The sequence below is a fragment of the Pseudomonas sp. A-RE-19 genome, assembly GCF_019956555.1.
In the GTDB taxonomy this organism is placed as follows: Bacteria; Pseudomonadota; Gammaproteobacteria; order Pseudomonadales; family Pseudomonadaceae; genus Aquipseudomonas.
In genome coordinates, this window is record NZ_JAHBDQ010000014.1 from 1 (window position 1) to 57,671 (window position 57,671).

48 protein-coding genes and 2 pseudogenes (1 of these 50 running past the window's edge) are annotated in these 57,671 nt (G+C 59.7%); 23 read left to right on the forward strand and 27 right to left on the reverse strand.

Going from position 1 to position 57,671, the window contains the following annotated elements; genetic code table 11:
- Nucleotides 1-211 precede the first annotated feature (211 nt).
- The gene (tcdA, locus tag KGB14_RS11125; RefSeq protein ID WP_223486493.1) at nt 212-1,036 is read right to left on the reverse strand and encodes a tRNA cyclic N6-threonylcarbamoyladenosine(37) synthase TcdA; all 825 of its coding nucleotides are present in this window, start codon (nt 1,034-1,036) and stop codon (nt 212-214) included.
- Between the two features lie 282 nt (nt 1,037-1,318).
- Here tcdA and KGB14_RS11130 point away from each other — a divergent pair, with 282 nt between their 5' ends.
- The 4 genes from KGB14_RS11130 (at nt 1,319) to KGB14_RS11145 (ending at nt 6,525) form a co-directional block, all read left to right on the forward strand.
- On the forward strand, nt 1,319-3,907 hold the full coding sequence (locus KGB14_RS11130; protein ID WP_223486495.1) for a glycosyltransferase: 2,589 nt from the start codon (nt 1,319-1,321) through the stop codon (nt 3,905-3,907).
- A 195-nt stretch (nt 3,908-4,102) separates the two neighbouring features.
- Entirely contained in the window at nt 4,103-5,254 is a 1,152-nt protein-coding gene (dapE, locus tag KGB14_RS11135; protein ID WP_223486497.1) for a succinyl-diaminopimelate desuccinylase, read from the forward strand.
- Entirely contained in the window at nt 5,254-6,063 is an 810-nt protein-coding gene (locus tag KGB14_RS11140) for a putative RNA methyltransferase (RefSeq protein WP_223486500.1), read from the forward strand. Before dapE ends, KGB14_RS11140 begins: the two co-directional genes overlap by 1 nt.
- Nucleotides 6,064-6,147: 84 nt before the next feature.
- A complete protein-coding gene (locus KGB14_RS11145; RefSeq protein WP_223486502.1) occupies nt 6,148-6,525 on the forward strand; it encodes a hypothetical protein in 378 nt (125 codons plus the stop codon).
- A 121-nt stretch (nt 6,526-6,646) separates the two neighbouring features.
- On the opposite strand, the gene KGB14_RS11150 is transcribed toward KGB14_RS11145, so the two are convergent.
- Entirely contained in the window at nt 6,647-6,856 is a 210-nt protein-coding gene (locus tag KGB14_RS11150; RefSeq protein WP_007964248.1) for a cold-shock protein, read from the reverse strand.
- A 432-nt stretch (nt 6,857-7,288) separates the two neighbouring features.
- Between KGB14_RS11150 and plsB the strand changes: the two genes are divergently transcribed.
- From plsB to KGB14_RS11165, 3 genes are read left to right on the forward strand one after another with little or no spacing between them, the layout of a single operon-like run.
- A complete protein-coding gene (plsB, locus tag KGB14_RS11155) occupies nt 7,289-9,793 on the forward strand; it encodes a glycerol-3-phosphate 1-O-acyltransferase PlsB (protein WP_223486504.1) in 2,505 nt (834 codons plus the stop codon).
- A 51-nt stretch (nt 9,794-9,844) separates the two neighbouring features.
- On the forward strand, nt 9,845-10,243 hold the full coding sequence (locus tag KGB14_RS11160; RefSeq protein ID WP_223486506.1) for a YbaY family lipoprotein: 399 nt from the start codon (nt 9,845-9,847) through the stop codon (nt 10,241-10,243).
- 40 nt (nt 10,244-10,283) lie between these two features.
- Nucleotides 10,284-10,973, forward strand: coding sequence for a DUF4197 domain-containing protein (locus KGB14_RS11165; RefSeq protein ID WP_223486508.1), 690 nt, complete (start codon nt 10,284-10,286; stop codon nt 10,971-10,973).
- Nucleotides 10,974-11,042: 69 nt separating this feature from the next.
- Here KGB14_RS11165 and KGB14_RS11170 read toward each other — a convergent pair whose 3' ends face one another.
- From KGB14_RS11170 to KGB14_RS11180, 3 genes are all read right to left on the reverse strand, one after another.
- The gene (locus KGB14_RS11170) at nt 11,043-11,420 is read right to left on the reverse strand and encodes a DUF6124 family protein (protein WP_223486510.1); all 378 of its coding nucleotides are present in this window, start codon (nt 11,418-11,420) and stop codon (nt 11,043-11,045) included.
- Nucleotides 11,421-12,152: 732 nt separating this feature from the next.
- The gene (locus KGB14_RS11175) at nt 12,153-15,224 is read right to left on the reverse strand and encodes an efflux RND transporter permease subunit (protein ID WP_223486512.1); all 3,072 of its coding nucleotides are present in this window, start codon (nt 15,222-15,224) and stop codon (nt 12,153-12,155) included.
- A 6-nt stretch (nt 15,225-15,230) separates the two neighbouring features.
- Entirely contained in the window at nt 15,231-16,331 is a 1,101-nt protein-coding gene (locus tag KGB14_RS11180) for an efflux RND transporter periplasmic adaptor subunit (RefSeq protein WP_223486515.1), read from the reverse strand.
- 93 nt (nt 16,332-16,424) lie between these two features.
- Between KGB14_RS11180 and KGB14_RS11185 the strand changes: the two genes are divergently transcribed.
- Nucleotides 16,425-17,069 carry a TetR/AcrR family transcriptional regulator gene (locus KGB14_RS11185; protein ID WP_223486518.1) on the forward strand — a complete coding sequence of 215 codons (645 nt, stop codon included), beginning with the start codon at nt 16,425-16,427 and terminating at the stop codon, nt 17,067-17,069.
- 135 nt (nt 17,070-17,204) lie between these two features.
- Here KGB14_RS11185 and KGB14_RS11190 read toward each other — a convergent pair whose 3' ends face one another.
- Nucleotides 17,205-17,987, reverse strand: coding sequence for a class I SAM-dependent methyltransferase (locus KGB14_RS11190; protein WP_007906283.1), 783 nt, complete (start codon nt 17,985-17,987; stop codon nt 17,205-17,207).
- 93 nt (nt 17,988-18,080) lie between these two features.
- Here KGB14_RS11190 and KGB14_RS11195 point away from each other — a divergent pair, with 93 nt between their 5' ends.
- Entirely contained in the window at nt 18,081-18,701 is a 621-nt protein-coding gene (locus KGB14_RS11195; protein WP_223486520.1) for an energy transducer TonB, read from the forward strand.
- 130 nt (nt 18,702-18,831) lie between these two features.
- Here KGB14_RS11195 and KGB14_RS11200 read toward each other — a convergent pair whose 3' ends face one another.
- The 6 genes from KGB14_RS11200 to ppc all read right to left on the reverse strand — a co-directional run bounded on the left by KGB14_RS11200 (nt 18,832) and on the right by ppc (nt 25,565).
- Complete coding sequence (locus tag KGB14_RS11200; RefSeq protein WP_223486522.1) at nt 18,832-19,653, reverse strand: oxaloacetate decarboxylase; 822 nt, start codon at nt 19,651-19,653, stop codon at nt 18,832-18,834.
- A 167-nt stretch (nt 19,654-19,820) separates the two neighbouring features.
- Entirely contained in the window at nt 19,821-20,681 is an 861-nt protein-coding gene (locus tag KGB14_RS11205) for a DUF72 domain-containing protein (RefSeq protein ID WP_223486684.1), read from the reverse strand.
- Nucleotides 20,678-20,983, reverse strand: a complete 306-nt coding sequence (locus tag KGB14_RS11210) for a hypothetical protein (RefSeq protein WP_223486524.1) — start codon at nt 20,981-20,983, stop codon at nt 20,678-20,680. Before KGB14_RS11210 ends, KGB14_RS11205 begins: the two co-directional genes overlap by 4 nt.
- Nucleotides 20,984-21,230: 247 nt before the next feature.
- Nucleotides 21,231-21,905 carry a tRNA (adenosine(37)-N6)-threonylcarbamoyltransferase complex dimerization subunit type 1 TsaB gene (gene tsaB, locus KGB14_RS11215; RefSeq protein ID WP_223486526.1) on the reverse strand — a complete coding sequence of 225 codons (675 nt, stop codon included), beginning with the start codon at nt 21,903-21,905 and terminating at the stop codon, nt 21,231-21,233.
- 93 nt (nt 21,906-21,998) lie between these two features.
- Complete coding sequence (gene adk / locus KGB14_RS11220) at nt 21,999-22,646, reverse strand: adenylate kinase (protein ID WP_223486528.1); 648 nt, start codon at nt 22,644-22,646, stop codon at nt 21,999-22,001.
- A gap of 288 nt (nt 22,647-22,934) precedes the next feature.
- Nucleotides 22,935-25,565, reverse strand: a complete 2,631-nt coding sequence (gene ppc / locus KGB14_RS11225; RefSeq protein ID WP_223486529.1) for a phosphoenolpyruvate carboxylase — start codon at nt 25,563-25,565, stop codon at nt 22,935-22,937.
- 216 nt (nt 25,566-25,781) lie between these two features.
- Here ppc and KGB14_RS11230 point away from each other — a divergent pair, with 216 nt between their 5' ends.
- The 3 genes from KGB14_RS11230 to KGB14_RS11240 all read left to right on the forward strand — a co-directional run bounded on the left by KGB14_RS11230 (nt 25,782) and on the right by KGB14_RS11240 (nt 27,746).
- Complete coding sequence (locus KGB14_RS11230; RefSeq protein WP_223486686.1) at nt 25,782-26,126, forward strand: pilin assembly protein; 345 nt, start codon at nt 25,782-25,784, stop codon at nt 26,124-26,126.
- Between the two features lie 363 nt (nt 26,127-26,489).
- Nucleotides 26,490-26,903 carry a DUF4398 domain-containing protein gene (locus KGB14_RS11235; protein ID WP_223486531.1) on the forward strand — a complete coding sequence of 138 codons (414 nt, stop codon included), beginning with the start codon at nt 26,490-26,492 and terminating at the stop codon, nt 26,901-26,903.
- 54 nt (nt 26,904-26,957) lie between these two features.
- Nucleotides 26,958-27,746, forward strand: a complete 789-nt coding sequence (locus KGB14_RS11240) for an OmpA family protein (protein ID WP_223486533.1) — start codon at nt 26,958-26,960, stop codon at nt 27,744-27,746.
- A gap of 158 nt (nt 27,747-27,904) precedes the next feature.
- On the opposite strand, the gene KGB14_RS11245 is transcribed toward KGB14_RS11240, so the two are convergent.
- The 7 genes from KGB14_RS11245 to prfB form a co-directional block, all read right to left on the reverse strand.
- On the reverse strand, nt 27,905-28,234 hold the full coding sequence (locus KGB14_RS11245) for a hypothetical protein (protein ID WP_223486535.1): 330 nt from the start codon (nt 28,232-28,234) through the stop codon (nt 27,905-27,907).
- Entirely contained in the window at nt 28,231-29,145 is a 915-nt protein-coding gene (locus tag KGB14_RS11250) for an alpha/beta hydrolase (protein ID WP_223486537.1), read from the reverse strand. The genes KGB14_RS11245 and KGB14_RS11250 overlap by 4 nt, the downstream gene beginning before the upstream one ends.
- A 150-nt stretch (nt 29,146-29,295) precedes the next feature.
- Nucleotides 29,296-30,573 carry a flavohemoglobin expression-modulating QEGLA motif protein gene (locus tag KGB14_RS11255; RefSeq protein WP_223486539.1) on the reverse strand — a complete coding sequence of 426 codons (1,278 nt, stop codon included), beginning with the start codon at nt 30,571-30,573 and terminating at the stop codon, nt 29,296-29,298.
- Nucleotides 30,574-30,609: 36 nt separating this feature from the next.
- Nucleotides 30,610-31,164, reverse strand: coding sequence for a hypothetical protein (locus tag KGB14_RS11260; RefSeq protein WP_223486541.1), 555 nt, complete (start codon nt 31,162-31,164; stop codon nt 30,610-30,612).
- Nucleotides 31,165-31,323: 159 nt separating this feature from the next.
- A complete protein-coding gene (locus KGB14_RS11265; RefSeq protein ID WP_223486543.1) occupies nt 31,324-32,040 on the reverse strand; it encodes a TetR/AcrR family transcriptional regulator in 717 nt (238 codons plus the stop codon).
- Between the two features lie 103 nt (nt 32,041-32,143).
- Nucleotides 32,144-33,646, reverse strand: coding sequence for a lysine--tRNA ligase (gene lysS / locus KGB14_RS11270; RefSeq protein ID WP_223486545.1), 1,503 nt, complete (start codon nt 33,644-33,646; stop codon nt 32,144-32,146).
- A 101-nt stretch (nt 33,647-33,747) separates the two neighbouring features.
- Nucleotides 33,748-34,843 (reverse strand): peptide chain release factor 2 gene (prfB, locus tag KGB14_RS11275; RefSeq protein ID WP_095920368.1). Its coding sequence is split into 2 segments (ribosomal slippage): nt 33,748-34,770 and nt 34,772-34,843, totalling 1,095 coding nucleotides; the frame shifts between segments, so codons are not numbered across the junction.
- Nucleotides 34,844-35,074: 231 nt separating this feature from the next.
- Between prfB and KGB14_RS11280 the strand changes: the two genes are divergently transcribed.
- The 7 genes and pseudogenes from KGB14_RS11280 (at nt 35,075) to KGB14_RS11310 (ending at nt 44,453) form a co-directional block, all read left to right on the forward strand.
- Complete coding sequence (locus KGB14_RS11280) at nt 35,075-37,141, forward strand: type VI secretion system tip protein VgrG (RefSeq protein ID WP_223486547.1); 2,067 nt, start codon at nt 35,075-35,077, stop codon at nt 37,139-37,141.
- The gene (locus KGB14_RS11285) at nt 37,138-37,833 is read left to right on the forward strand and encodes a DUF4123 domain-containing protein (RefSeq protein ID WP_223486549.1); all 696 of its coding nucleotides are present in this window, start codon (nt 37,138-37,140) and stop codon (nt 37,831-37,833) included. The genes KGB14_RS11280 and KGB14_RS11285 overlap by 4 nt, the downstream gene beginning before the upstream one ends.
- A pseudogene (locus KGB14_RS28650) lies at nt 37,830-38,480 on the forward strand (hypothetical protein); the annotation flags it as partial. The gene KGB14_RS11285 and the pseudogene KGB14_RS28650, both read left to right, overlap by 4 nt.
- A 36-nt stretch (nt 38,481-38,516) precedes the next feature.
- Nucleotides 38,517-41,564 (forward strand): hypothetical protein, encoded by a 3,048-nt coding sequence (locus KGB14_RS11295; RefSeq protein ID WP_223486553.1) that lies wholly within the window; start codon nt 38,517-38,519, stop codon nt 41,562-41,564.
- Nucleotides 41,564-42,625, forward strand: coding sequence for a hypothetical protein (locus KGB14_RS11300; protein WP_223486555.1), 1,062 nt, complete (start codon nt 41,564-41,566; stop codon nt 42,623-42,625). The genes KGB14_RS11295 and KGB14_RS11300 overlap by 1 nt, the downstream gene beginning before the upstream one ends.
- 210 nt (nt 42,626-42,835) lie before the next feature.
- Nucleotides 42,836-43,900, forward strand: a complete 1,065-nt coding sequence (locus tag KGB14_RS11305) for a hypothetical protein (RefSeq protein ID WP_223486557.1) — start codon at nt 42,836-42,838, stop codon at nt 43,898-43,900.
- Entirely contained in the window at nt 43,890-44,453 is a 564-nt protein-coding gene (locus KGB14_RS11310) for an AP2/ERF family transcription factor (RefSeq protein ID WP_223486559.1), read from the forward strand. The genes KGB14_RS11305 and KGB14_RS11310 overlap by 11 nt, the downstream gene beginning before the upstream one ends.
- 64 nt (nt 44,454-44,517) lie before the next feature.
- On the opposite strand, the gene KGB14_RS11315 is transcribed toward KGB14_RS11310, so the two are convergent.
- From KGB14_RS11315 to KGB14_RS11350, 8 genes and pseudogenes are all read right to left on the reverse strand, one after another.
- Nucleotides 44,518-45,519, reverse strand: a complete 1,002-nt coding sequence (locus KGB14_RS11315) for a PleD family two-component system response regulator (RefSeq protein WP_223486561.1) — start codon at nt 45,517-45,519, stop codon at nt 44,518-44,520.
- A gap of 48 nt (nt 45,520-45,567) precedes the next feature.
- Nucleotides 45,568-46,578 (reverse strand): chemotaxis response regulator protein-glutamate methylesterase, encoded by a 1,011-nt coding sequence (locus KGB14_RS11320; protein ID WP_223486563.1) that lies wholly within the window; start codon nt 46,576-46,578, stop codon nt 45,568-45,570.
- Entirely contained in the window at nt 46,575-48,863 is a 2,289-nt protein-coding gene (locus KGB14_RS11325) for a hybrid sensor histidine kinase/response regulator (RefSeq protein ID WP_223486565.1), read from the reverse strand. Before KGB14_RS11325 ends, KGB14_RS11320 begins: the two co-directional genes overlap by 4 nt.
- On the reverse strand, nt 48,860-49,540 hold the full coding sequence (locus KGB14_RS11330; protein ID WP_223486567.1) for a chemotaxis protein CheW: 681 nt from the start codon (nt 49,538-49,540) through the stop codon (nt 48,860-48,862). Before KGB14_RS11330 ends, KGB14_RS11325 begins: the two co-directional genes overlap by 4 nt.
- Nucleotides 49,537-50,814: a CheR family methyltransferase gene (locus KGB14_RS11335; protein ID WP_223486569.1), complete on the reverse strand. Its 1,278-nt coding sequence runs from the start codon at nt 50,812-50,814 to the stop codon at nt 49,537-49,539. Before KGB14_RS11335 ends, KGB14_RS11330 begins: the two co-directional genes overlap by 4 nt.
- The gene (locus KGB14_RS11340; RefSeq protein ID WP_223486571.1) at nt 50,811-51,347 is read right to left on the reverse strand and encodes a chemotaxis protein CheW; all 537 of its coding nucleotides are present in this window, start codon (nt 51,345-51,347) and stop codon (nt 50,811-50,813) included. The genes KGB14_RS11335 and KGB14_RS11340 overlap by 4 nt, the downstream gene beginning before the upstream one ends.
- Entirely contained in the window at nt 51,347-52,969 is a 1,623-nt protein-coding gene (locus KGB14_RS11345) for a methyl-accepting chemotaxis protein (RefSeq protein ID WP_223486573.1), read from the reverse strand. Before KGB14_RS11345 ends, KGB14_RS11340 begins: the two co-directional genes overlap by 1 nt.
- Nucleotides 52,970-53,235: 266 nt before the next feature.
- Nucleotides 53,236-53,376 (reverse strand): annotated as a pseudogene (locus KGB14_RS11350) (DUF533 domain-containing protein); the annotation flags it as partial.
- Nucleotides 53,377-53,479: 103 nt separating this feature from the next.
- On the opposite strand from KGB14_RS11350, the gene KGB14_RS11355 reads away from it, so the two are divergent.
- From KGB14_RS11355 to KGB14_RS11370, 4 genes are all read left to right on the forward strand, one after another.
- Nucleotides 53,480-54,394 (forward strand): LysR family transcriptional regulator, encoded by a 915-nt coding sequence (locus KGB14_RS11355; protein WP_223486575.1) that lies wholly within the window; start codon nt 53,480-53,482, stop codon nt 54,392-54,394.
- Between the two features lie 99 nt (nt 54,395-54,493).
- On the forward strand, nt 54,494-55,981 hold the full coding sequence (locus KGB14_RS11360; protein ID WP_223486577.1) for a gamma-aminobutyraldehyde dehydrogenase: 1,488 nt from the start codon (nt 54,494-54,496) through the stop codon (nt 55,979-55,981).
- Nucleotides 55,982-56,073: 92 nt separating this feature from the next.
- Nucleotides 56,074-57,225: a putative ABC transporter substrate-binding protein YdcS gene (gene ydcS / locus KGB14_RS11365; RefSeq protein WP_223486579.1), complete on the forward strand. Its 1,152-nt coding sequence runs from the start codon at nt 56,074-56,076 to the stop codon at nt 57,223-57,225.
- Between the two features lie 104 nt (nt 57,226-57,329).
- Nucleotides 57,330-57,671: the 5' end (the start) of an ABC transporter ATP-binding protein gene (locus KGB14_RS11370; RefSeq protein WP_223486581.1), read on the forward strand. It continues 696 nt past the right edge of the window; only the first 342 of its 1,038 coding nucleotides appear in the window; it begins with the start codon at nt 57,330-57,332; the stop codon falls past the right edge of the window.

The window sequence follows — 57,671 nt, forward strand, 5'->3', positions numbered from 1 at the left end:
CGGGAATAGGCTGGTCTGGTTTCGTGGTTCACCTTGGATATACGCCACAGCAAAAATGCCCCGTATCTTTCAATACGGGGCATTTTCTTGAATCGTTGCGCAAATGGCTAGGTTTTCACACAGTCTGGAAGGCTGCGATCTTTTGATCTTTAGCGTGACCACTGACGCCGAAGATCAAAAGATCGCAGCCTTCGGCAGCTCCTACGCGAGTTTACGTTTCGGCTTGAGATTTGACCCGATCCGCCGGGCGCCGAACTCCGGCCACAATCTTATCCACAGCCTTGGTCGCCGCGACCATGCCGAACGTCGCCGTCACCATCATCACCGCGCCAAAGCCCCCGGCGCAGTCGAGCTTCACGCCATCCCCGACAAAACTCTTCTGCAAGCAGATGCTGCCATCCGGTTTCGGGTAGCGCAGCTGTTCGGTGGAAAACACGCAAGGCACGCTGTAGTGGCGGGTCACGGTGCGGGAGAAGCCGTAGTCGCGGCGCAGCGTGGAACGCACTTTCGACGCCAGCGGGTCGTTGAACGTGCGGTTCAGGTCGCAGACCTGGATCAATGTCGGGTCGATCTGCCCGCCCGCGCCGCCGGTGGTGATGATCTGAATCTTGCGACGTTTGCACCAGGCGATCAGCGCGGCTTTGGCGTTGACGCTGTCGATGCAGTCGATCACGCAGTCGATATTCGGCGTGATGTACTCGGCCATGGTTTCGCGGGTGACGAAGTCCGCCACTGCATGCACCGTGCAGTCCGGGTTGATCCCGCGCAGGCGCTCAGCCATCACCTCGACCTTGGGCTTGCCGACGGTGCTGTCCAGCGCATGCAGCTGACGGTTGACGTTGCTGACACAGACGTCGTCCAGGTCGAACAGCGAAATCTCGCCCACGCCACACCGGGCAACGGCTTCCGCCGCCCAGGAACCGACGCCGCCGATGCCGACGATCGCGATATGGGCCGCACGCAGGCGCTCAAGGCCGTCGATGCCATACAAACGGGCGATGCCAGCAAACCGTGGATCTTCTGTACTCATGACCATTACCCCAAAAACCGGCGCGCATTATAGGGCCGTCGGCGGTCAAGAGCACCTTTGGTGCTATGGACGGCAGTCTTGACTGCTTCAATTGACTACAAATTTATTGGAATTGGGCTACATCGTCCCGGTCGAAGAACTTAAGTCGACTTGGATTGCCTAATGTCGGGCGTTTCCCTGTTCGCTGTACGGTCAGAGAACCTCCAGTGTAGGATGCGCGCCCCTGCCACCTGGCAGCCAGCCGCCAACCGTTCCTTCGTTCCACAGCCTTTGGAACCCGAAAAAGCTATGTCATCGCGTAAATTTGGACTCAACCTGGTCGTGGTGCTCGCCATCGCAGCCTTGTTTACCGGCTTCTGGGCGCTGGTCAATCGCCCGGTCACCGCCCCCAACTGGCCTGAACAGATCTCCGGCTTCTCGTACTCGCCGTTTCAACAAGGCCAGTATCCGCAGAAAGACCAGTATCCGACCGACGATGAAATGCGTCGCGACCTGGAGATCATGAGCAAGCTGACGGACAACATCCGTACCTACTCAGTCGACGGCACGTTGCAAGACATCCCGAAACTGGCCGAAGAATTCGGCCTGCGGGTCACCCTGGGGATCTGGATCAGCCCGGACCAGGAACGCAATGAGCGCGAGATTCTGCGCGCCATCGAACTGGCCAATACGTCCCGCAGCGTGGTTCGCGTGGTTGTCGGTAACGAGGCGATCTTCCGTAAGGAAATCACCGCCAAGGACCTGAGCGTGATCCTCGATCGTGTCCGTGCCGCCGTAAAAGTGCCGGTGACCACGTCCGAGCAGTGGCACGTCTGGGAAGAAAACCCTAGCCTGGCCAAGCACGTCGACCTGATCGCTGCTCACGTTCTGCCCTACTGGGAGTTCATTCCGGTGGACAAGGCCGGTCAGTTCGTTCTCGACCGCGCCCGTGACCTGAAAAAAATGTTCCCGAAAAAACCGCTGCTGCTCTCCGAGGTCGGCTGGCCGAGCAACGGTCGCATGCGCGGTGGCGCCGATGCGTCGCCGGCGGATCAGGCGATCTACCTGCGCACATTGGTCAACAAGCTCAACCGCCAAGGCTTCAACTACTTCGTGATCGAAGCGTTTGATCAGCCGTGGAAGGCCACTGACGAAGGTTCGGTGGGTGCGTACTGGGGCGTGTTCAACGCCGCGCGCCAGCAGAAATTCAATTTCGAAGGCCCGGTGGTCGCGATCCCGCAATGGCGTGTGCTGGCGATCGGCTCGGCCGTGTTGGCCTTGCTGTCCCTGACCTTGCTGATGATCGACGGCTCGGCCCTGCGCCAACGTGGCCGTACCTTCCTGACCTTTATCGCATTCCTGTGCGGTTCGGTGCTGGTGTGGATCGGTTATGACTACAGCCAGCAATACAGCACCTGGTTCAGCCTGACGGTGGGCTTCTTGCTCGCCCTCGGTGCACTCGGGGTGTTTATCGTTCTGCTGACGGAAGCCCATGAACTGGCCGAAGCGGTCTGGACCCACAAGCGCCGGCGTGAATTCCTGCCGGTCGTGGGCGAATCGGACTACCGACCGAAGGTGTCAATTCACGTACCTTGCTACAACGAGCCACCGGAGATGGTCAAACAGACCCTCAACGCCCTGGCCAACCTCGACTATCCGGACTTCGAAGTCCTGATCATCGACAACAACACCAAAGACCCGGCGGTCTGGGAGCCGGTGCGTGATTATTGCGAAACCCTCGGCCCGCGCTTCAAGTTCTTCCACGTTGCGCCGCTGGCCGGTTTCAAGGGTGGCGCGCTGAACTATCTGATTCCGCACACCGCCAAAGATGCCGAAGTGATTGCAGTGATCGACTCGGACTACTGTGTCGATCCGAACTGGCTCAAGCACATGGTGCCGCACTTCGCCGATCCGAAAATCGCCGTGGTGCAGTCGCCACAGGATTATCGCGACCAGAACGAAAGCACCTTCAAGAAGCTCTGCTACGCGGAATACAAAGGCTTCTTCCACATCGGCATGGTCACCCGCAACGACCGCGACGCGATCATCCAGCACGGCACCATGACCATGACCCGACGCTCGGTGCTCGAGGAACTGGGCTGGGCCGACTGGTGCATCTGTGAAGACGCCGAGTTGGGTCTGCGTGTGTTCGAAAAAGGTCTGTCGGCGGCGTATTACCACACCAGCTACGGCAAAGGCCTGATGCCCGATACCTTTATCGACTTCAAGAAACAGCGTTTCCGCTGGGCCTATGGCGCGATTCAGATCATCAAGCGTCACACCGCCAGCCTGCTGCGCGGCAAGGACACCGAACTGACCCGTGGCCAGCGTTACCACTTCCTCGCGGGCTGGTTGCCGTGGGTGGCGGACGGCATGAACATCTTCTTTACCGTCGGCGCGTTGTTGTGGTCGGCGGCGATGATCATCGTGCCGCAACGGGTCGATCCACCGTTGCTGATTTTCGCGATCCCGCCGTTGGCGCTGTTCGTGTTCAAGGTGGGCAAGATCATCTTCCTGTACCGCCGTGCAGTCGGGGTCAACCTGAAGGATGCGTTTTGCGCGGCATTGGCAGGGCTGGCGTTGTCGCACACCATCGCCAAAGCGGTGCTGTACGGTTTCTTCACCAGCAGCATTCCGTTCTTCCGCACGCCGAAGAATGCCGATAACCACGGCTTCTGGGTGGCCATTTCGGAAGCACGCGAAGAGGTGTTCATCATGCTGCTGTTGTGGGGCGCGGCACTGGGGATCTTCCTGGTGCAGGGCCTGCCGAGCAACGACATGCGCTTCTGGGTGACCATGTTGCTGGTGCAGTCGCTGCCGTATCTGGCGGCGCTGATCATGGCGTTCCTGTCGTCGCTGCCAAAACCGGTGGCTGAGTCAGAGCCTGCAACGGCGTAATCCGTTATTAGATAACGTCAAACGGCGGCCTTCGGGTCGCCGTTTTGCTTTAGAATGATCGCCCTTTTCAATACCAACACACTCGGTAGGAGCTGCCGAAGGCTGCGATCTTTTGATTTTCAGAATCAGGATCAAAAGATCGCAGCCTTCGGCAGCTCCTACAGGTTTATCGTGCTGCACACATCGGAGCTTTCCATGACGGCCCACGCCGACCTTTCGCCGACCCTTCAACTCGCCATCGACCTGATCCGCCGTCCGTCCGTGACGCCGGTCGACGCCGATTGCCAGAAGCAGATGATGCAGCGCCTGGGGGATGCCGGTTTCAAGCTGGAACCGATGCGTATCGAAGATGTGGATAACTTCTGGGCGACCCACGGTAAACACGACGGGCCGGTGCTGTGCTTCGCCGGTCACACCGACGTGGTCCCGACCGGGCCGGTAACCGCCTGGCAGATCGACCCGTTCAATGCAGTGATCGACGAGCACGGCATGCTCTGCGGCCGTGGCGCGGCGGACATGAAAGGCAGCCTCGCGTCCATGACCGTGGCCGCTGAGCGCTTCGTCGCCGACTACCCGGACCACAAGGGCAAGGTCGCTTTCCTGATCACCAGCGACGAGGAAGGCCCGGCGCACCATGGCACCAAGGCTGTGGTCGAGCGTCTTGCCGCCCGTAAGGAGCGTCTGGACTGGTGCATCGTCGGCGAACCGTCGAGCACTACACTGGTGGGTGACGTGGTCAAGAATGGCCGTCGCGGCTCTCTCGGCGCCAAATTGACCGTGCGCGGTGTGCAAGGTCACGTGGCCTATCCGCACCTGGCGAAGAACCCGATCCACCTTGCCGCCCCGGCGCTGGCCGAATTCGCCGCCGAGCACTGGGACCATGGCAACGATTTCTTCCCGCCGACCAGTTTCCAGATTTCCAACGTCAATTCCGGCACCGGCGCGACCAACGTGATTCCGGGTGACTTGGTGGCGGTGTTCAACTTTCGCTTCTCCACCGAGTCCACGGTCGAAGGCCTGCAAAAACGCGTCGCCGATATCCTCGACAAGCACGGTCTGGACTGGCACATCGACTGGGCGCTGTCCGGCCTGCCGTTCCTGACCGAGCCGGGGGCGTTGCTGGATGCCGTCGCGTCGAGCATCAAGGACGTGACCGGTCGCGAAACCAAGGCTTCCACCAGCGGTGGCACCTCCGACGGGCGCTTCATCGCGACCATGGGTACGCAGGTTGTTGAACTGGGCCCGGTCAACGCGACGATCCACCAGGTCAACGAGCGCGTGCTGGCGGCCGACCTCGACGTGCTGACCGAAATCTACTACCAGACCCTGATCAAGTTGCTCGCCTGATGCTTGCCTGCCCGATCTGCAGCGAACCGCTGAACGCGGTGGACAACGGCGTGGCTTGCCCCGCCGGGCATCGTTTCGACCGTGCGCGGCAGGGTTACCTGAACCTGCTGCCGGTACAACACAAAAACAGCCGCGACCCTGGGGATAACCTGGCGATGGTCGAAGCCCGCCGCGACTTTTTGAACGCTGGCCATTACGCGCCGGTGGCCAAGCGTCTGGCGGAACTGGCGGCGCAGTACGCGCCCCAGCGCTGGCTGGACATCGGTTGTGGCGAGGGTTATTACACCGCGCAAATCGCCGAAGCCCTGCCCAACGCCGACGGCTATGCGCTGGACATTTCCCGGGAAGCGGTCAAACGCGCCTGCAAACGCAACCCTGCGCTGACCTGGTTGATCGCCAGCATGGCCCGGGTGCCATTGGCCTCCGGCAGCTGCCAGTTTCTCGCCAGTGTTTTCAGCCCGCTGGACTGGGAGGAAGCCAAACGCCTGCTCAGCCCCGGCGGCGGCTTGATGAAAGTCGGGCCGACCAGCGGCCATCTGATGGAATTGCGCGAACGGCTGTACGACGAAGTGCGTGAGTACACCGACGACAAGCACCTGGCTCTGGTGCCGGAAGGCATGGCGCTGCAACACAGCGAAACCCTGGAATTCAAACTGACGCTGGAAAAGGGTCAGGACCGTGCGAACCTTCTCGCCATGACACCCCACGGCTGGCGCGCCAGTGCCGAACGCCGGGCAGCGGTCATCGAACAGGTCGAGCCGTTCGAGGTCACTGTTTCGATGCGCTACGATTATTTCGTTCTTCAATAAATTCTTAAATTTTGGTCTTGAGCAAACAGCTTGAGGCCGGCTAAATCCGCGAATGGATTTTTCAGACCCGCAGTGAGGACATCCATGCGCCAACCCGATATCGAGATTTACCTCAAAGACGCCGACGTCGACTACAAAGCCATCGCAGCCTGGCTCGGCGAAGCTTTAGGCCCGTGCAGCGATTGGGTTCAGAAAGGCCAGACCTACAAGTGCAAGGCTGGCAACGTGCCAGTCACCTGGTTGCCGAAAGCTGTCGGCAAATGGAACAGCCTGTACCTGGAAAGCGACCAGACCCCATGGGACGACGACATCGCCTGCGCCCGGGCAGCCTTTGCCGCGCTGAACGTCGAAGTGCGTTGCGCGCCGGGCAGTTGGGTCGAGGAAGAAGGTGAAGAAACGGCCGATCGCTGGATGCGCATCAGCGCTGACGGTGAAGAAGAAATCACCTGGAAAACCGCGTAATCCACGTTCCCATAAAACCTGTAGGAGCGAGGCTTGCCCGCGAAGCTTTTAGCGCCAGTGATGACGCCTTCGCGGGCAAGCCACGCTCCCACAGGGGTTTTGTGTGACCTGAGGAGCGGGGTTACAAACCCACCACATCCTCAGCCTGCAAACCCTTCTCCCCGGTCACCACCGCATACTCAACCTGCTGACCTTCAGTCAACGAGCGGTGCCCTTCGCCGCGGATCGCGCGGTAGTGCACGAACACGTCCACCCCGTCCTCGCGCTGAATGAAGCCATAGCCCTTGGCGTCGTTGAACCACTTCACATTGCCGGTTTCGCGCGTTGCCATATCTGGTTACCCCTTGTTTTTATTTTGAACGGCCGAGTATATGACAGCCATCAAAACTCTCAACTCAAGTTTACTTAGCCGCTTTTTTGCCGATTTTCGACGAATACGGCACACTAGGGGGCGTTCTCAATGAGTTTCCCCACCGCGCCGGGCCTGCTGTTGTGCAGGGCAAGGCGCGAGAAGCGTAGTTTGGTCATTCCAAATAAGCTTCGAGCAACGCAGCCCTGCACAACAGCAGGCCCGGCCCTTCGGGTTGTGCCTTAAAGCGGGCCAGGCTGCGTTGCAGGCCTTGGAAAGGGAACAACCATTCCCAGCGGCCTGCGCCTTGCCTGGCCCGCTTTAAGGCGACAACGCGGCGGGGAAACTCATTGAGAGCGCCCCCTACGACCGCCCGAGCAAACGCTCGGTTTTTTTCACTCACGCAGAAGCCGTATGACCCGTTCCCCGTTTCGCCGTCTTGTGTTTGGCACCCTGCGCCGACTGCTATACCTCTGGGTTCGCTCGGAGACGATCAATCAGTCGTCGTTCACCCTCAACCTCGACCGCAGCCGGCCGGTGTTCTACGTCCTGCAAAATCCTTCACTGACCGACCTCGCCGTGGTCGATACCGAATGCAGCAAGGCCGGCCTGCCACGCCCGGTGTTGCCGGTATCGGTGGGTACGTTGCTGGAGCCCGCAGCGTTCTTTTACCTGACGCCGGAGCCCGACTGGCTCGGCCGTCAGGACAAGCGCGGCGCGCCACCGACCCTGACCCGTCTGGTCAGCGCCCTGAGCCAGAACGCCGCCGAAGACGCGCAGATCATTCCGGTCAGCGTGTTCTGGGGCCAGTCGCCGGACAGCGAATCGAGCCCGTGGAAACTGTTGTTCGCCGACAGCTGGGCGGTCACCGGGCGTTTGCGTCGGCTGCTGAGCATCATGATTCTGGGGCGCAAGACCCGAGTGCAGTTCTCGGCACCGATTCATTTGCGTGAACTGATCGAACACAACAAAGGCCACGAGCGCACCGTGCGCATGGCCCAGCGCATCCTGCGGGTGCACTTTCGCAACCTGAAAGCCGCGGTGATCGGCCCGGACATTTCCCACCGTCGCAACCTGGTCAAAGGCCTGCTCAATCAGCCCTTGGTCAAACAGGCAATCCTCGACGAAGCCGAGCGCGAAAACATCTCCCCGGAGAAAGCCAAGGCCCAGGCCCTGCGCTACGGCAACGAAATCGCCTCGGACTACACCTACACCGCGATCCGCTTTCTGGAAGTGGTGCTGAGCTGGTTCTGGAACAAGATCTACGACGGGATCAAGGTCAACCACATCGAAGGTGTGCAGAAAGTCGCCCAGGGTCACGAAGTGATCTACGTGCCGTGCCATCGAAGCCACATCGACTACCTGCTGCTCTCGTATCTGCTGTTTCGCAACGGCCTGACCCCGCCGCACGTTGCCGCCGGGATCAACCTCAACATGCCGGTGATCGGCAGTCTGCTGCGCCGTGGCGGCGCGTTCTTCATGCGCCGCACGTTCAAGGGCAACCCGCTCTACACCTCGGTGTTCAACGAATACCTGCACACCCTGTTCACCAAAGGCTTCCCGGTGGAGTACTTCGTCGAGGGCGGCCGTTCGCGCACCGGGCGCATGCTGCAACCGAAAACCGGGATGCTCGCGATCACTCTGCGCAGCTTCCTGCGTTCATCGCGCATGCCGATTGTCTTCGTGCCGGTGTACATCGGCTATGAGCGTGTGCTGGAAGGCCGCACCTACCTCGGCGAATTGCGCGGCGCGAGCAAGAAGAAAGAATCGATCTTCGACATCTTCAAAGTCATCGGCGCACTCAAACAGCGCTTCGGTCAGGTCGCGGTCAACTTCGGTGAGCCGATCAAACTGGCGGAATTCCTCGACAGCGAACAACCAGACTGGCGCCAACAGGAACTCGGCCCGCAGTTCAAACCGGCCTGGCTCAACGAAACCACCAACCGCCTCGGCGAGAAAGTCGCGCAGCATTTGAATGAAGCGGCGGCGATCAACCCGGTGAATCTGGTGGCCCTGGCGTTGCTGTCCACCAGCCGTCTGGCCCTGGACGACCGCGCCATGGCGCGGGTGCTCGATTTGTATCTGGCCTTGTTGCGCAAAGTCCCCTACTCGCCGCACACCACCCTGCCGGAGGGTGACGGCCGGGCGCTGATCGAGCATGTGAAGGACATGAACCTGCTGTCCGAGCAGAGCGATGCGCTGGGCAAGATTTTGTACCTGGACGAACAAAACGCCGTCCTGATGACCTACTACCGCAACAACGTGCTGCACATCTTCGCGTTGCCAGCGTTGCTGGCGAGTTTCTTCCAGAGCGCGTCGCGCATGAGCCGCGAGCAAATCCTGCGCTACACCCGCGCGCTGTATCCGTACTTGCAATCGGAGCTGTTCATTCGCTGGACGCTGGACGAACTCGACGGCGTGATCGATCAATGGCTCGAAGCCTTTGTCGAACAAGGCCTGCTGCGTTTTGAAAAAGACGTATACCTGCGTCCGGCGCCAAGTTCGCGGCATTTCGTGCTGCTGACGCTGCTGTCGAAAAGCATCGCCCAGACCTTGCAGCGCTTCTACATGACCGTTTCCTTGCTGCTCAACAGCGGCCAGAACAGCCTCAGCGCCGAAGAACTCGAAGACCTCTGCACCGTCATGGCCCAGCGCCTGTCGATCCTCCACGGCCTGAACGCTCCAGAGTTCTTCGACAAGAGCCTGTTCCGTCACTTCATCCAGACAATGCTGGACCTCGACGTGCTGCGTCGCGATGAAGCCGGCAAGTTGAGCTATCACGAACTGCTCGGCGAACTGGCTGAAGGCGCCGCCAAACGGGTGCTACCGGCGGAGATTCGTTTGTCGATCCGTCAGGTGGCGCTGCATCGTAGCGAGGACGCGGCGGATCAAGTCGCGACTGCGGCACAGACCGACTAAATTCCTACAGGCGCCAGGCTTCTTCTGGCGCCTTTGATACGGAGATCTTCGATGAAAAAACTCTCTCTTGTTCTGCTGACAGCCCTGCTCGGTGCCTGCCAGTCGACACAACCGAGCGCCAACGCCAGCCTCGACGGTGAAGTGTTCTACCTGCAACGCATTGCTCTGCCTCCGAACGCGACCTTGAGCGTCAGCTTGCAAGATGTGTCCCTGGCCGACGCACCGGCGGTAGTGCTAGACGAGCAGAAAGGCCCGGTCAAAGGCCAAGTGCCGTTGCCATTCCATTTGAGCTACGATCCGGCGCAGGTCAAACCCGGCCACCGCTACTCGGTCAGTGCCCGCATCGAAGTGGACGGTAATCTGATGTTCATCAGCACTGAAAATCATGCGGTGAAACTGGACGGCAAAGATCCGCAACCCCTGAAAATCCGCGTCGACGCCGCCCGCTAACGCTCTTCTCTGAACCTTTTTTTCTGAACAGGAAGCCGCCATGCTCCGCCCTACCCTTCGCTTCGCCGGCCTGTGCGCAGGCCTGATGATTTGCGCCAACGCCCTGGCCCTGTCGCTCAATGACCTGTCGCAACAAGACGCCACCGGTGGCCTCAAGGACGCTCTGACCCAAGGTGCGCAACTGGCCGTTAAACAACTCGGCACACCCGGTGGCTTCAGCAACAACCCGGACGTGAAAATCGAACTGCCGGGCAAGCTGGGTAAAGTCGCCAAGAAAATGAAACAGTTCGGCATGGGTGACCAGGTCGATCAACTGGAAACCAGTATGAACAAAGCGGCTGAAACGGCCGTGACGCAGGCTCAGCCGATTCTGGTGGATGCGGTGAAGAAGATGACCGTGGACGATGCCAAGGGGATCCTCAGCGGTGGTAAGGACTCGGCCACTCAGTACCTGAGCAAAACCAGCCGCGAGCAAATCCGCACCAAATTCCTGCCTATCGTCAAACAAGCCACCGACCAGGTAGGTCTGGCCCAGCAGTACAACTCATTCGCCGGGCAAGCGGCGACGCTGGGTGTGCTGGATGCGAAGAACGCCAACATCGAAAGCTATGTCACCGAGCAAGCGTTGAACGGTTTGTTCGAGATGATCGGCAAGCAGGAAGAATCCATTCGCCAGAACCCTGCGGCGGCGGCGACCAGTTTGGCGAAGAAGGTGTTTGGTACGTTGTAATTTTCCAAGTGCAACTCATCACGAAAAGCCCGCTGACCTTTAAAGGTTCAGCGGGCTTTTTCTTTTGCGCTACTGTTGCGGATCCAGATTATCCAGCACGCGATTCACTGACAACTCCGCCAGTGAAATCATCTGTTGAATCCCCAGCACCAAGTTGTACGTGGGGCCGGTCAGGTCGAAGGCTAACTCACTGGCCATGACATTGGCCGTAGCAAGGGTTTCACAGGCATGACCCAGGAGAGTTTCGGAATCGACGTTTGGACCGATGACGAAAATCGTACTGGGACGACGATCGGCTTTGCCCTTTTTTTCGGCCGCAGGGGCGAGATAATGATCGAGCGCGCGGATCGCCGCGTCGTGGAGTTTCCTGGAATTGAGGAAAGCGTAGGGGGAAACGGGATCAGTTTCTGTTTCTGCTTCGGGGGGATTTGGACTGTCTTTGATCATTGTGTAGCTCCTGAAGTAATGGAGCTGCCACCGATCGCTGCGAAACGAATTTAAGGTGGCAGCTGTACGCAGGTTCGCAGACCGGGACTTCAGGAACCCGGCATACCCGAAGGTATCCCGCGCACAGCCGCCATAACACAGGCATAAAAAGCGCCCGCTTTCGGATGGTGGACGCTGTGCGTCTGAAGTTTAACCGGGCTGCGAAACCCGGTCGCTGCTTTTTGCAGCGACGGTCCAAGGCTAGAGGTCGCGCTTCCGACAGACAACCTGAAAAACATGTCGGATGTTTCCTTTATTTTTGATCGTCCATAAACAACGCCTGAAGCAATGAGCTATCAGTGCATCCGAAAGACATTGGTCGGGTGTCAGGCCGTCTTCGCGGGCAAGCCTCGCTCCTACAACTGGTGGTGACGTATGTCTGAGAGAGATTGGTCGGCTGTCAGGCCGACAGGATCAAAAGATCGCAGCCTTCGGCAGCTCCTACAGGGTAATGCGGCAAGCCAAACTATGGGCCGAGCGTTAGCTCGCCTGCCGCTTTTGATCTTGATCTGGCCGCCCCTTCGGGAGGCTGAGCGCAGGTGTTCATCCGGGGATTGGCGCGCAGCGCCGTTCGACGCAGTCGAACTCATCACATGTAGGTTGTAGCGAAGCTAGCCGCCATCACCGCAGCAACGGATATGTACCCCACCAACCAACAGCATGGTCGGCCCGAAGGCCGCCAGGATCAAAGAATCACACAGCCTCTTTCTTGACCCTGAACCAAGCCGCATACAGCGCCGGCAAAAACAGCAACGTCAACGCCGTCGCCACAATCAACCCGCCCATGATCGCCACCGCCATCGGCCCGAAAAACACGCTGCGTGACAATGGAATCATCGCCAACACCGCCGCCAACGCCGTCAGCACAATCGGTCGGAACCGCCGCACCGTCGCCTCGATAATCGCTTGCCAAGGCTTAAGCCCGCCAGCGATATCCTGCTCAATCTGATCCACCAGAATCACCGAGTTACGCATGATCATCCCGGACAAGGCGATGGTCCCGAGCATCGCCACAAAACCAAACGGCTGGCGGAACACCATCAGAAACAGCGTCACCCCGATCAGCCCCAACGGCGCCGTCAGAAACACCATCACCGTGCGTGAGAAACTGCGCAATTGCAGCATCAGCAACGTCAGCACCACCACGATGAACAACGGCACACCGGCCTTCACCGAGTTCTGCCCGCGTGCCGAGTCTTCCACCGTACCACCGACGTCCAGCAGGTAGCCGTCCGGCAATTCGGCACGAATCGGATCGAGGGTCGGCATGATTTGCTGCACCAGCGTCGCCGGTTGTTCCTTGCCGTAGATGTCGGCGCGAATCGTCACGTTGGGCAGGCGGTTACGGTGCCAGATGATGCCCTCCTCGAAGCCGTATTCCAGCGTTGCGATCTGCGACAGCGCCACGCTGCGGCCATTGTCGGTCGGCACGGCCAGACTTGGCAGCAATGCCAGCTCGGTGCGCTCATGCACCGTGCCGCGCAACAGGATCTCGATCAATTCATTGTCTTCGCGATACTGGCTGACACTGGAACCGGTCAATGAGCTTTGCAGGAACCTCGAGAGGTTCGCCGTGCTCACGCCCAGCGCCCGCGCACGGTCCTGATCGACGTTCAGGTAAACGACTTTGCTCGGTTCTTCCCAGTCCAGATGCACGTTGGCCACGTGTGGGTTCTCGCGAACCTTGGCCGCCACTTTGCGGGCCAATGCGCGGACTTCCTCGATGTGCTCACCGGTCACCCGGAACTGCACCGGATAGCCAACCGGGGGACCGTTTTCCAGCCGCGTGACCCGCGAGCGCAAGGCCGGGAATTGTTCGTTGAGTGTTTCGATCAGCCAGGTACGCAGCGCTTCGCGGTCCTCGATGGTTTTGGCCAGCACGACAAACTGCGCAAAGCTCGCCGCCGGAAGTTGCTGATCCAGTGGCAGGTAGAATCGCGGCGAACCGGTGCCAACATACGCCACGTAGTTGTCGATTCCGGCGTGATCCTTGAGCAGACCTTCGAGGCGTTTGACTTCCTCGGCGGTGTTGCTCAAAGACGCACCTTCGGCCAGTTTCAGATCGACCATCAACTCCAGCCGTCCCGAAGCCGGGAAGAACTGCTGCGGCACGAAACGGAACAGCACCACTGATGCGACGAACATCAGGATGGTCAGGACGATCACCGTTTTGCGCCGGCGCACGCACCACTCCACCAGACGTCTGACGCGCTGATAGAACGGCGTACCATAAGGGTCGGGCTGGCCGTCGCCGACGCCGTGTTTGGCGGCGTGAATTTTCGCCAGATCCGGCAGGAGTTTTTCCCCCAGATAAGGCACAAAGACTACGGCGGCAACCCACGACGCCAACAGCGCGATGGTCACCACCTGGAAGATCGAACGGGTGTATTCACCGGTGCCCGATTGCGCGGTGGCAATCGGCAGGAAACCGGCAGCGGTGATCAACGTACCGGTGAGCATCGGGAACGCGGTGCTGGTCCAGGCATAGCTGGCGGCTTTGACCCGGTCGAAGCCCTGCTCCATTTTGATCGCCATCATTTCCACGGCGATGATCGCGTCATCCACCAACAAGCCCAGCGCCAGCACCAGCGCGCCGAGGGAAATCTTGTGCAGGCCGATGCCGAGGTAATACATGCTGGCGAAGGTTATCGCCAACACCAGCGGAATCGCCAACGCGACGACCATACCAGTGCGCACACCGAGGGAGAAGAAGCTCACTAACAGGACGATCGCCAGGGCCTCCACCAACACCTGAACGAACTCGCCGACACCGGTTTTCACTGCCGCTGGCTGGTCGGACACCTTACGCAACTGCATCCCGGCCGGAAGGTTCTCCTGGATCCGCGCGAACTCGACCTCCAGCGCTTTGCCCAGTATCAGAATATCGCCACCGTCCTTCATCGCCACGGCCAGACCGATGGCGTCTTCAGCCATGAAGCGCATGCGCGGCGCCGGTGGATCGTTGAAGCCACGACGAACGTTCGCCACATCGGCGATACGGAAGGTGCGATCACCGACGCGGATCGGGAAGTTCTTGATCTCGTCGACTGTCTGAAAATTCCCCGAGACCCGTAGCTGCAATCTCTCGCTAGTGGTTTCGAAGAAGCCTGCGGTGGACATCGCATTCTGCTCTTCAAGCGCCTGCTGCACCGTCGCCAAGGGCAACCCGAGGGTGGCCAGTTTGACGTTGGACAGTTCGATCCAGATCTTCTCGTCCTGCAGCCCGAGCAGGTCGACCTTGCCCACATCCTTGACCCGTTGCAGCTGAATCTGGATGCGGTCGGCGTAGTCCTTGAGCACCGCGTAATCAAAACCTTCGCCGGTCAGGGCATAGATGTTGCCGAAGGTGGTGCCGAATTCATCATTGAAAAACGGCCCCTGAATACCCGGTGGCAGCGTCTGACGGATGTCGCTGATCTTCTTGCGGACTTGATACCAGAGCGCCGGGATGTCCACCGAATGCATCGAATCCCGCGCCATGAACGTCACTTGGGACTCACCCGGGCGGGAGAACGAAGTGATCCGTTCATACTCGCCGGTTTCCATCAGTTTCTTTTCAATACGCTCGGTGACCTGGCGCGCCACTTCCTCGGCCGTGGCCCCCGGCCAATTGGTGCGAATCACCATGGCCTTGAAGGTGAACGGCGGGTCTTCACTTTGGCCGAGTTTGGTGTAGGACAACGCGCCGACGACGGCCAGCAAGAGCATCAGGAACAGTACGATCTGGCGGTTACGCAGCGCCCATTCGGAAAGATTGAAACCCATCGGGGATTACTCCTTGTGCGCCAGATTGACCACGCGGTTGGAGCGATCCACCGGGCGCACTTGCTGCCCGTCGTGAAGCACATGAACACCGGCCGCCACCACCCAATCGCTGGCGTTCAGGCCTTCAAGAACCGGCACGGTTTTCTCACCGAATGCACCGACCCGCACCGGGGCTTTTTTCAAGGTGTTGTTGGCGCCGAGCACCCACACATAGGTGGCACCGTTTTCCGCGGTGACCGCCGACAGCGGCACCGACAGCGCCACCACATCGGCAGCCTGAATGAACACCCGGGCACTCTGGCCGAGTTCGGCGGGAACCTTGCCGGCGGTGAATGCAATGCGGGCGGCAAAGGTGCGGGATTTTGGATCGGCCGCGGGTGACAACTCACGGATGCGTCCGGGGAAGCGTTGATCAGGTTGAGTCCAGAGCTCCACCGAGACCGGTTGACCGACCTTGAAGCGGCCAAAACTCTGCTCCGGCAGGCTGATCAACACTTCGCGTTCGCCATCGGTGGCGAGGGTAAACACGGTTTGCCCGGCCGCGACCACTTGCCCGACTTCAACTGCACGTTTGGCCACCACGCCATCCTGTGGCGCACGCAGCACCGCGTAACTGGCCTGGTTGGTCGATACGTTGAATTCGGCTTTGATTTGCTTGAGACGCGCTTCACCGGAGCGATAGAGGTTTTCCGCGTTGTCGTACTGCGAACGGCTGACCATCTGCCGTTCCATCAGGGTCTTGTAGCGATCACGCTCGGCGCGCACCAGGTTCAGGTTGGCTTCGGCGGCCGCGACCTGAGCACGGGTGGCTTCCAGTTGCAGGCGTACGTCCTGAGGATCGAGCTCTGCCAGAGGCTGGTCGGCCTTGACCCGCTGCCCTTCCTCGACCAGTCGTCGGCTGACTTTGCCACCGATGCGAAAGGCCAGATCCGGCTCAAACCGCGCGCGGACTTCACCGGGAAAACTTTCCATTGCCTGGCCCGAGGGCTCTGGCTGCACCACCATGGCTGGGCGCACGGCGACGGGAGGCGTCTCTTCATGACCACATGCAGACAATAAAAAAGCCAGGCTGACCGGCAACGCGAGGGGCAAGGCATGGCGGAACATGGTGAAGGACCTTTCGCTAATGGTGCTTGGAATAATTATACTGGCCAGTATGTTATTAATAGCAAACTCACCAGTCCAGTATTAAAGCGAAGAATGTCTAACAATCTTTCAACTCCCAGTGGTCCGGGCCGTCCCAAGGATCTGGCCAAGCGCCGAGCCATCCTCGACGCGGCGAAAATCCTGTTTCTGAGTAAGGGTTACGCCAACACCAGTATGGATGCCGTAGCGACTGAGGCCGGCGTGTCGAAGCTGACGGTCTACAGCCATTTCAACGACAAGGAGACGCTGTTCTCCGCCGCCGTGGTAGCCAAATGCGAAGAGCAACTGCCGCCACTGTTTTTTGAATTGCCAGACGGCATTGCGGTGGAAACCGTGCTGCTGAACATCGCGCGCGGCTTTCATCAGCTGATTAACAGCGTCGAATCGGTAAACCTGCACCGGCTGATGATGACGCTGGGCAGCCAGGACCCGAAACTCTCGCTGATTTTCTTCGAGGCCGGGCCAGAACGCATGTTGCACGGCATGGAGCGTTTGCTGGCCAAGGTCAATCAGAGCGGCGTGTTGAGTATCGATAAACCGCGTAATGCGGCCGAGCATTTCTTTTGCATGCTCAAAGGCGCGGGGAATTTTCGATTGTTGTATGGCTGCGGCGAGCCGGTGATCGGGGATGAGGCCGAAGCCCATGTGCGGGAAGTGGTGGGGTTGTTTATGCGGGCTTATCAGCCGGAGTCGGCCTGATCGATTTGTAGTGTTTGGGCCGACGCTATCGCGAGCAGGCTCGCTCCCACAGTGGGTTTAGGGTGATCACACATTTCGTGTACACCAAAAATCTCCTGTGGGAGCGAGCCTGCTCGCGATGGGGGCGACACGGTCTCAGGGCTTGAGCGCTTTCTTCGGATAAATGTCGTATCGGCTGGACTTGCCATCCAGCGCATGACTCGGCTTCGGCCCGTCGATGCACGGCGCCTTGCGCGGGCGCTTGACCACCACTCGATGACTGGCCAGGGCCAACGCTGCTTCGAGCAAGGCCGGGGCATCCGGGTCATCGCCTACCAGCGGCCGGAACAGGCGCATTTCCTTCTTCACCAGCGCGGTTTTCTCACGATGGGGAAACATCGGGTCGAGGTAGATCACCTGCGGCGGCTCGCCTTCCCAGTTGCGCATCACCTCGATCGAATTGCCCTTGAGCAAACGCATCCGCGCCACGATCGGCGCCACGTCGAAATCTTCCGCGCCGCGTGCCAGGCCATCTTCAAGCAAGGCACCGATCAACGGCTGGCGCTCGATCAGGCTCATCTCGCAGCCCAGGCTGGCCAACACGAACGCATCCTTGCCCAGCCCCGCCGTGGCATCCAGCACCCTTGGGCGAACGCCCTGGGCGATGCCGACCGCCTTGGCGATCATCTGACCGCTGCCGCCGCCGTACAACCGACGATGGGCCGCGCCGCCCTCGACAAAATCCACCCGCACCGGACCCGGCGCGTCCGGCCCGAGTTGTTGCAGCTGCAACCCCTGCTCGCCCACCTGCAAGGCAAACTCGCCGTCATCCACCTGCAACGGCAACCCCAGGCGCTCGGCCCATTGCTCGGCCTGTGGCTGAAAGGTCGTGCCCAAGGCCTCGACATGGATGCGGCAGGCCGCAGGTTGCTCAATCATGGGAAAACACGCTCAAAAAATTAATGATCGGCAAAAACGGCCGATAACCAAACTATCGAGCATTTTGCCAGAGCTGAGCGTCGACCGAGAGAAATGTCAGACATTCAACGCACATCGATAGGTTACATCTCGCCCCATGGCGATTTTGGCCTGCGAAATTCCCAGGCACTGAGCGGCGTCAGTCACCTGTGGCAGGATTTTTTTGCCCAGGCCCTGGCCGATCAGTCAGGCGATGTCGTGCCGGCGTCTCTCGATTTTCCACCGGTCGATCTCGACAGCCCGGTCGAACCGACCGTTGGCAGCGAGCTGCTGGCGCACATCGTTTCCCAGCGCGAATGTGATGTGAAGGAAACAGCAGTCCGCCCACCAGAGCCACTGTTTCTGCCGATTGCCGAGTTCGAGATGGACCTGGCCGACAAACCGTTCCCGCCATTCCCGCCGGAAGAAATCGTCGCGCAACAGAAACAACAGGACTTCGAAAGCGGCTGGGTCCGCCCGATCGTGCTCACCACCGGTCAACCGCTGCCAGAGCCTGGCACGGCACCGCAGCCCCGTCCGCTGCACTTGCCGATCGCCGAGTTCGAACTCGACCTGCTGGACAAACCGTTCCCGCCGTTCTCGCCCCAAGAGCTGGTGGAACAACAGAAGCAATTCGATTTCGATAACGGCTGGGCACGCCCGATCGTTCTGCAGAACCTGCGCATCGCCGCATAACCCTCAGCCGCACCGCCACCACGGCCCGGGCTCCATTGCGAAGATATGGAAACCCAGCCGCGCCAGACACTCAGCCCGGCTGCGCCGATAATCAACAGCACCAGCAACAGCCCTCACCGAAACCGCATCGTCAGCCTTTGAACAGTTGATTGGCCTTCTGGAACGGCATGGAGCGTGAGGTAAAGCCGAAGGTCCCGTGCTGCTGGATTTCCTCGGCGGCGCGGAAGAACTCGCCATAGGCTGCCAAGGCCAGTGCCGAACCGACACTGATACGTTTGACGCCCATTTCACTCAACTGCTCGACCGTCAGCTTGAGCCCACCGGACATCAGCACATTGACCGGTTTCGGTGCCACGGCGCGAACCACCGCCAGGACCTCTTCAGCGCTGCGCAGGCCCGGTGCATAAAGCACGTCGGCCCCCGCTTCGGCAAATGCCTGCAAGCGGCGAATGGTGTCGTCGATGTCAGGATTGCCGTGCAGAAAGTTCTCGGCACGCGCCGTCAGCATGAAGGGAAAAGGCAAACTGCGAGCCGCTGCAACGGCCGCTTCGATCCGCGCCACGGCATGCTCGAAGCAGTAGATCGGGCCGTCCTCACGCCCCGTGGCATCTTCGATCGAACCGCCGACCGCACCCGCTTTGGCGGCCCGCAGAATACTTTTGGCGCAGTCGGCGGGGGCGTCGGCAAAACCGTTTTCGAGATCTACCGCGACCGGCAGATCAGTGGCCGCGACAATCGCTTCAACGTTCGCCAGGGTCTCATCGAGGGTCAGCCCACCATCGGGACGGCCCCTGGAAAAGGCGTAACCGGCGCTGGTGGTTGCCAAGGCCTCGAAGCCAAGGCTGGCGAGCATTTTCGCCGAGCCGGCGTCCCAGGGGTTGGGAATGACAAAAGCGCCCTCGCGTTCGTGCAGTGCTTTGAACGCCTGGGCTCGAAGGGTTTGCGCATCCATTGGCAGGCTCCTGAAAAGGGGGAAAGAACCCTAATGCCGAGTAAACCGCTTTTCGTAGGAGCCAGGCTTGCCGGCGAAGGCGCTCTTAAGGACGCCTTCGCCGGCAAGCCTGGCTCCTACAGGTCCGATTTGTCCGTAATTGACTGGCATTAGGGAACAAGGCCGCTTCAGAGCAAGCCAAGTTGCTCGGCGGCGGGCTCTCTGTATAGCTCAGGCAGCGGCGGCAAGCCAGGCAAACGCAGCATCAGTTGTGCATGGAAACGTTGTGCCAGTTTTGCCGCCAGCAGGTTGTCGGCGGTGTGCAGGAAGATATAGGGCGTGCGCCCCTCTTCAATCCAGACGGCGATTTTCTCGACCCACGGCACCAGAAATGGATCATTCGCTTCAAGCTGCGGATGGCCGATGAAGCGCACCTGTGGGAATTGAGTAAACGCAGCAGGACGAGGCGGCACTCTGGGCTTTTTCGATTGGGCGTGGAGCACCGAAGGATCGGTCGACGTGCAACTGAATAGCGCTCGCGGATCAAGACAGATGCGCTCGACGCCGCGGTCCAGCAACAGGCGATTGAGCATTCGCTCGGCATCGCCCTTGGCGAAGAATTCGTCGTGCCGCACCTCAACCGCCAAAGGCCGGTCCACCGCGTCGATAAAACCGGCCAGTTCGGACAATCGTTGAGGGGTGAAGCTTTTCGATAATTGCAGCCACAGCGGCGAAACCCGTTCACCCAAAGGACTGAGCAATTGCACAAAGGTCTCGGCGGCGGTCAATTGTTCGCGCAGGTCGCCGCTGTGGCTGATGTCGCCGGGGAACTTGGCGGTGAAGCGAAAGTGTTCGGGCATGGTCTCGGCCCAGCGCTGCACGGTGGCGGGAGACGGGCTCGCGTAGAAGGTCGTATTGCCTTCCACGGCGTTGAACACTTGAGAATAAAGATTGAGAAACTCGGTGGGCCTGGCGTCTTGCGGATACAAGTACTCGCGCCAGGCGTTTTCACTCCAGGACGGGCAGCCGAGGTAGTAAGGCAGCATCAGATGTACAGATCGAGACCCAGTACATCCGCATCCCAATCGACAAACGTGGCGGTGCTCAGGTAACTGGCCAGTGCCATCGCCACGCTTTTGCTCATCGCGCGGTGATAAATCATGTCTTGTTGACGAGCGGGGAGATTGCTCAGGCGTTGCGCGGAGGCTTTGGCAGCGCGGGCGGCCAATTGCTCTTCGGTAGGGAATTCCAGTTCGCCGTCGATATCGACGGCGTCATCCTCCACCACGTGGCCTTTGCGGGGCTTGCGCTTGATGGGGTAGGACTGAGAGGAAAGGCCGTCTATACGCATAAGGGCATGCTCGGTATCGATGATGGCAGTTTAGTGGCGCATAGCCCACTTCGCAAACCGCCGAGTGATAACTAGAACACATAAAAGACAAAAGGTTTAAAAGCGCAGGAGAGAAAATGACGATTGGCGCTGGCAGGTAGACCGTCATCGCGGGAAAGCCCGCTCCCACAGGGTCTTCGCAAACCCTGTGGGAGCGGCGGTGCGGCGATCCGACTTGCCCGCGATTGGACCCGCTCGGTCGTGGGAATTAACGCGCTTTGGGCGTCGCGACTTTATCGCGCAAATACACCGGTTGCGCCTCGTCAGCCACGATCGCCTCACCGCGTTCCCAGGCAAAACGCGCCAGGGTCAGCAGGTCTTCGGCGTGGGGCAGCATGCCCGCGTCCTGCCCGCTCAGGTTGACGGCAATGCGCTCGGCATACCCCCAACCGGTGCCCGCGCCGAACCACTCGCCGCTGGCATCGGCCGGCAATGCGGCGGCTTGCGGTGGCAATACCGCTTCGTTGCCCACCAATCGCATCTCCCCCGCCGTTTCACGGTAGCAACCCCAATACACCTCATCCATGCGCGCATCGATGGCCGCCGCGACCTGGCTGACGCCGTGTTCGCGATAGGCCCGCTGGGCGAGTACGGCGAGATTGGAGACCGGCAACACCGGACGATCCAGCGCAAATGCCAGGCCTTGCACCACGCCGATGGCGATCCGCACACCGGTGAATGCACCCGGCCCACGACCGAACGCAATGGCATCGACCGCTTGCAGCGTGGTCCCGGCGTCGGCCAGCAGTTGCTGGATCATCGGCAGCAGCTTCTGCGCATGCAGGCGCGGGATCACCTCGTAATGGCTCGTGACCTTGCCGCCATGCAGCAAGGCAACGGAGCAAGCTTCAGTCGCGGTGTCCAGGGCCAGCAAGGTACTCATTGATGTTTCCGTAAGAGAGGTCAGAAAAAGTGCGCCAGTATAAACAACTACGGCCCGCAAGCGGGCCGTAGAAGGTGAAGCCGATCAGACTTTTCAGCTCAGCGCTTCAAGCACCTTGCCGGTGATCACTTCAACCGAGCCAACACCTTCGATATGGCTGTACTTCGGCTTGCCTTGAGCGGTGGACAGCTCCTGGTAAAACTTCACCAGTGGCTCGGTCTGAGCGTGGTAAACCGAAAGACGATGACGCACGGTTTCTTCGGTATCGTCTTTGCGCTGCACCAGTTCTTCACCCGTGATGTCGTCTTTACCGGCAATTTTCGGCGGGTTGTAGACGATGTGGTACACGCGGCCTGAGGCCTCATGCACGCGGCGACCGGCGATACGCTGGACAATGTCTTCGTCTTTGACGTCGATTTCGACCACGTGATCCAGTTCGACGCCGGCCTTCACCAGGGCTTCAGCCTGGGGAATGGTGCGCGGGAAACCGTCGAACAGGAAACCGTTGGCGCAATCGGCCTGGCTGATGCGTTCCTTGACCAGATTGATGATCAGGTCATCGGAAACCAGACCACCGCTGTCCATGACGCTCTTGGCGATCAGGCCCAGCTCGGTACCGGCTTTTACAGCAGCACGCAGCATGTCGCCGGTGGAGATTTGCGGGATACCGAATTTTTCGGTGATGAACTTAGCCTGAGTACCTTTACCGGCCCCGGGAGCTCCCAGCAGAATGACGCGCATCGATGTGCTCCTCAATTTTTTATATAGATAACGTCAGATTCGCCTCGTGGGGCCAATCTCAAAAATAGGATCGCGACCGCCCAAACGGCCAAAGGCTGATCAAGATACACAGCAGGCCCTGCCCACACAAGCCGCCGAAAGTCGGAGAAACCCGCGCCTGAGGAGCCCCTTCGAAGGGGTAACCCAAGTCGCAACCCGATCATTAACTGTCGCGTGACAGACCTTTTCGACCGCTCGCCAGCAGGCACTCGACGCTCGCGCCGAGTGCCTGTCCCCACGACGAAAACCTTAGCCGGTATTTCGCAAACCGGCGGCAATCCCCGCCACAGACACCAGCAACGCCTGTTCTACCGGGCTGCCTTGGGCCACATCCTGTTGCCGGGAACGTGCCAATAACTCGGCCTGCAATAGATGCAGCGGGTCGAGGTAAGTGTTGCGCAGGCGGATGAATTCAAGGGTGTCTGGGCTATGTGCCAGTAGCTGCGACTGACCGGTCAACCCCAGGACCACCGCACAGGCCTGCGACAATAGGTCGCGTAAATGCGCACCCAAAGGGAGCAGATCCGGCTCCACCAGGCGCTCATCGTAAGACTGGGCGATATCGGCGTCGGCCTTGGCCAGCACCATTTCCAGCATATCGATGCGGGTACGGAAGAACGGCCACTGCTCGCGCATCTGCCCCAGCAATTCACCCTCGCCGCGCTCCAGCGCCTTGCTCAATGCCGCTTCCCAGCCGAGCCAGGCTGGCAACATCAGGCGTGTCTGGGTCCAGCCGAAGATCCATGGAATGGCGCGCAGGCTCTCGATTCCGCCGGCGCGGCGCTTGGCCGGGCGGCTGCCCAATGGCAAACGCCCCAACTCCTGTTCCGGTGTGGACTGGCGGAAATACTCGACGAACTGCGGATTTTCCCGCACCACGGCGCGGTAAGCCTTGACGCCATCTGCGGCCAATTCGTCCATCAAATGCCGCCAGGCCGGCTCAGGAGGTGGCGGTGGCAACAAGGTCGCTTCCAGCACCGCCGCCAGGTACAGATTGAGGTTTTGCTCAGCGATGTCCGGCAGACCGAATTTGAAACGAATCATTTCCCCCTGCTCGGTGGTGCGGAAACGCCCCGCCACCGACCCCGGCGGCTGCGACAGAATCGCCGCGTGCGCCGGGCCACCACCACGGCCCACGGTGCCACCGCGACCGTGGAACAACAGCAATTCCACTTGCTGCTCGCGACAGATGTCGACCAAACGCTCCTGTGCCCGATACTGCGCCCAGGCCGCCGCTGTAGTGCCAGCGTCCTTGGCCGAGTCGGAATAGCCGATCATCACTTCCTGTGGCCCTTGCAGGCGCGAGCGATAGCCCGGCAGCAGCAAGAGTTTTTCGATCACCGGGCCCGCGTTATCAAGGTCGGCGAGGGTTTCGAACAACGGCACCACGCGCATCGGCCGCAATACGCCGGACTCTTTGAGCAGCAGTTGCACGGCCAACACATCGGAGGCTGCACCGGCCATGGAGATTACATACGAACCGAGGGAAGCCCCCGGTGCCGCGGCTATTTCCCGGCAAGTCGCCAACACTTCGGCGGTATCGGCAGACGGCTTGAAGTACGCCGGCAGCAATGGGCGACGATTGTTCAGTTCACGCATCAGGAAGGCGATGCGCTCTTCCTCGCTCCAATCCTCATAACGGCCCAGGCCGAGGTAATCGGTGATTTCGGTCATGGCCGACGTGTGGCGAGACGAGTCCTGGCGCACATCGAGGCGCACCAGAAACAGCCCGAAGGTCACTGCACGGCGCAGGCAATCGAGCAACGGACCGTCGGCGATGACGCCCATGCCGCATTCATGCAGCGAGTGGTAGCACAGCTCCAGCGGGTCCAGCAGGTCGCGGTTGTTTTGCAGCACATCGGCCGACGCCGGCGTGGTTGCCGTCAGGGAGGCGTGGGCCCAGTTACGGGTCGCGCGCAGGCGTTCACGCAACTGTTTGAGCACCGCGCGGTAAGGCTCGGCGCTGTCGCCGGCCTTGGCTTTCAACGCGTCGCTGGCCTGCTGCATCGACAACTCGGCGGCGAGGTGATCAACATCGCGCAGATACAAATCGGCGGCCATCCAGCGCGCCAGCAGCAATACTTCGCGGGTCACGGCGGCGGTGACGTTAGGGTTGCCGTCACGGTCGCCGCCCATCCACGAGGCAAAGCGAATCGGTGCGGCTTCCAGTGGCAGGTGCAGGCCGGTGGCCGCATGCAGGGCCTGATCGGCCTTGCGCAAATAGTTGGGAATCGCCTGCCACAGCGAATGCTCGATCACCGCGAAGCCCCACTTGGCTTCGTCCACGGGTGTCGGGCGGGTACGGCGGATTTCTTCGGTGTGCCAGGCTTCGGCGATCAGGCGCTGCAACTTCGTCTTGATCTGCTCGCGCTCGGCGGTGGTCAGGTCTCGGTGGTCCTGGGCGGCCAGTTGCGCGGCGATCGCGTCGTACTTCTGAATCAGTGTGCGACGCGCCACTTCGGTGGGGTGCGCCGTCAATACCAGCTCGATTTCCAGCCGGCCCAATTGCCGCGCCAGGGACTCGGCGTCATGCCCCGCAGTCAGCAGGCGAGTGAGCAGCTCCGGCAACACCCGGGCCTCGAACGGCGCGGGTTGCGATTCTTCGCGGCGGTGAATCAGCTGATATTGCTCGGCGATATTGGCCAGGTTGAGGAACTGGTTGAACGCCCGCGCCACCGGCAGCAACTCGTCTTCGCTCAACTGGTTGAGGCTGGCGCTGAGCTCGGCGTCCATCGACCCGCGACGATCAGCCTTGGCGCCTTTGCGGATTTGCTCGATCTTGTCGAGAAAGTCATCCCCATACTGTTCACGAATGGTGTTGCCCAACAGCTCACCCAACAGGTGAACGTCCTCGCGCAAGCGTGCATCAATATCAGTCATCAGCAGTTCTCCAGCGAAAATCCGGGCGGCTATGCTTTATTAGAGGCTCTGACATAGAGAGTGCCGTCGTAAAGCGGTTCTTACAAGCAGACGAAGGGACTCAAACACAAGGCGTTGCAGCTAGTCTCAACAATAATGAGCCGTACAACGGCTTGCCGCCGGCCACCGCCGGACACTCACCCGGCCTGCCACGAGCAGGTGCGCAATGAGGTCATTATGAAAATCCGCGAGCTCGCCAAGCATTGGGAAGAAAACGCCAAGGGTCGTTTGACCGACACTGGCTACGCGATTCATCTGGACGTGGAAGCGGCCGCACGGTTGGCGGCGATTATCGAGATGTACCCCAAAAGGCACCCCGAAGAACTGCTCGGCGAGTTGATCGGCGCTGCCCTGGAAGAACTCGAAGCGAGCTTTCCGTATGTGAAAGGGTCAACGGTGGTGGCCACCGATGAAGAAGGCGATCCGCTGTACGAAGACGTCGGTCCGACCCCGCGGTTTCTCGCCTTGTCCCGGCGGCATTTGCACGATTTGTCGGGCGATAACGACAAGCAAAAACACTAGAACCTGTGGGAGCGAGCCTGCTCGCGAAAGCGGTGGATCAGCCATCCTCAATGCTGGATTTACTGACGCTTTCGCGAGCAGGCTCGCTCCCACAGTTTGATTGCATCCATCCTTCAAAATGGCGTATTCCCGGGGTCATGAAACGCTCGGGAGTACCCTGCTCAACCCGAAAATCCCCGTTCTAGAGCCTTGTCCGTTCGGTCATGTTTTTTCGGGCGACAGGCCATCTTCTCTGAACTTTTAAAAAACACTTCGGGTCAACCCAGTAACCATGCCTGGGACGGCCGTTTCAAAAGTGCACTGGAAATTGAAGGTTGCGGCTCCTTGCCCAGGATGGATTCAGATGTTTTCAGGAGTTATCCAATGGAGTTGAAGACCATGAAGACCAGCACTGCCCCATCCTCGTTTACCCACCTGCGCGGTCTCAAACTGGCTGCCCTGGCCATCGGCAGTAGCTTCGTTCTGGCCGGTTGCGCCGGTAACCCACCAACCGAGCAATACGCCGTGACTCAATCGGCCGTGAACAGCGCCGTCAGCGCGGGCGGTACCGAATTCGCCGCGGTGGAAATGAAGGCCGCTCAGGACAAACTCAAGCAAGCCGAAATCGCCATGCACGACAACAAGTATGACGAGGCCAGAAGGCTGGCCGAGCAAGCCGAGTGGGACGCCCGTGTCGCCGAGCGCAAGGCCCAGGCGATGAAAGCCGAACAAGCTGTGAAGGACGCCCAGAAAGGTGTTCAGGAACTGCGTCAGGAAAGTCAGCGCACCGTGCAGTAAGCGCGCATCCCGATTACAGACCTGAAACTGTATCGATAGAAAGGACGAACCATTATGCGCAAACAATTGATGATCCCCGCCCTCCTGGCCGCAAGTGTTGCACTGGCAGCCTGCTCCACCCCGCCCAACGCGAACCTGGAGCAAGCCCGAACCAACTACGCCGGCCTGCAAGCCAACCCGCAAGCCAGCAAAGTCGCGGCGCTGGAAACCAAAGATGCCAGCGAATACCTGGACAAGGCCGACAAGGCTTACCAGGACAAGGAAGACCAGGCCAAGGTCGACCAACTGGCTTACCTGACCAATCAGCGTGTTGAAGTGGCCAAACAGACCATCGCCCTGCGCACCGCTGAAAACAACCTGAAAAACGCCGCGGCACAACGGGCTCAGGCTCGTCTGGATGCCCGCGACCAGCAGATCAGACAGCTGCAGGACAGCCTGAACGCCAGACAGACCGATCGCGGCACGCTGGTGACGTTTGGTGATGTGCTGTTTGCCACCAACAAGGCCGACCTGAAGTCCAACGGTTTGGTGAACATCAACAAACTGGCGCAGTTCCTTCAGGAAAATCCGGACCGTAAAGTGATCGTCGAAGGCTACACCGACAGCACTGGCTCGGCGTCGTATAACCAGTCGCTGTCCGAGCGTCGCGCGACCTCGGTGCAAGTGGCCCTGATCAAGATGGGTGTCGACCCTGCGCGCATCGTGGTCCAGGGTTACGGCAAGGAATACCCGGTCGCGGATAACACCAGCGTCTCGGGCCGTGCAATGAACCGTCGGGTGGAAGTGACCATTTCCAATGACAGCCAGCCCGTCGTCCCCCGTTCGGCGATCAGCTCTAACTAAGAACCTGCGATAACGTAAAAGCCCCGCCTGAGTGGATCAGGCGGGGCTTTTTTATGCCGTCTGTAGGAGCGAGGCTTGCCCGCGAAGAACGATGATGCGGTCTGGCAGATACACCGAGTCATCGTTCTTCGCGGGCAAGCCTCGCTCCTACGGAATGGTTACGGTTGCAGTTTTTGCGGAGTTTCCTGGCCCATGCAGCGCACGGCTTTTTTCTTGTTGTTGACCAATACGCCGGTCAGGCCTTTCTGCTCGGTGTCGAACATCACCAGCACGCCATCGATGCACTGCGCCACTTGCGGGGCCGGTTCCAGGGAGACCTTGTAGTCTTCACCCGGCACGGTCTTGAGCATGGTGAAGTCACTGAGCAGCAGTGCATCTTCGGGTTTGGCGAAGTGCAGGTAGCCGTACCACCACAGGGCACCGACAGTGCCGAGGATGCTGCAAATACCGGTGATGATCAGCGGGATGGCGTTACGTTCTTCACTCATTGCGGACTCTCTGGTGGTTCATCTTCAGAATTCGGGGGTGCCGGGTAATTCGGGATTTCAGCCAGGCGGCGCAGGCCGTTGAAATGCTGTGGGTCTTCGAGGTAGCGCAGCATGACTTTTCGCCAGACCGGGTCGGCGAAGGTTTGCACATGACCGCCCCGGGTCAGTTGCAGCACCCGCGGCGGCGGCGCAGCTTGATACAGACGGATGCCGTTGGAAAGGGGCACCAGTTGATCATCGATACTGTGATAGATCAGTTTCGGTACGCCATTGAGCTGCGTCATGGAATGGATCGCACTGTCGCCGTCCGGCACCAACCAGGACAACGGCACCTGGAACGGCCAGGTCATCCATGACGTGCTCAGGGCGAAACGTCCGACATCGCGGTAGCTGGCGGGCGCGCCATCGAGCACAAGGGCCTTGAGTTGCCGCTGGCGCTCGGGATGTTGGGCCAGAAAATGCACGGCCATCGAACCGCCAAGGCTCTGACCGAGAAGAATCAGCGGCTTACCCTTGACCTCCGGGGCCTGGTCGAGCCATTTGAAGGCGGCGTCGATGTCCCGGTAAATCTCCGGTAACGCCGGTTTGCCTTCGGACAAACCATACCCGCGATAGTCCACCAGTAACACTTGATAGCCCTGCTCCGGCAACCACCAGCTCGCGCCCAGGTGCCACGCCAGGTTGCCGCCATTACCGTGCAGATGCAGCACCGTGCCTTTGACCTCGACGCCTTTTTTCGCCGGCAGCCACCAGCCATGCAGCTTGAGGCCGTCAGCGGTGGTCAGGGTGACGTCGCGAAATTCGAGTTTGGCCTTTTCCGGGGTGAACGGCTGGCCAGGCTCGGGGTAGAACAGCAAAGAGCTGCAACCGCCGAGGGCCAGGAGCAGGCAAAAGATGCCGAGGATTCTCATCCGGTGAAGCCTCGTGAAAATAGGGGGTTGGAATACGCTCCAATGTGGGAGCGGGCTTGCTCGCGAAAGCGGTTTTCCATCCAGCATTGATGTCGAATGACACACCGCTTTCGCGAGCAAGCCCGCTCCCACATTTGGACTGCGTCATCGTTAGAGGATATTGGAGTAATCCGCTTCGATCCGGTCCAGGCTCAGGTGGTTGAGGAAGTTGGAGAAGCACATCCACGCCGACAGCGCATTCATGTCGCGGAATTGGTCGGGCAGGTACTTGGGCGGCACCACCAGGCCTTCGTCCACCAATTGGCGCAAGGTCCGCATGTCTTCGAGCGTGGTCTTGCCGCAAAACAATAGCGGTATCTGCTCCAGCTTGCCTTTACGCACGGCCAACTGAATATAGTTGTAAACCATGATAAAGCCCTTGAGGTAGGACAAGTCTTTGGTAAATGGCAGACCGGTCGGCACCGAGCCACGGAAAACCCGACTCGCGTTGCCGTAGCTTTCGGCCATTTCGAAGCCTTGTTCACGGAAGAACTCGAAGACCTGCAAGAAGTCCGCGCCCTCCTCCACCATGTGAATCGCACGGGTACGGTTGGTCAGTTTGCGCAAGCGACTTGGATACGAGGCGAAGGTGATGATCTCCATCAAAATCGCCAGGCCTTCCTGAGTCACGGTGGACGACGGCGGGCCCTTGGACAGGAAGGTACAGATCGGCTGATTCAGGCCATTGAGCGTGGTGCCCACATGCACCAGCCCTTCGTGGACTTCCAGCGCACGCACGTCGCGGTCGTTGAACATCGCGTCGGCGCGGATCTTGATGTAGTCGGCACCGGCCGCAGCATCAGCGACGATCCCGTCGGACTCGAACACCCGAATGGTTTCCTCGGCCTCGCCAAACACCTTGTTCAACCGATGTTGCAGCAGGTCGACGGCTTCCTTGGCGGTAAGAATTTTCGGTTCGTCCTTGAGGTCGCCACGGCCAGCGATGTTGTTCAGGTAATCGGAGAGCATCAGCCCAAGGTCGGCCAGGGTCGGGTCGCCGGCGTGAAACGCATCGGACGCCGCGCCATACAATTCCTGGGAAATCAGCCCGAAATCCTCGGTGCCGCGCGCTTCGAGCATGCGCACCACCATCCGGTATTCCTTGCACATGCGGCGCATGATCTGGCCGACCGGGTTGAACTGGCCGAGTTGGCGGGTGATATCGCGCTCGATGTTCTGGAATTCCAGCTTCACTTTGCTGGAGTCAAACGACAGCGGTCGATTGAGGTAGTAGTCGCGGTCCACGGCCGGCATTTCCTTGCCCTTGCCTTTGAGGAACCCCTTGCGAATGCTGTCGTCCCACTTGACCGCATCCAGAACGCGAATCGGCGTCTGCGCCAGCACAATGCGATCGGACAAAATGCGTATCGTCTGCTGGTATTCGTCCACCCGAAACTCCTGTTGTAAAACCGTTACGTGCTGGGTTTATTTGGTTTTGGCCAGGCGCTGGTAGCGCACCGCTTCGACGAAAACATCGGAATTGGCCGGGTCATCGAGGTAGGCAAACACCTGATCCAGGCTGTTATTGATCAACACCCCGTCGCCGTCGTCGGTCCGGAAGCCTTCGCCACTCAGGACGTTTTGCCCCATGGCTTGTTTGATCTGCTCAAGGTCGAGGTTGTAGACCACCAGTTCGTGCTTATCGTTGAGCTCGAAACCGGTGATGGTGAAATGCCCGCCGAACTGCGCCGGCACCTTCGCCGACAGGTACCAGCGACTGCCATGGCGCGACACCGTGAAGGGATACGCTTCGCGCTCACGGGGTTTGGCCTTGAAGTAGCTGACCGCCTGATAACGATTGTCGCCAAGGCGCGTCAGTTCCAGGTTCATCGGCTCGCCCCAGGCGTTGGTGCTGGTCCATTTGCCGAGCAGCCCTTTGGGCACGGGCTCGCTGGCGGGCAGTGGCTCCTTGAAGGTCACCAGGCAGCCACTGAGCAGCAGGAACGACAAGGCGATCACAACGACACGCCAGGCTTTCATTCAACACTCCCTATGAACACACAGCCCCGAACGGTCACCGAACCCGTAGGAGCGAGGCTTGCCCGCGAAAGCGGTGTGTCAGTCAACGCATATGTTGAATGTTAAACCGCCTTCGCGGGCAAGCCTCGCTCCTACAGGGGTCGAGTTGCCCCGCGGGATTTACACCGACGCCAGCACCAAATGCATGTAGCGGTTGAGGATTCCGAGCATTTCCTCTTCAGCAACAGGCTCGGCATCGTTGAGCAGGCCCTGATATTCCATCCGTCCGATAATCGCCGTCAACACTTTGGCATCCTGTTGTGGCTCGCGGGAACCCAATACCTCGAACAGTTGGCAGGTGCCCTGCAGGAGAATTTGCTGATGGGAACGCACCAATAACGCCAGACGCGGGTTGAGCAGCGCTTCCTGGCGGAAGGCTTGCTCGGCCATCAAGTGCTCGCGACGATTGATCAATTGCCGATGAACATAATCAGCCATCAGCCGTGCGATATCGTCCGCCAGCTGTGAGCGGGACTCGGCGGTGCCATCGCCGCTGACCACCATCTCGCGCAACAGGCCTTCGTTGCTGGCCCACAACCGGGCCATGAACGCCGCGCTGCGTTCCACGTATTGAGCGAAGGTATCGGTGAGCAGGTCATCGATGTCCTTGAAATAGTACGTAGTGGCCGACAGCGGCACACCCGCTTCAGCGGCCACTGCACGGTGCCGCACGGCCCGCACGCCATCGCGCACGACAATACGCATCGCCGCGTCGAGAATGTCCTGTCGACGCTGTTCGCTGCCCTGTCGGCTGGCCTTGCGACCCTGGTACTGAACACTTTCAGCGACCGCAGTGGCGATATCCGCTGCACCTTCTTGAGCCATTGCACGATTCACGACAGGTATTCCTCTCTAAACGTCAAAAGTAACCAATTGATACGTTTGTACCAGACAGGCAATAAAAAGCCGCCTGTTATAGGCGGCTTTTTAATTGAAACACTTACGCTTGTGGCCGCATGTGCGGGAACAGGATCACATCGCGGATCGACGGTGAGTTGGTCAGCAACATCACCAGTCGGTCAATGCCGATCCCTTCACCGGCCGTAGGCGGCATGCCGTACTCCAGCGCGCGAACGAAGTCGGCGTCGTAGTGCATGGCTTCGTCGTCGCCAGCGTCCTTGTCGGCCACCTGCGCCATGAAGCGCTCAGCCTGGTCTTCCGCGTCGTTCAACTCGGAGTAGGCGTTGGCGATTTCACGGCCACCGATAAACAGTTCGAAACGGTCAGTGACGTTCGGGTTCTCGTCGTTACGACGGGCCAGCGGCGACACTTCGAACGGGTATTGGGTGATGAAGTGCGGCTGCTCCAGCTTGTGCTCGACCAGCTCTTCGAAAATCATCACCTGCAGTTTGCCCAGACCTTCAAAGCCCAGCACCTTGGCGCCGGCTTTCTTGGCGATGGTGCGAGCCTTGTCGATGTCGTTCAGGTCGTCAGCGGTCAGCTCAGGGTTGTACTTGAGGATCGAGTCGAACACCGACAGACGCACGAACGGCTCGCCGAAGTGGAACACCTTGTCGCCGTAAGGCACGTCGGTGCTGCCCAGAACCAGCTGAGCCAGTTCGCGGAACAGTTCTTCGGTCAGGTCCATGTTGTCTTCGTAGTCGGCGTACGCCTGGTAGAACTCCAACATGGTGAATTCAGGGTTGTGACGAGTCGAAACGCCTTCGTTACGGAAGTTACGGTTGATCTCGAACACTTTCTCGAAACCACCGACCACCAGACGCTTCAGATACAGCTCAGGCGCGATACGCAGGAACATTTCCATGTCCAGGGCATTGTGGTGAGTCTCGAACGGCTTGGCCGCCGCGCCGCCAGGAATGGTTTGCAGCATCGGCGTTTCCACTTCCAGGAAGTCACGCTTCATCAGGAAGCTGCGGATGTGCGCAATCACTTGCGAACGGACGCGGAAGGTCTGGCGCACTTCTTCGTTGACGATCAGGTCAACGTAGCGCTGACGATAGCGCTGCTCGGTGTCGGTCAGGCCGTGGTGCTTGTCCGGCAGCGGGCGCAGCGACTTGGTCAGCAGGCGCACGGTGGTCATTTCGACGTACAGGTCGCCCTTGCCGGAACGGGCCAGGGTGCCTTCGGCGGCAATGATGTCGCCCATGTCCCAGGTTTTCACCGCGGCCAGGGTGTCTTCGGACAGGGTTTTACGGTTGACGTAGACCTGAATCCGCCCAGTCATGTCCTGAATCACCATGAACGAGCCACGGTTGAGCATGATGCGACCCGCCACCTTGACCGGGATTGCAGCCTCTGCCAGCTCTTCCTTGGTCTTGTCCGCGTACTGTTTCTGCAAATCTTCGCAGTAATTGTCGCGGCGGAAGTCGTTGGGGAAGGCATTGCCCTTGGCGCGCTCGGCAGCAAGCTTTTCCTTGCGCAGGGCGATCAGGGAGTTTTCTTCCTGTTGCAGGGCTTGCGGGTCGAGTTGTAGGTCGCTCATGTCTTTAAATATTCCATCAGGTTCGTTGCCCCCGGCATTCGCCGGGGTTCGCGGGCAAGCCTCGCTCCTACAGGGTTACGACAACCCTGCAGCGCGTGCCTTTACAGCCCTTGTTTGAGGCTCGCCACCAGGTATTCGTCGATGTCGCCGTCGAGCACCTTGTCGCAGTCGCTGCGTTCGATGTTGGTACGCAGATCCTTGATCCGCGAGGCATCGAGCACGTACGAACGGATCTGGTGACCCCAGCCGATATCCGACTTGGTGTCTTCCAGGGCCTGGGACGCAGCGTTGCGTTTCTGCACTTCCTGCTCATACAAACGCGCCCGCAACATTTTCATCGCGGTGTCTTTGTTCGCATGCTGGGAACGTTCGTTCTGGCAGCTGACCACGGTGTTGGTCGGTACGTGAGTAATCCGTACGGCCGAGTCGGTGGTGTTAACGTGCTGACCACCGGCACCGGAGGAGCGGTAGGTGTCGATGCGCAGGTCCGACGGGTTGATGTCGATTTCGATGTTGTCATCGATTTCCGGCGACACGAACACGGCCGAGAACGAGGTGTGACGACGGTTACCGGAGTCGAACGGGCTCTTGCGCACCAGACGGTGCACGCCGATTTCGGTGCGCAGCCAGCCAAAGGCGTATTCGCCCTTGATGTGCACGGTAGCGCCTTTGATACCGGCGACTTCACCGGCCGACAGCTCCATGATGGTTGCGTCGAAACCGCGTTTGTCGGCCCAGCGCAGGTACATGCGCAGCAGGATGTTGGCCCAGTCCTGGGCCTCGGTACCGCCGGAGCCGGCCTGGATGTCCAGGTAGGCGTTGTTGGCGTCCATCTCACCGCTGAACATGCGACGGAATTCAAGTTTTTCCAGGGACTCGCGCAGGCGCTCGACTTCGGCGGCAACGTCATCGACGGCGGCCTGGTCTTCTTCTTCGGCGGACATCAGCAGCAAATCTTTGGCGTCGGCCAGGCCGCTGTGCATTTCGTCGAGGGTTTCGACGATCTGAGCCAGCAGGGACCGCTCGCGGCCCAGCTCCTGAGCGTACGACGGGTTGTTCCAGACAGACGGATCTTCAAGCTCGCGATTGACTTCAGTCAGACGCTCATGCTTTTGATCGTAGTCAAAGATACCCCCGAATAGTTTCGGAGCGCTCGGACAGGTCCTTGATACTGTTAAGGATCGGGTTGATTTCCATGGCGGGCAGCACTCGTTGGCGAACTTTTGAAAGCCGGCGAGTATACCGTAATCAGGCTGTCAAGGCAGCCCGCCTGGCGGACTGAATGCCGTCCAATTCCGGTTTGACAGCCTCAGTTGGAGGAAACCTGCTCCAAGAAAAATCCCACACAAAAAAAAGAATAGCCCTGCATCAACCCCGCATTCACTCATTCACAGTCCCGCCCTTCTAAATCAGCACAAGGGATGTGTGATGTTCAGCCCTGCCAATCAAGCATCTTTCCTCCTGGATATCGAAGGTTTCGCCCACGACCTGCAAGTCCTTGAGTTCACCGGCAAGGAAGCCATCAGCCAACCCTTTCGCTTCGATCTGAAACTGGTCAGCGAACGTCCCGACCTGGATCTGGAAAACCTTCTGCATCGCCCGGCATTCCTGGGCTTTGATCGCCACGGCGCCGGAGTTCACGGTCAGATTTATAGCATCGGCCAGGGCGATTCAGGCAAGCGCTTGACCCACTATCAGCTCAGCCTGATGCCACGCCTTGCCTATCTGGGCAACCGTTTCGACCACAAGATATTCCAGAAACTGAGCGTGCCGAAAATCATCGCCGAGGTACTGGAAGCCCAAGGAATCCTCGGCGATGCCTACCGTTTTGCCCTCGGCACGGATTACCGGCCCAGGGACTATTGCGTCCAGTACGGCGAGAGTTGCCTGCATTTCCTGCAGCGGCTCTGCGAAGAAGAAGGTCTGCATTACCACTTTGAGCACAGTCGCGAGGGGCATGTGCTGGTGTTTGGCGATGATCAGACCGTGTTCCCCAGACTCCATCACCCCACCGCCTACCTGCAGGACAGCGGGATGGTCGCCGATACCCCGGTGATCAAGGCCTTCTCCGTCACAATGGAAACCCGCAGCACTGGCGTGACTCGTCGAGATTACGACTTCGAAAAACCTTTGCTGCAGCTGGAAAGTGCCGCGAAAGATCCTTCGCCGCTGCGACTCGAAGACTACGACTTTCCCGGCCAGTTCACCGACCGCGAACACGGCAAACATCGTGCGAGACGTGCACTTGAACGGCACCGCAGCGATTATCGACAAGCCGCTGGACGCAGCGACCAGCCAATGCTGCTCAGTGGGCATTTCCTGCCCCTGACCGACCACCCGCGCCAGGAATGGAATGACTTGTGGTTGCTGACCGAAGTCATCCACATCGGCAAACAACCGCAAGTGCTCCAGGAGTCGATCACCACGGCCTCAAGCGACGAGTTTTCTCAGGGCTACCGCAACACCTTTCTCGCCACACCGTGGGACGTGCCCTTCAGACCTGCGCTCGACCACCCCAAGACCACGATCAACGGCTACCAGCATGCCGTGGTCTGCGGCCCGCCCGGCGAAGAAATCCATTGCGACGAGCACGGCCGCGTACGTGTTCAGTTTCCTTGGGATCGTGACGGCGCTCAAAACGATCGCTCCAGTTGTTGGGTCCGGGTAGCCAGCGGCTGGGCCCATGATCGTTATGGCAGTGTGTTGATTCCTCGGGTCGGCATGGAAGTGATCATCGGCTTCTATCAGGGCGACCCGGACAAACCGTTGATTGTCGGCTGCCTGCCTAACGGCGCTAATCCGACCCCGCTCGACCTGCCCGCCGACAAAACCCGCAGCGTGTTCAAAACCCAGAGCAGCCCCGGCGGTGGCGGTTACAACGAACTGCGAATCGAGGATCGCAAAGGTCTTGAGGAAATTTCTGTTCGCGCCCAGCGCGATTTCGTACAGCACGTGCGCAATGACAAACGAGTACAGGTCGACAACCAGCGCAACATCGTCGTTGGCGGCAACGCCAGTCATGAACTGCGAGCCGAAGAACAGCACGTCACCCACGGTAACCGGCTGACGGAAATCAGGCAGGACGATCACCTGACTGTTCAGGGCGACCGCCATGTTCGCGTCACCAACCAGCGCTTGAGCGCCCGGCAGCAAGTGCACATCGGTGCTGGGCAGAACGTCGTCATCGATGGCGGCGCCAGCGTCACCCTTCAGGTCAGTGGCGCCTGGATCACAATCAATTCGGCAGGGCTGTTCAGTAGCGTGCCGATTCAGGTCGGTGGCGCACCGATGCCCCTGATCGCCGCCGCCCCGATCAGTCTCGACACGACCGAACCGCCACTACCCGAAATGGTTTCAACCGCACTACTCAAACAACTGCTCGGCGACGAAGCGTTGATTGAACTCTGCCAGATGCCCAGCGGCGGAACACCAATGGACTGCCCGCTGAACGACTGCCAATGCCGCAAAGCCCTGGGCCATGGAGCTCGACCATGAATACCTGGATTCTGCTTGAGCGCCCATCCGCTCAGCTCAAAACCCTGTACAGCCTGACGACTCATCCCGACACCCAGATGCTATTCGCCGGCACTCAATTAAGCAGCTTCGCCGAGCAAAGCCCTCTGTTGGTCAGACTGAACAATCAGCCAACGCTCAATCAGGCCATCGAGCAAACCCCGTTGGAATGGTCTGGGTTACTGATCGAAAGTACCTGCGACACACCCTCCGTACTTGCTCACTTGCGACAGATTTTGTTCGTTAAATTCGATCAACAACGCAAAGGCATCCTGCGCTACAGCAATCCAGCCGTCGCCAGCTATTTTTTTGTCGCCTGTACGGCCCAAGACCTCAGCCTATGGCTGGGACCGATCACCCGCCTGCGCTGGTTCGGTGCAACGTGGGCCGCCAAGGCGGCAGGGGAAACCGGCTGGAACCAGCTCAACAACCCCCATGCGACAGACTGGACCATTGAGCGCACACACAAGGTTTTATCCCTGAGCGTCACCCAGGAAGACGCCTTGATTCGCCAGCGCACCGAACAGTTTCTTTATGACTGGTGGCAGCAACATCCTGGGCGCTCATTTGTGCATGCCAATGAATTGATGGAAGAAGCGTTGACCCAAGGCATCGACAACAGTGACGCCATCAGCGACTTCCTGAACATCCACTGCACGCAGGCTCAATCATGAAGCGCCTCGGGAGGCTGAGCGACGGCCCCTGCTGCGAACCCGACAAGCTGATTGTTCAAGTCATTGGCACGGCCCATTCGAAAAACCAGCGACTGGTGCTCTTCGATCAGTCGGGCGTCGAACCACTCCAGGCCCTGACCGATGAGGTTGCGCTTGAAACAGAGCGTTCGACCAGCGTCCACAGCGAGCTGTTTGTGTGGGATTGGTCCGCACAGCTCAAGCACCCGTTGTGGCTTGAAATTGCCACCACCCAAGGGCCACCCATTCGCCTGCCGTTGCTGGATGACGTACGTGTAACCCCGCGTCAGCTGGAAGCCCAGTGGAATCAGATCGTGCCGATCCTGCCTTTCGCCGCGCTGCCCGGCACTCGCAGCCGCTACGACCTGGGCACGCCGGTTTTGTGCCGCAGCGGTTATGTCTACGTGTTTTACCGCGATCGCCTCTGGCGTGAACTGGAAGTACAACAGGACGAGGAGCTCACAACGTACCGCGACATCGACCTGCAGGCGTATCGCCAGAATGACGAATTCAGCGGCGATTACCGACAGGCCAGCGGTGTCGATCTCAGCGACATCTGGCTCCCCGCCACCTGGAACAATCAAGCTGCCGAAGCCGTGCAACTGTGTTTCAGCGAAATCCAGCTCAGCGCTGCTCGCCTCAAACGCCTGGAGGAAGACCCGGCGTTGCGCGCCCAGCGTTGTCAAAGCCCTGCGCTGCAATGCGAGAGCCACGCGTTCAAACGGATTTTCGACGAGAAGCCCGATGGGCAAGCGATGCTGGAGGCCTTCAGCGGCATCAACGCGTGGGACGCACAAGCGTCCGATAGCGCGACGAAAGCCACCGTCACCTGGCGCAACCTCGCCGAGCGGGCCTTTCCGGTCAGCCTGATCGCCCCACAACGCGCACGCCAAAGCGGTTTCGAATACCTGCTGGACCATCCGGGGCGTTACGTGTGCGACCTCTCGGGACAATTCCCTGCGCAGCGCAAAACAGAAGCCAAGGCCTGCCTTGATCAATGGGAGCAAGGCACCACGCCGTCCTTGCCTGCCACCCTCGAAAGCAGCGCCTGGGCTGATGGTCTCGCCACGCTGTTGAGCCAATTACGTGGTGAAACGCCGACCGCCGATGAAGCGGACCTCTGGCAACCCCAGCCCACCGTCGTCGATGTGCTGGAAGCCGCTCGGCAACGGCGTGTGTGCGGTGTGCTGCTGGAAGACCCTCGCTACCGCCTGCGACATCTGCTTTCACAGATCCAACAGCAACAACAACTGCTGACGTTGTATGCCGAGCGCGCCAGCCTGCACCCGCACCACGCCAGCGCCGTACTGGTCCAGCAACTGATCGTGCCGGCGAACATTGGCGGTCAGAAAAACCCGCTGCATGCCTGTTTCGACAAAGTGAAAGAGGCCGGTCGCCGCGACATCAACCGCTTTACCGCCACCGCTGAACGTGCCCTGCTCTGGCAACAACTGAACATGGCGCAGGCGCTGCTCGCCGAGTGCCTGCAACAACCGGTGACGCAGCAAACCCTGGCCGATCATTTGAGCCTGGACGGCTTTGACTACCTCGCCGCGCTGTTTGCCGTCAGCCAGACCTTCGCGGCCCTCGCCACCGTGCCCGCGCAACTCGATCCGCTGGCCAGCAATGGCGATGCCACCAACGCCGTGACCGGTTTGAGCCTCTACAGCCCCCAGGCCAGCGTCGGCCAGGCATTGCTCAACGACATCGCCCACGACCCGGCGCATCCGCTGCACGGGATGCTCTGGCCCACCGTCGATGACGCCGCACTGGCCGCGCCTTACCTGCCGCCCACCGAGAAAACGGTTAACGACGGTGATGGCCGTTTACGCGCCGAACACCTCGCCGTATTTGAAAGCGATCCGGGGCCTTATTACCCGCAAGTCGAACACCTCGACGGGCACCTGCTCGAAGGCCTGTTGGCCAGCGGCAGTCTGAACAGCACGCTCACCGGCCAATCGAAAGCGACGGTCGGCACGTTAGTCAGCATCTACGAAAATCTCGCGGGCGCCCTCGAAACCGCCAGCAGCGCGGTGAACAAACCGTCCGGGGCGCAGAGCGCGAGCGTGGCCCCCACCAGTGCCTATCTGCATGGGCTTGGCGTGGGGCTGTTGCGCAGCCTGATGCCCAACACTTTTGGCGAGGCGCATTTCATCAATCGCCGGGACGCCGACCCGCAGCGTGACTACCTGTTCGGTCTGTCCGATGTGCCGTCCGGCGAGCAGCGGCCACGGCGGGTGATGGGTGAGTATCTGGATGCTCAGGGGCGACCGCTGAAGACGGGGAATACGGATGCGTTCGAGGAGCCTTCCCGCCTTCGTGGCAGTGATCACAAACTGCTGGCGATGCCGGTGGAGCATCCGACGGCGCGCAATCTTAGTGGGCTGAATCAGCGGATTAATGGGGTTTATAAGGAGGATGTGGAGGCTCGGGGGGCAGACAACGCGAAAGTGAAAGGCGCGTTGCAGAGGGGCGTGGATGAGCATGCGGAGTTGGGGAACAGCCGGGTTTATCGGGTGTTGGGCTCGCTGCCGTTTGCGGCGGGGGTTTTGATGTTGGAGGTTTGGAATGTGCGGATGGAGATCAATTCATTCAAACAAACCACAAGAGAGAAAGGAGCTGGAAGAGCAGTTGTCGGGTCGGGTGGAGCACTTGTTGATCTGACTATTGCGCTAGAAATGCTGACTGTAAAATTCGCCGCTAACAAATCAGTTTTAATGGCTGGTCGCAAAGTTCTTTTTACTATTCCAGATGAGGCCGCGAAAAAAATCTTCCGTTCTTATGCCAAGCGCTTAATCAGAAAATTTACCGGTCGCCTTATCTCACAAATACTATCGGGCTCTGTCTTTGCGTCCATAAGCTTGTACGACGCCTGGTATGCCAAAAAATGGGGCGATGATGCAATGTGGGGGTATCTGATGATGGCTACAGGCGGCATCGTCAGCACTGCCAGCAATCTGATTGTCGGCACCGTCACCTTTCTGGAATTGGGTCCGGGTGGTTGGGCAGCGCTGATATTGATCGTGATTGGTGCAGGGCTCGCTTGGTGGCTGACCGACAAGCCCATCGAAGAATGGCTGGTCAATGGCCCTTTCGGCACTCAAGTTCACTCAGGCAATGCGCACCTGCTAGATCCGCAACGCGGTTTCTACTACCTGATCAGTTTGTTTGCCGACATTCGCATCAACATCGGCACCAACCCTGAATTCATTCCCAATGCCAAATACGACGTTCACGCCAAGACGCCTTTTCAAGTGATCTCGTCCAATACCTGCATTCGCATTGAAAGTAACTTACCGGGTTTAATTGCCAACTTGGGCACGCTCAACATCAATACCCACTACCGACTGAATACGTTCGAACTCAAGGGTGGGCGCCTCAAAAGTGAAACCGTGCCGTTCAAAAAACTGATTAACAGTCAACTCCTCCAACCCAAAGCACAAAGGCGGCTACAGCAGGGACTGGAATTGTTCTTCGAAACCCCACCGAACTATGCCTTCGATTTGGTCACAGGGTCATCAGGCATCTCACAACAATGGCAAGTGAGAGCGCAGTGTGTACTGGAACAAAAAAATCAACGCTGGCACTTCCCTGCACCACCGCCAAAGGATGGCACGCCATTTGACGCAACCCGCAATAAACCCAACTTCGGCAGCGAAGGTGCACTTTACTGGGCAGACGAAGTGTCAAACAAATCACGGAACAGTAACTGATGACCAATGAATCGTGGTACGCCAAAACGGCCTATGGGGCGCGCGAGGTACCTCAGCAAGAACGTTCAACTGAACGTCCGTGGATCATGCGTTTCGCCAAGGCCAGACTGCCATGGGGCAATGCAGATGACGTATGCCCGGTAAGTTTTGTAGAGGATTACTCGCCAAACGACCTTCAAACTCAAGAACAACTCAAGAGAGAACGCGAAGAGCAAATAGCCAAAGCAGCCTATTCTCCGAACCCCTTCGAAGATATTGATTTTCATATAAGGGATGATCACGAACGCTTTAGGCATGCCCTCCTTCCCGCGAGCTCCCACTTCTGGATTCACTTGTACTCGATAGGTAGGTTTCTATTTTGGTTTTTGTTGTTTATATTATCTGCAACATCCCTCCTAATACTAATAAATATCGATGAAGATCGGCGCGAAACAGCATATTACCTCATCAAATTTTCCTCCATCGCTCTCGGACTTCCATTAATTTCATGGACAATAGGAAAATTGGTAATACATAAATCCCCCAACCTCTGGATAAAAGCATCCCGAGGCCCCATCTGGGAACTCAACCGCCGCACCGGCCTGGTCACTGTCTTCGACTACAAAAACAACGGCGAATATAAAAAGAACGGCACCATCGGCGAACTCACCGCGCCGTTCTACGAGTTCGATGCCTATATCGCCACCTCCCCGGACAGTCAGGGCATGCCGCTGAACGTGCTCTACCTCGCCCACCGCTACCGCAACATCATGATCAACTTCGGCGCGCTGCTCTGCCCCGGTCCAGAGGCGCAACCCGCGTGCGCCCTGTGGGATTTCATCCAGAACTACATGGACGTCAGCCGCCCGCTGCCGGACCTGCCCCAATACGAGGAATACCGCCACCTCGACCCCACCACCGCCGAATACGACCGTCTCACCGGCCGCAACCCGCGCTTCTGGATCGACATGGACGACGCAACGTTCAAGCAGGTGGTCAGGGAGATGCACCAACGCGTCGACAGCATCGACACGTTTGAGCGGCCGAATTTGATGGCCAGGTATGTAACGTATGTCGATTGAGCGACAAAAAACATGTGACGTCATTGCACAACAATGGCAAGTGAGAGCGCAGTGTGTACTGGAACAAAAAAATCAACGCTGGCACTTTCCTGCGCCACCACCCAAGGACGGCACGCCATTCTACGCAACTCACAATAAACCCGACTTCGGCAGTGAAGGTTCACTTTACTGGGCAGACGAAGTGTCAAATAAATCACGGAACAGCAACTAATGAGCAATGAATCGTGGTACGCAGAAACTGCCTATGGGATGAGCGAGGTACCTCAACAAGAACGTTCAACTGAACGTCTGTGGATTATGCGTTTCGCCAAGGTCAGGCTGCCTTGGGGCAATGCAGAGGACATAACATCTGTAAACCTTCTCGAAAAATTCTCACCTAAAAAACTCCGTCTCCATGAAGGATTCAAGAAAGAACGCGAAGAGCAAATAGCCACAAACACCTATGCCCCGAGTCCGTTCGAACACATCGATTTTCACATCAGGGATGACCACGAACGCTTTAGATATGCCCTCCTTCCCGCAAGCTCACACTTCTGGCTGTACATGAGGCTTTTTGGAAAATGGTTCTTTTACATATTTTTTACACTTAGTATTCCAAGTCACTTCGTGATGACTTCAGCAACAACAGAACCATTCTGGGAACTAACAAAACGTTCAATATTCGAGTACTACTCCTGGTTTCTCGGCCTACCACTCCTATCCTGGGCAATCGGTTCATTAGTCATCAAGCACTTCCCCAGCCTCTGGATAAAACCCTCCCGAGGCCCCATCTGGGAACTTAACCGTCGCACTGGCCTGGTCACCGTCTTCGACTACAAAAACAACGGTGAATATAAAAAGAGCGGTACCATCGGCGAACTTAACGCGCCATTCTACGAGTTTGATGCCTATATCGCCACGTCCCCAGACAGTCAGGGCATGCCGATGAACGTGCTCTACCTCGCCCACCGCTACCGCAACATCATGATCAACTTTGGCGCGCTGCTCTGCCCCGGCCCCGAGACACAACCCGCGTGCGCCCTGTGGGATTTCATCCAGAACTACATGGACGTCAGCCGCCCGCTGCCGGACCTGCCCCAATACGAGGAATACCGCCACCTCGACCCCACCACCGCCGAATACGACCGTCTCACCGGTCGCAACCCGCGCTTCTGGATCGACATGGACGACGCGACGTTCAAGCAGGTGGTCAGGGAGATGCATCAACGCGTCGACAGCATCGACACATTTGAGCGGCCGAATTTGATGGCCCGGTATGTGACGTATGTCGATTGATCAGCCACCACCCGAGAACGGGGCACTGATGGTCACTGGAATCCCGGATGCACCCGCAAACGCTAACGACTACGCAATCATCCGAGTCCGCCACAAGAAATCAGGAGCCATGGCTTGGCGGGTATCGTTGTACCGGGATGGCGCCATGAAGGTGCACAAGGAATTTACGTTCATTAGCCATGGAGGTGAGGGGCCAGCACGTGCCGCTGCCGAGCGGTTTCGCAATGAGCAGATGCTCCGCTTCCCACCACCACTAAGCTGCACTATTCGTCAAAAGCTGCGCATCAATAACACCAGTGGCCTGGCGGGTGTTTCACGACAGACGAACGGCAAGAACACCTACTGGATCGCGCAAACGACGACCCGTAAAGGCAAAAAGATTTCCCGGTCATTCAACGTGGCAACGTTCGGTGAGGAACAGGCGAAACACAAGGCTATCGAGGCGCGAAAGGAGCAACTGGCGACCATCGAACATCGGACTTTTCGTCGTCAGCGCGGCGAAAATCTCTACGGTGAATTGCTGCAGGGGGGCTCGACGGCGTCCGAAGTATGAAAGAAACGCCGTTGCCGTAATCGAATAACCTGTGGTGGGGGGCGTGTTGGAACCCCGTCACCTGCTACTCAATGCCCACCTGATTGCGCCCATTGTTCTTCGCCAGGTACAGCCCCTTGTCCGCCGCCGAGATCAATTGCCGGCAATCGCTGCCCGGCTGCGGGATCAAAGTCGACAGGCCGATGCTGATGGTCAGGCTCGAACCTTCGGTCGGGAAAATGTGCGGGATTTTCAACCCGGCCACGGTCTGGCGCAGTTTTTCCGCCACCATTCGCGCACCGCCCGGCGAGGTGTTGGGCAGGACCAGGACGAACTCTTCGCCGCCGTAACGGGCCGGCAGGTCCGAGGGCCTGGCGCTGGCATCGCGAATCGCCGTGGCGACCTTGCGCAGCGCTTCATCGCCTTCAAGGTGGCCAAAACTGTCGTTGTAGGACTTGAAGTAGTCGACGTCGATCATCAATAACGACAGTTGGGTCTGGTCCCGCAGCGAACGCCGCCACTCCAGCTCCAGGTATTCATCGAAATGCCGGCGGTTCGATAGCCCGGTCAGGCCGTCGGAGTTCATCAAGCGTTGCAGCACCAGGTTGGTGTCGAGCAATTGCTGCTGGCTGACCCGCAGCGCGCGGTACGCCGCGTCACGTTGCAGCAGGGTCATGTAGGAGCGCGAGTGATAGCGGATACGCGCCACCAGTTCGATGTTGTCCGGCAGTTTGACCAGGTAATCGTTGGCCCCGGCGGCAAACGCCGCGCTCTTGATCAGCGGGTCTTCCTTGGTCGACAGGACAATGATCGGAATGTCCTTGGTCGCCGGATGATTACGGTATTCGCGCACCAGGCTCAGGCCGTCGAGGCCAGGCATGACCAGATCCTGAAGGATCACCGTCGGCTTGATGCGGATCGCCTGGGCAATAGCCTGATGCGGGTCGGCACAGAAATGGAAGTCGATGTTGTCTTCGTTCGACAGACCACGCCGCACCGCCTCGCCGATCATCGCCTGATCGTCCACCAATAACACCATGGCGGCGTTTTCGTCGGTTTTGAAGTCGTCGAGCTGTAATTCATTCATGTGCGGTCACCTGAGTACTGCTTGGGCCACGATTGCTGCTAATGATAGTCATTTTGGGAAAATCTCCAGCAATCGTGGCGCTATCTTGTCCAGTGGGCGAACTTCCACAGCCGCATCGATGGCCGCGGCCGCCTTCGGCATGCCGTACACCGCACTGCTGTGTTGGTCCTGAGCGATGGTCAGGTAGCCCTGTTGGCGCATGAGTTTAAGCCCCTGCGCGCCATCGCGCCCCATACCGGTCAGCAGCACGCCCACGGCGTCACCGCTCCAGTAACTGGCCACACTCTCGAAAAACACATCGATCGAAGGCCGATAGATCTCGTTGACCGGTTCGGCGGTGTAGGCCAGCGTGCCATTTTTGAGCAGGCGAATATGGTGGTTGGTGCCGGCCAGCAGGACCGTGCCGCTTTGCGGCGGTTCGCCTTCCTGGGCCAGGCGCACGTCCAGGCCACTGGCACTGGCCAGCCATTCGGCCATGCCGGCGGCGAACACCTGATCCACATGCTGGACCAGCACGATGGCCGCCGAAAAATCTCGCGGCAGGCCCTTGAGCAGCACTTCCAGCGCCGCCGGTCCGCCAGCGGAGGAACCAATGGCCACCAGGCGCTGGCGCGAGGCCGAATGACGATGCGGGCTCGGCGCCGATCGCACCCGATTGCTCTGGTCACCAATCAACCAGCCAATGTTCATGATCTTGCGCAGCAGCGGTGCGGCGGCTTCCTGAGCATTGCCGGCCCCCAGCGCGGGGGTATCGACCACATCCAGCGCGCCGTAGCCCATGGCTTCGAACACCCGATGCACGTTCTGCTGGCGGTCGACGGTGACAATGACAATCGCGCAGGGGGTCTCGGCCATGATCCGCCGGGTCGCTTCCACGCCATCCATCAACGGCATGATCAAATCCATCAGGATCAGATCCGGGGTGTATTCAGTGCAACGCTGCACCGCCTCGGCCCCGTTGCCGGCGACCCAGACCACCTCGTGCGCCGGCTCGAATGCCAACGCGCGGCGCAAAGCCTCCACGGCCATGGGCATGTCGTTGACGATGGCGATTTTCATGCCCGCGCGCCTCCAATGAGCTCAACCACTGCATCCAGCAAAGCGTCATCATGAAAACTCGCTTTGGCTAGATAATAGTCGGCTCCGGCGTCCAGTCCACGACGGCGGTCTTCTTCACGGTCCTTGTAGGACACCACCATCACTGGCAGCGATTGCAAACGGTTGTCGCGGCGCAATAAAGACACCAGCTCGATGCCATCCATGCGCGGCATGTCGATGTCGGTGATCAGCAGATCGAAGTCCTCCGAACGCAAGGCATTCCAGCCATCCATACCGTCCACCGCCACGGCGACGTCATAGCCGCGATTGAGCAGCAGTTTGCGCTGCAACTCACGAACGGTCAGGGAATCGTCGACCACCAGAATCCGTTTACGCGCCGCTTCGACCGCCTGATTGGCGTGTCGGGCGATGCGCTCCAGACGCCCGGTATTGAGCAGTTTATCGACCGAACGCAGCATGTCTTCGACGTCGACGATCAGCACCACCGAACCGTCGTCGAGCAAGGCCCCCGCGGAAATGTCCTGCACCTTGCCCAGACGCTCGTCCAGCGGCAGTACCACCAGCGTTCGCTCGCCGATAAACCGCTCGACCGCCACCCCGTAGATCGCCTCGCGCTCGCGGATGACCACGACTTTGAGGGTTTGCGCGCTGTTCTGGTTCGCCGGCCGATGCAACAGCTGACTGGCGGCGACCAGCCCGACATGCCGGCCTTCATGCCAGAAATGCTGGCGCCCTTCGACCTGCACGATGTCCTCCGGCGCCAGGTCGCACATGCGCTCGATATGCGCCAGCGGGAAGGCATACGCCTCATCGCCGACGTCCACCACCAGGCTGCGCACCACCGACAGCGTCAGCGGCACCTCGAGATGAAAGCGACTGCCCTCGCCCGCCGTCTGTTCCAGCATCACGGCGCCGCGCAATTGGCGAACCATGTGCTGAACCGCATCCAGGCCAACGCCACGCCCGGAAACTTCGGTGACCGTGTCGCGCAGGCTGAAACCCGGCAGGAACAGGAATGTCAGCAGCTCCTCTTCGCTCAATTGGGCGGCAGTCTCGGCTGGGGATAACTGCCGCTCGACGATGTTGCGGCGAAGCTTTTCCAGGTCGACGCCATTGCCGTCATCGCTGAGCTCCAACACCAGCAGACCGGCCTGATGGGACGCGCGCAAACGGATCAGGCCTTCCTCCGGCTTACCGGCCAATAACCGTTGTTCGGGCATTTCGATGCCGTGATCCACCGCATTGCGCAGCAGGTGCGTCAGCGGCGCTTCGAGTTTTTCCAGTACGTCGCGATCGACTTGAGTCTTGTCGCCCTCGATCTCCAGCCGCACCTGCTTACCGAGGCTGCGGCCAAGATCGCGGACCATACGCACTTGCCCGCTCAGTACGTCGGCGAACGGCCGCATGCGGCAGGCCAGCGCCGTGTCATACAACACCTGCGCACGCTGACTGGCGTGCCAGGCGAACTCATCCAGCTCGGCGTTTTTTTCCACCAGCAACTGCTGGGACTCCGCCAGCAATCGGCGGGCATCGCCCAGAGCTTCCTGGGCTTCGAGGCTCAAGGCATGATCCTTGAGATGGACGTTGAGACTTTCCAGCGCCCGCAGGCCGTTGCTCTGCATGCGTTTGAGGCGCTGCATGGTGGCCAGGTGCGGCTTGAGCCGCTGGGTCTCCACCAGGGATTTACTCGACAGGTCGAGCAGGCTGTTCAAGCGCTCGGCCGTGACGCGCAATACGCGTTCGCCACTTTCGGTGGTGCGTTTAGCCATGGGCGCTGGCTCGGCGGGCGCTGCCGGGGGCGCTTCGGTAGTGGCCGACACGGGCGGCTCAACCTTGGGCGTCGGCGGTTCCAGCTGAAGTTCTGCCATCGGCGGCGCGATGGGGGCAGTGGCCGCCATGTGATCAAGCAGCCGTCCCATCAAAACGACGTAAGCTTCGACATCCGCAGGCGCAGGAGCATTGCCCGGCGTCGCAATCCGCATCAGCAGATCGGTGCCTTGCAACAGCGCATCAATGTATTCGGGCCGCAGGTACAAGCGCCCTTCCTGGGCGCTGACCAGGTAATCCTCCATCACATGGGCAACGCTGACCCCGGCATCGACACCGACAATCCGCGCCGCGCCCTTGAGCGAATGGGCCGCACGCATGCACGATTCAAGGTAATCGGCCTGGGTCGGATCGCGTTCAAGCGCCAAAAGACCTGCGCTCAGCACCAGGGTCTGGGCCTCGGCTTCCATGCTGAACAGTTCCAGCAAAGAGGCGTCACGCATTTGCTCGGGGGTCATGTGAGGCTCCGGGTCACGGCGGACAGCAACTGTTCTTCATCCAGCCAACGCAGGCTGCGACCTTTGAATTGCAAGACGCCACGGGTGTATTTGGCGCTGGCCTGGGCGCCGGACTGAGACGCGGCATCGAGAATGCACTCGTCGATGGCGTGAATCCCGTCCACCTCGTCCACCGGCACCACCACCGGCCCGCCGTGGGCGGCGATGATCAGCATCCGCGGCATCACCCGCGCGCCGGCCACGCCACTGGTGGCGTCGAGCCCCAGCAGCTCTACCAGCGACAGGCACGCCACCAAGGCACCGCGCACATTCGCCACGCCAAGCAACGCCCGGGAGCGCTGATGCGGCAAGGAGTGAATTGCTTGCAGTGGCGCCACTTCGACCAGACTGCGAGTGGCCAGGCCCAACCATTCTTCGCCGAGGCGAAACATCAGCAGCGAGCGGGTTTTCACGTCGCTCTCGGCCACAGTCGAGACCTGCCCGCGGTCTTCCTGCTGCAAGGCGTAGCGATCGAGCAAGCGCGTGGCGGCAGCCGAATACACCGCACAATTGCGGCAATGAATATGGTCGCTCAGCAGCGGGCAGGATTTGTCGCCGTGGATACCGATGCGGTTCCAGCAGTCGTCAATGGCCTGGGCATCTTCATGGGTGACGCTCAAGATGTCGGAAGCGCTCATCGTTTACGCTCACTGTCTGCGGCACGCTCGCTGCGGGCGGCACGGGCCTGCAATCGTCTGGCTCCCGCCGTGTCGCCCTGGGATTGCAGCAAGGCGGCCAGGTGCATCAACGCGTCGGGGTGTTGCGGTTCGAGGTACAACGCCTTGCGATAAAAACCCTGGGCCTCCAGGGCACTGCCGGCGACATCGCTGAGCAGCCCCAACCAGCAGAACACCTGGGCCACCGGTTCGTGACTGCGCAAAAAACGCTCGCACGCGGCGCGGGCCTCGGCACTTTTGCCTTCATTGGCCAGCGCCGCGATGTTCGCCAGCAGCGTGGCGGCGTCCGAAGGGGTGGCTTGCGAAGAGGGGGCGGCAACCTGAGGCATCGGCACGACCGTCGCGAAAGGCCGACTGCGCATGGGCGGCGGAGTCACGTTGCGCACTGGCTGTTGCATCGGCAACGGCGTCGGCACGAAGGTCGCGAACGATTCAGGCGCACTTTGACGACTGAAGGCAAACGACTGCGGGATACCAATCGAGCGCATACCGAAACGCCCCAGCAGACTGCCCTCCGCCGGGCCGATAAACAGCACGCCGTCGACGTGGGTCAGGCGCTTGAGCACTTCGAACACCTGCTGCTGGGTCGGCTGATCGAAATAGATCAGCAAATTGCGACAGAACACGAAGTCATAGGGCGGTTCATTGGCCAGCAACGTCGGGTCCAGCAGATTGCCGACCTGCAAACGCACCTGCTCAAGCACGCGCCCGCTGAGGCGATAGTTGTCGTTTTCAGCGGCGAAATGCCGCTCGCGAAACTCGACGTCCTGGCCGCGAAACGAATTCTTGCCATACAGCGCGAGCCTGGCCTTCTCCACCGACAGCGGGCTGACATCCATGCCGTCGACCTTGAACTGGTGCGGTGCCAGCCCGGCATCGAGCAACGCCATGGCGATGGAGTACGGTTCTTCGCCGGTAGAGCACGGCAGGCTGAGAATCCGCAGGGCGCGCATGTTGTTGATCGCCACCAGCCGCTTGGCCGCCAGTTTCGCCAGCGTGGCGAAGGACTCCGGGTACCGGAAAAACCAAGTCTCGGGGACGATCACCGCTTCGATCAGCGCCTGTTGTTCATCCCGCGAGCCCAGCAGGGTGTGCCAGTACTCATCGGCCGTCAGCGCCCGGGCCGCCGTGATGCGCTGGCGCACCGCGCGTTCGATGATCGCCGGGCCGACCGAGCCCACATCGAGGCCGATACGTTCTTTGAGGAAATCGAAAAACCGTTGATCGCTGCTCATCCCTGCTCCTCAAACTGCGCCAGGTCCAGCGGCGGCGAGGGAAACAACAAGGCCCGAACCTGTGCGTCCAGCAAATCGGCAACCCGCACCCATTGCAGTAAACCCTGGGCGTCTTCGCGCACCGGCCCCAGGTACGGCGCCTGGCGATTGTCCAGGCCATAAGGCTGAAAGTCCGCCGGACTGCAGCGCAACGTGTCGGTGACCTGTTCCAGAATCAGCCCGAGCAATTGCGCCGGCGCCGCCTCATCCGGCCGATAGTGCACCAGCACCAGTCGCGTGCTGGTGCGGGCCTGGGCCGGTTGGCCGAACGTCAGGGCGCTGAGGTCGATCACCGGCACCACCGCGCCACGATAGGCGAACACCCCCGCCACCCAGCCCGGCGCCCGGGGAATGGGCTTCAACGGCAGATGCGACAGCACTTCGGCCACCTCGATGGCCTGCAAGGCATAGCGCTCGTTGCCGATGCGGAACACCAGAAACAACGACTGCTTCACCGGCAGCACCGCGCCGCGTTTGACCGCGAGTTCGCTCATCAGACTTTGAATCGCGAAACGCCGCCACGCAGCCCCACGGCCACCTGGCTCAATTCGTCGATGGCGAAACTGGCCTGACGCAGGGATTCGACGGTCTGGCTGCTGGCGTCACCCAACTGCACCAGCGCGTGGTTGATCTGCTCGGCGCCCGTGGCCTGGGCCTGCATGCCTTCGTTGACCATCAACACCCGTGGCGCCAGCGCCTGAACCTGATGGATGATCTGCGACAACTGCTCGCCCACCGACTGCACCTCGGACATGCCACGGCGCACTTCTTCGGAGAATTTGTCCATGCCCATGACCCCGGCCGACACCGCCGACTGAATCTCGCGCACCATCTGCTCGATGTCGTAGGTGGCCACAGCGGTTTGGTCCGCCAGACGCCGCACCTCGGTGGCGACCACGGCAAACCCGCGACCATATTCACCGGCCTTCTCGGCTTCGATTGCAGCGTTCAGGGACAACAGGTTGGTCTGGTCGGCGACTTTGACGATGGTCACCACCACCTGATTGATGTTGCCGGCCTTCTCGTTGAGGATCGCCAGTTTAGCGTTCACCAGATCCGCCGCGCCCATCACCGAATGCATGGTGTCTTCCATGCGCGCCAGGCCTTGCTGCCCGGAACCGGCCAGCACCGAAGCCTGGTCAGCGGCGGTGGAGACTTCGGTCATGGTGCGCACGAGGTCCCGCGAGGTGGCGGCAATTTCACGGGATGTCGCGCCGATTTCAGTGGTGGTGGCCGCGGTTTCGGTGGCGGTGGCCTGCTGTTGCTTGGACGTCGCGGCGATTTCCGTAACCGACGTGGTGACCTGCACCGAGGAGCGCTGCGCCTGGGATACCAGCGAGGTGAGCTCGGTCATCATGTCGTTGAAGCCGACTTCCACCGCGCCGAACTCATCCTTGCGATCAAGATCCAGACGACTGCTGAGATCGCCTGTGCGCATGATTTCGAGGATCTCCACGATGCGATTCATCGGCGCCATGATCGCGCGCATCAGCAACAGACCACAGAGGCCAGCCACGATAATCGCCACCAGCAAAGAGACGCCCATGCTGATTTTGGCGGCCGTCACCGCGTCACCAATGGCCAGCGTGGCTTTTTCGGCCTGGGCGTGATTGTTTTCAAGAAGGCTGCTCAGCTGCTTGCGCCCATTGCTCCAGGCCGGCGTAAGTTTTTGCTCCAGGGCAAGGCGCGCGGCGTCGTACTCTTTGCGCTGATAGAGATCGAGAACGTTGGCCATTTCTTTGTTGTAGAGCTGATGACGCACTTCGAACTCATCGAACAGGACCTGATCCTCCTGCATGAAAATGGTTTTGCGGTAGTTGGCCATCTGCTCGTCCAAGCGCTCTTCGAAGCTCTTGTACATGGCTTGGTCGGCGGCGGTTATTTCGCGACGTCCGGAAAGGCCGACAATCTGTTGGGTGAGGTTAAAACTGTCGACCCAGGCACCGCGGATCATCGAACTGAAATACACACCGGGGACCGCATCGGTACGGACCGTTTCTGCGTCGGCGTCGATCTTCATCAGCCGAGAAAAAGACACCACGACCATCAACAGCATGATCGCGATAATTACCGCAAAGCTCGCCAAGATGCGTTGGCGTAACGTCCAGTTCTTCACAGTCAGTCCTCGGGGCGAGTCAAATTGCCGGGGAGTATAGCCGAGGGCCTGTGGGAGCGGGCTTGCTCGCGAAGAACGATAACGCGGTGTTCCTGACGAACCTTTGTGGTGAGGGGCTTGCCCTCTCGCCACAAGCCAAAAATCCGTTGCCTGACACACTGCCTTCGCGGGCAAGCCTCGCTCCTACAGATTTGTGTCGAACGACAAGGGGGCGTACGACCATTAACCGTAGGAGCGAGGCTTGCCCGCGAAAGCGATCCAAAGACCTATATAGAAGCCTGCCGCACCTGCTTCTCCAACTCCACCTTCAACCCCGGCTCCAGCTTCAACTGCCGCGCCAGCTCATCGAGGTAGGACTTCTCCATGAAGTTCTCCTCATCCACCAACATCACGCTGGCGATGTACAGCTTCCAGATGTTGCCTGCCACGCCAAATGCTCGCCCCTGCCCATCGATTAAAAAGATATACACTCGATCAAATCTATAAAAACCGCCCACCGGGTACTTTCCCATGATGACCTTGCGCCAGATCCGTCACTTCATCGCCGTGGCCGAGACCGGCTCGATCTCAGCCGCCGCACAAACCGCGTTCATTTCTCAATCCACCCTGACCCTGGCGATCCAGCAATTGGAGCAGGAAATCGGCGTCGGCCTGTTCAACCGCCACGCCAAGGGCATGACACTGACCCACCAGGGCCACCAATTCCTGCGCCAGGCGCACCTGATTCTGGCGACGGTGGACAACGCCAAACGCAGCCTGCAACAGAGCACCGATCAGGTGGCCGGGCAATTGATCATCGGCGTGACCAGCCTGGTGGCCGGCTATTACCTCGCAGATTTACTCACCCGCTTCCAGCGCGCCTACCCCAATGTCGAGCTCCGGGTGATGGAGGATGAGCGGCCCTACATCGAGCATTTGCTGGTCAGCGGTGAGATCGATGTCGGCGTGCTGATCCTGTCCAATCTCGAAGACCGTCACGCCTTGCAGACCGAAGTGCTGACTCACTCGCCCCATCGGCTGTGGCTGCCGGCCCAGCATCCGCTGCTGGAACACGACAGCATCAACCTCGCCGACGTGGCCCGTGAACCGTTGATTCAATTGAACGTCGATGAAATGGACCGCAACGCGCAACGCATGTGGTCTGCGGCCTCGCTGCAACCGCGCATCACGTTGCGAACAGCCTCGACGGAAGCGGTACGAAGTCTCGTGGCCGCAGGACTGGGTGTCTCGATCCAGCCCGATATGACTTACCGACCGTGGTCTCTGGAGGGCGACATCATCGAAGCGCGGCCGATCGCCGACCTGAGCCAGACCCTCGACGTAGGCCTGGCCTGGCGTCGCGGCACAGCGCGCCCAGCCTTGGTGGACCCGTTTCTGACCGTCGCTCGCGAACAACCCCACGGCGGGCGCAAGCCATCTATTTAATCGAACGCCACCTTCAGTATTTAGTATTTGTCGACCACAGGCCCGGCCACTAGTCTTGAGGCATCTATAAGACGGCCGGCCCCAGTCACAGGGAATCCCATGGCCACACAAGAAAAGAGAACCCGAAAAATGGCTGGCGCGCAGACCCCGTTGTTCACCGCGTTATTGATCGATGGCGAATTGGTCGCGGGTCAGGGCTTTGTCGAACCGATCCTCAACCCGGCCACCGGGGAAGTACTGACCCAAATCGCGGAAGCGAGCACCGAGCAGGTCGAAGCCGCGATCCTCGCCGCCCACCGCGCCTTTGCCAATTGGTCGCGGACCACGCCGCAGCAACGCTCGAACCTGTTGCTGGACATCGCCAACGCCATCGAAAAAAACGCCGACCTGCTCGCCCGCCTCGAATCCCTGAACTGCGGCAAGCCGTTGCACCTGGCCCGTCAAGATGACTTGAGCGCCACGGTCGATGTGTTCCGCTTCTTTGCCGGCGCCGTGCGCTGCCAGACCGGCCAGCTCAGCGGCGAATACCTGCCGGGTTACACCAGCATGGTCCGTCGCGATCCGATTGGCGTGGTCGCCTCGATTGCGCCGTGGAACTACCCGATCATGATGGCTGCGTGGAAAATCGCCCCGGCCCTGGCCGCCGGCAACACGCTGGTGTTCAAACCGTCGGAACACACGCCACTGTCGATTCTGGCGCTGGCACCGGCGCTGGCCGAAATCCTGCCGCGCGGCGTGATCAATATCATCTGCGGCGGCGGTGAAGGCGTCGGCAGCCATTTGGTCAGCCACCCGAAAGTGCGCATGGTGTCGCTGACCGGCGATATCGTCACCGGGCAAAAAATTCTGCAAGCCGCAGCGAAAACCCTGAAACGCACCCATCTCGAGCTCGGCGGCAAGGCCCCGGTGATCGTCTGCAACGATGCGGACATTCAAGCCGTAGTCGAAGGCGTGCGCACTTATGGTTACTACAACGCCGGCCAGGACTGCACCGCGGCGTGCCGGATTTATGCGCAAGCCGGAATTCACGACCGACTGGTGGCCGAACTCGGCGCGGCGGTCGGCAGCCTGCGCTTCGCCGGTAAACGCGATGCCGACAACGAGATCGGCCCGTTGATCAGTACCCGCCAGCGCGACCGCGTGGCCAGTTTCGTCGAACGAGCCCTCGGTCAGCCGCACATCGAGCGCGTGACCGGCGCGGCGGTGCATTCCGGTGCCGGCTTCTATTACCAGCCCACCTTGTTGGCCGGGTGCAGGCAGAGCGATGAGATCGTCCAGCGCGAAGTATTCGGGCCGGTGGTCACCGTGACCCGTTTCGAAGAACTCGAACAAGCAGTGGACTGGGCCAACGACTCGGAATACGGCCTCGCCTCTTCCGTCTGGACCCAAAACCTCGACAAAGCCATGCAGGTGGCGGCGCGCTTGCAGTACGGCTGCACCTGGATCAACAGCCATTTCATGCTGGTCAGCGAAATGCCCCACGGCGGCCTGAAGCGTTCGGGCTATGGCAAGGACCTATCCAGCGATTCGCTCCAGGACTACAGCGTGGTGCGACACATCATGGCCCGCCACGGACAGCATTTATAAAAGCGCACTACGCTAACAATTAGCCATAACGGCATTGGCTTCACCCCCGTTCAGAACTGCCCCGACCATAATTTAAAGAAGAGGGTTCACCCATGTTCGTGCACAAGACCGCACTGCTCAGTGCAATCACCACGGCGCTGCTGGCCAGCGCCAGCCTGCAGGCTGCCGAACCGCTGAAAGCTGTCGGCGCCGGCGAAGGACAGTTGGATATCGTCGCCTGGCCTGGCTATATCGAACGGGGCGAAACAGACAAGGCCTATGACTGGGTCAGCGGTTTCGAGAAGGAAACCGGCTGCAAGGTCAACGTCAAGACGGCCGGCACGTCCGATGAAATGGTCAGCCTGATGGCCAAGGGCGGTTATGACCTGGTGACGGCGTCCGGCGACGCCTCCCTGCGCCTGATCGCCGGTAAACGTGTGCAGCCAATCAATACCGCATTGATCCCCAACTGGAAGAATCTCGACCCGCGCCTGAAGGATGCACCGTGGTATGTGGTCAACAAGCAGACTTACGGCACCCCGTACCAGTGGGGCCCGAACGTGCTGATGTACAACACCAACGTGTTCAAGCAACCGCCAACCAGCTGGAGCGTGATATTCGACGCGCAAAACCTGCCTGACGGCAAACCCAACAAAGGCCGGGTGCAAGCCTACGACGGCCCGATCTACATCGCCGACGCGGCGCTGTACCTCAAGAGCACCAAGCCGGAGTTGGGTATCCAGAACCCCTACGAGCTGACCGAAGCCCAGTACAAGGCTGTGCTTGATCTGCTGCGCGCTCAGCAAAAGTTGATCCATCGCTACTGGCACGACACCACCGTGCAAATGAGTGACTTCAAGAACGAAGGCGTGGTGGCCTCCAGCTCCTGGCCCTATCAGGTCAACGGCCTGATGAACGAGAAACAACCGATCGCCTCGACCATCCCGAAAGAAGGCGCCACCGGGTGGGCCGACACCACCATGTTGCACGCCGAGGCCAAGCACCCGAACTGCGCTTACAAGTGGATGGACTGGTCGCTCAAGCCAAAGGTCCAGGGCGATGTGTCCGCCTGGTTCGGCTCGCTGCCGGCGGTCCCGGCGGGATGTAAGGAAAGCGAACTGTTGGGCGCCGAGGGGTGCAAGACCAACGGTTTCGACCAGTTCGACAAGATCGCCTTCTGGAAAACTCCGCAGGCTGAAGGTGGCAAGTTTGTGCCTTATAGCCGCTGGACCCAGGATTACATCGCGATCATGGGCGGTCGTTAAGCCCTCTTCGCGAGCAGGCTCGCTCCCACATTTGATCGCATTCCCCTGTGGGAGCGAGCCTGCTCGCGATGTTTTTAAAGATTCAGATCTTTGGAGCACGCACCATGACCCTCGCAGTCCAGTTCACCAACGTCTCCCGTCAATTCGGCGAAGTGAAGGCCGTTGACCGGGTTTCCATCGACATCCAGGACGGCGAGTTCTTTTCCATGCTGGGCCCTTCCGGCTCGGGCAAAACCACCTGCCTGCGCCTGATCGCCGGTTTCGAACAACCGAGCGCTGGCTCCATCCGTATTCATGGCGCCGAAGCCGCCGGGTTGCCGCCGTATCAGCGTGACGTGAACACCGTGTTCCAGGATTACGCGCTGTTCCCGCACATGAACGTCCTCGACAACGTCGCCTACGGCTTGAAAGTCAAAGGCGTCGGCAAGGCTGAACGCCATAAACGC

Excerpts from the sequence above, each read along its gene's own strand:
- tcdA (WP_223486493.1), bottom strand. The coding sequence starts at position 1,036 with ATGGTCATGAGTACAGAAGATCCACGGTTTGCTGGCATCGCCCGTTTG.
- KGB14_RS11130 (WP_223486495.1), top strand. The coding sequence starts at position 1,319 with ATGTCATCGCGTAAATTTGGACTCAACCTGGTCGTGGTGCTCGCCATC.
- dapE (WP_223486497.1), top strand. The coding sequence starts at position 4,103 with ATGACGGCCCACGCCGACCTTTCGCCGACCCTTCAACTCGCCATCGAC.
- KGB14_RS11140 (WP_223486500.1), top strand. The coding sequence starts at position 5,254 with ATGCTTGCCTGCCCGATCTGCAGCGAACCGCTGAACGCGGTGGACAAC.
- KGB14_RS11145 (WP_223486502.1), top strand. The coding sequence starts at position 6,148 with ATGCGCCAACCCGATATCGAGATTTACCTCAAAGACGCCGACGTCGAC.
- KGB14_RS11150 (WP_007964248.1), bottom strand. The coding sequence starts at position 6,856 with ATGGCAACGCGCGAAACCGGCAATGTGAAGTGGTTCAACGACGCCAAG.
- plsB (WP_223486504.1), top strand. The coding sequence starts at position 7,289 with ATGACCCGTTCCCCGTTTCGCCGTCTTGTGTTTGGCACCCTGCGCCGA.
- KGB14_RS11160 (WP_223486506.1), top strand. The coding sequence starts at position 9,845 with ATGAAAAAACTCTCTCTTGTTCTGCTGACAGCCCTGCTCGGTGCCTGC.
- KGB14_RS11165 (WP_223486508.1), top strand. The coding sequence starts at position 10,284 with ATGCTCCGCCCTACCCTTCGCTTCGCCGGCCTGTGCGCAGGCCTGATG.
- KGB14_RS11170 (WP_223486510.1), bottom strand. The coding sequence starts at position 11,420 with ATGATCAAAGACAGTCCAAATCCCCCCGAAGCAGAAACAGAAACTGAT.
- KGB14_RS11175 (WP_223486512.1), bottom strand. The coding sequence starts at position 15,224 with ATGGGTTTCAATCTTTCCGAATGGGCGCTGCGTAACCGCCAGATCGTA.
- KGB14_RS11180 (WP_223486515.1), bottom strand. The coding sequence starts at position 16,331 with ATGTTCCGCCATGCCTTGCCCCTCGCGTTGCCGGTCAGCCTGGCTTTT.
- KGB14_RS11185 (WP_223486518.1), top strand. The coding sequence starts at position 16,425 with ATGTCTAACAATCTTTCAACTCCCAGTGGTCCGGGCCGTCCCAAGGAT.
- KGB14_RS11190 (WP_007906283.1), bottom strand. The coding sequence starts at position 17,987 with ATGATTGAGCAACCTGCGGCCTGCCGCATCCATGTCGAGGCCTTGGGC.
- KGB14_RS11195 (WP_223486520.1), top strand. The coding sequence starts at position 18,081 with ATGTCAGACATTCAACGCACATCGATAGGTTACATCTCGCCCCATGGC.
- KGB14_RS11200 (WP_223486522.1), bottom strand. The coding sequence starts at position 19,653 with ATGGATGCGCAAACCCTTCGAGCCCAGGCGTTCAAAGCACTGCACGAA.
- KGB14_RS11210 (WP_223486524.1), bottom strand. The coding sequence starts at position 20,983 with ATGCGTATAGACGGCCTTTCCTCTCAGTCCTACCCCATCAAGCGCAAG.
- tsaB (WP_223486526.1), bottom strand. The coding sequence starts at position 21,905 with ATGAGTACCTTGCTGGCCCTGGACACCGCGACTGAAGCTTGCTCCGTT.
- adk (WP_223486528.1), bottom strand. The coding sequence starts at position 22,646 with ATGCGCGTCATTCTGCTGGGAGCTCCCGGGGCCGGTAAAGGTACTCAG.
- ppc (WP_223486529.1), bottom strand. The coding sequence starts at position 25,565 with ATGACTGATATTGATGCACGCTTGCGCGAGGACGTTCACCTGTTGGGT.
- KGB14_RS11230 (WP_223486686.1), top strand. The coding sequence starts at position 25,782 with ATGAAAATCCGCGAGCTCGCCAAGCATTGGGAAGAAAACGCCAAGGGT.
- KGB14_RS11235 (WP_223486531.1), top strand. The coding sequence starts at position 26,490 with ATGGAGTTGAAGACCATGAAGACCAGCACTGCCCCATCCTCGTTTACC.
- KGB14_RS11240 (WP_223486533.1), top strand. The coding sequence starts at position 26,958 with ATGCGCAAACAATTGATGATCCCCGCCCTCCTGGCCGCAAGTGTTGCA.
- KGB14_RS11245 (WP_223486535.1), bottom strand. The coding sequence starts at position 28,234 with ATGAGTGAAGAACGTAACGCCATCCCGCTGATCATCACCGGTATTTGC.
- KGB14_RS11250 (WP_223486537.1), bottom strand. The coding sequence starts at position 29,145 with ATGAGAATCCTCGGCATCTTTTGCCTGCTCCTGGCCCTCGGCGGTTGC.
- KGB14_RS11260 (WP_223486541.1), bottom strand. The coding sequence starts at position 31,164 with ATGAAAGCCTGGCGTGTCGTTGTGATCGCCTTGTCGTTCCTGCTGCTC.
- lysS (WP_223486545.1), bottom strand. The coding sequence starts at position 33,646 with ATGAGCGACCTACAACTCGACCCGCAAGCCCTGCAACAGGAAGAAAAC.
- KGB14_RS11280 (WP_223486547.1), top strand. The coding sequence starts at position 35,075 with ATGTTCAGCCCTGCCAATCAAGCATCTTTCCTCCTGGATATCGAAGGT.
- KGB14_RS11285 (WP_223486549.1), top strand. The coding sequence starts at position 37,138 with ATGAATACCTGGATTCTGCTTGAGCGCCCATCCGCTCAGCTCAAAACC.
- KGB14_RS11300 (WP_223486555.1), top strand. The coding sequence starts at position 41,564 with ATGACCAATGAATCGTGGTACGCCAAAACGGCCTATGGGGCGCGCGAG.
- KGB14_RS11305 (WP_223486557.1), top strand. The coding sequence starts at position 42,836 with ATGAGCAATGAATCGTGGTACGCAGAAACTGCCTATGGGATGAGCGAG.
- KGB14_RS11310 (WP_223486559.1), top strand. The coding sequence starts at position 43,890 with ATGTCGATTGATCAGCCACCACCCGAGAACGGGGCACTGATGGTCACT.
- KGB14_RS11315 (WP_223486561.1), bottom strand. The coding sequence starts at position 45,519 with ATGAATGAATTACAGCTCGACGACTTCAAAACCGACGAAAACGCCGCC.
- KGB14_RS11320 (WP_223486563.1), bottom strand. The coding sequence starts at position 46,578 with ATGAAAATCGCCATCGTCAACGACATGCCCATGGCCGTGGAGGCTTTG.
- KGB14_RS11325 (WP_223486565.1), bottom strand. The coding sequence starts at position 48,863 with ATGACCCCCGAGCAAATGCGTGACGCCTCTTTGCTGGAACTGTTCAGC.
- KGB14_RS11330 (WP_223486567.1), bottom strand. The coding sequence starts at position 49,540 with ATGAGCGCTTCCGACATCTTGAGCGTCACCCATGAAGATGCCCAGGCC.
- KGB14_RS11335 (WP_223486569.1), bottom strand. The coding sequence starts at position 50,814 with ATGAGCAGCGATCAACGGTTTTTCGATTTCCTCAAAGAACGTATCGGC.
- KGB14_RS11340 (WP_223486571.1), bottom strand. The coding sequence starts at position 51,347 with ATGAGCGAACTCGCGGTCAAACGCGGCGCGGTGCTGCCGGTGAAGCAG.
- KGB14_RS11355 (WP_223486575.1), top strand. The coding sequence starts at position 53,480 with ATGATGACCTTGCGCCAGATCCGTCACTTCATCGCCGTGGCCGAGACC.
- KGB14_RS11360 (WP_223486577.1), top strand. The coding sequence starts at position 54,494 with ATGGCCACACAAGAAAAGAGAACCCGAAAAATGGCTGGCGCGCAGACC.
- ydcS (WP_223486579.1), top strand. The coding sequence starts at position 56,074 with ATGTTCGTGCACAAGACCGCACTGCTCAGTGCAATCACCACGGCGCTG.